The following is a 57153-nucleotide window of genomic DNA, read 5'->3' as shown; positions in this document are numbered from 1 at the left end:
ATATCGCGAATGAGCGCTTGATATCCCTGATTGCCGGCTATTTCTTTGAGTTTATCTTTGAGTTCCCGTTCCAAGCGAATGCTGGTGACTTCCATATCGGTAGTTGGGGTGCGAGTAATTGTATGCATGATTTTTTCTCCTTAAAGGTATAGACAGGATAGTAATACAAGTGTAGTATGTTTAAAGGAATATTCAATAGGTGAAATTTTCTGTGAAATCCGCTTACCCCATCTCTACTTCTTTGTCTGCAACCAACTGCCAATTCAGTTGGGAATCAGCGGCTATGGGAGTGGAGTATTTATTTATAGGTAGCGGCGGACGAGATCACAGGCAGAACACAGAGAGTCATTATGATTTTAGATATATCAGCATTAATGGGCTGAATGCCAAACCACAACTAGACAAAAGAAGCGGGGGGTACAGGAAAAGAAACACTGTACCAATATAAGACCAGAGAACTTTCGGTCTATTTCTAACCCCCGCTTCTACTAAATAAGAAGCGGGGGTTTCTTTATAAGGAGTGAAGCTGTGACGAGCGCAATGCAAGTGTTAAAGCAATCTGTGGTGGTGTTTTCGCAAAATTACTTGCCACTGTGTCGGGTCAATATCAAGCGGGCGATTGTGCTGTTAGTAACAGATAAGGCAGAAGCGCTGGATTTGCCAGCAGAAAGCGGTTGGCAAGTTCACTCACCCAGCTTGGTAGTTTTTGTGCCAAAACACATCCGCTTGAAAATCGCTTCTACCGAGCGGATGTGGAAAGTTCCCCCTGTCAATCGGCGGGAAGTGTTGCGGCGAGACCATCACAGTTGCCAATATTGCGGTAGCAACAAACGGTTAACACTAGATCATGTGCAGCCGCGATCTAAAGGCGGCCCGCACACCTGGGATAACGTAGTCACGGCTTGTGAAAGATGTAACTCCCGTAAAGGCGATCGCACTCCCGCTGAAGCTGGTATGCAACTAAGTACCAAACCGAAAGCTCCACTTCACCCGGCGATTTCTTTTGCCGTGCGCGAAAGCGCCACACAGTTTTGGAATGATGTGCAAGCAAACCTGGAGTAACAGGAGAGCATAAGGAATGCTGAAATTAACTTACACCGAAGGGAGCTTTTATTTAGAGTGTCTCACTCATTCGCTGGAAGAATGGGTGGCACAGCGAGTGATTTTGGCACTGCGAGTCGGGCAAAGTGTCTGCATTGAACCCAGCACTGCTTCCTTTTTGCTTCCTGTTGATTTACCAGGAGTAGAAACACTTAAGGTTGGGGTGAAGCGAGATGACAGTGAAATCATGGCACTGTCCACCTGCGATGCTGAATATATGGAAGTCACTCTGCAAGGTTCTTGGTTATCAGAGACGAATGAGGGTGCTGTGGGTGTGTTCGTCACTACTTTGAGCGATCGCACCGAGTTCTTTCTGCACAAACTTTGGCGGGAGGCGCAAGAAAGCAGTGCTTCTGTAATGAGTGAATAATCGGACTATTGGGTTAGGTGTGCAGCCTACCCATTAGTTTTCCATGGATAGTAGTTGGGGAACTGTGACAAATCGATAGCCTTGCTGTTTGAGTCCACTGATCATTTCTGGCAATGCTTTTACCGTTCTATAGCGATCGCCACCGCCATCGTGCATTAACACAATAGCACCTGGTTTTGCGCCTTTGAGGACATTATTCACAAATGCCTGTGGTTTCGCATGCGGATCTGTATCGGCTGAAGTCAAAGACCACATAACTACAGATTGTTTCTGGCTTTTGGCATAAGCGGCTAATCCGTTGTTTAAAAAGCCGCCAGGAGGACGAAACAAAGATGTTTTTACGCCTGTAGTTTTGTAGATCAGTTGAGCCGTGCGCTCAATTTCACTCTTCGCTGTGGCTTCATCCATCTTTCGATACCAATGATGCCAAGTATGGTTGCCAATGGCATGACCCTCAGCTACAACTCGTTTAGCAATTTCTGGATGTGCTTCTAAGGCACTCCCTACCCAAAAAAATGTCGCCTTAACGTCATTTTGTTTGAGTATATCCAACATTTCTAAGGTTGTTTTCGGCCAAGGTCCATCATCAATAGTCAGGGCGATCACTTTATCGCTATTGCTGGGTTGTACTTGATAAACGGTTTTTCCCTGAAATTTACCTGGGACGCTAAAAGCGAGGTTTTCTACTTTGGCTACTGGCTGTGATTGAGGGTTAACTTGGTTTGTTGCCGGATTTTCGGGAATAGATACCGAATTGAGTTCGCTTTTAGGCTGTTTTTTTAAGGGCGAGCCTGGGGCAATACTACAAGCGGTTACAAAAAAGGCGATCGCGACAACACCAAGAATCTTTTGTCGCTGAAGGTGGTTGTCTGTCAAATCAGGTTTCCAAAGACTCACATAATCATAAGCTGTAGTTTGACTTTTGCGAGAGATTATCAGGTTAAAAGCTAAGTACAGAAGCAGTTTTAGACAATTTCCGATAATTTGATTTTTTTTCTCTCAAACCCCTTGACACTTTTGTAGTATTTATGTAGTATATATGTATGAAGCGGAAAACAAAGCTTCTCAAGAGTCAAAAGTCATGTTCTACACGGTAAGAAAGGAAAAACGTTGGCATCAACCAAATTCCCCACCCACTAAAACCCCTCACACTTCCAAACCATCTGAAGTAGAGGCAATGAACAAGAAAAGTTCTAAGTTTGCCAAGATAAAAACCACAGAGTACATCCGTAATACACGACAAGTTTATTACCTTGATCGTCGGTTGTTTTTCTAAATGATTTCTCAAAGTTAAAAGTAAATCTTCCGAACCTTGAAAACTGAATAAGAAATGGGCAAATTCACCAAACATCTGTGCCCAAATCCCTAAAACTTTAGGCACAGATATCAAACATGGGGGTATAGCTCAATTGGTTAGAGCAATCGCCTGTCGAGCGAAAGGTTGCGAGTATGCCTACGGCACGCTACGCGAACAATTCTCGTTACTCCCGTGATAGTCCTGTCGGCAAAGAGTAAAGCCGTCAATCAATTTTGGATTTTGGATATTCTTTTAATCTAAAACCCAAAATCTAAAATCCGGTTAGCCTCTCAAGCTGAAGATTGCGAGTGCAAATCTCGTCAGGACTACCAAATGGCTGAGTAGCCAAGTGGTCGAAGGCATTAGTCTGCAAAACTAATTGTTCGTGGGTTCAAATCCCACCTCAGCCTTGGTGATAACGCAGCGTAGCTTAATGCAAAGCACCAGGCTCATAACCTGGGTGATGTGGGTGCAAATCCCACCGCTGCCACCAAATGCAGGGATAGTGTAACGGCAACATCACGGTCTCCAAAACCGTTAGTTTTAGATACCCTACGGGAAGCCGCTCCGCGTCTACAAATCCTAGTCCCTGCGTTATTTGGCCCCATCGTCTAGCGGTCAAGGACAACCAGCTTTCGATTGGTTAACACGGGTTCGATTCCCGTTGGGGCTATGGTTCTGGGTTGGCTCGCCTAATGGTGTAGGCAGCACTCTGTAAAAGTGTCCTTTATTGGTTGTAGGTTCAATTCCTACCCAACCCACTGTGGAGAGGTGGCTGAGTGGCTCAAAGCGTCCTCCTGCTAAGAGGAAACGGGTTTTAACATCCGTCGCAGGTTCAAATCCTGTCCTCTCCGTTTTATCCCCCGGTAGCTCAGTTGGTAGTTAGCGCCTGTTTGAAGAACAGGAGGTCGTCAGTTCAATTCTGACCTGGGGGACTTCATTGCCTCATAGCTCAATTGGTAGAGCAAGCAGCTGTTAACTGCGCGGTTGTAGGTTCAAATCCTACTGAGGCAGCCATTTATTGCCGGATGGACGATTAGGTAAGTCGCTGTCGCTCTGAACGATAGAGAGGTTGGTTCAACCCCAACTCCGGCATCCATTTATTGCTCTGTGGTGTAATTGGCAACATCTCCCGCTTTGAACGGGAAGATTCCTGGTTCAAACCCAGGCAGGGCAGCCAATTTCAATTTATATATGCTCCTGTAGCCCAATTGGTACGAGGCGACTGATTCAAAATCAGTAGGTTGTGAGTTCGAGTCTCACCAGGAGTACCAAAACTTGCTCCTGTAGCCCAATTGGCATGAGGCGGCCGTCTTAAACACGGTTTATGTGTGGGTTCGACTCCCACCAGGAGTATCAACGGGGTGTAGCGCAGATGGCAGCGCGCCTGCTTTGGGAGCAGGATGTCACAGGTTCGATCCCTGTCACTCCGACTTTGCCCCTGTAGCCCAATTGGCACGAGGCGCTTCGCTTAGAACGAAGAGGTTACTGGTTCAAGTCCAGTCAGGGGTATTTGGTGATATGCGGGGATGAAGCAAGAGTGGCTTGAAGGTCTCATAAGCCTTACATCGGCAGGTGCAACTCCTGCCCCCGTCACCAAAATTATTGCTGGTGTAGCTCAATTGGCAGAGCAACTGATTTGTAATCAGTAGGTTGCAGATTCAACTTCTGTCACCAGCTTCAAAATGCGAGTGTAGTGTAACGGCAGCATGTGAGGCTTCCAACCTCTTGGTACGAGTTCAAATCTCGTCATTCGCTTGTTTAGTCCTGTAGCTCAAGGGGAAGAGCGAACAAATCCTGTAAGGACTACCAAATATGGGAGTGTAGCTCAATGAATAGAGCCTCGAGTTTCTACCTCGATGGTTGTAGGTTTGAATCCTACCACTCTCGCTTATGGGTCTGTAGCTTAATTGGCAAAGCATCTAACTGGCAGTTAGAAAGATATCGGTTCAAGTCCGATCAGTATCCACCAAATATGGGGTCATAGCTCAAATGGCTAGAGCGCCTGCCTTGCAAGCAGGAGGTTATGGGTTCAATTCCCATTGATTCCACTGTGGTGTCAATACGGTTCGGATAAGATCCCCCCGCCTGCGGCGACCCCTTAAAAAGGGGGTAAAGGAGCCTTAAAAGCCCCCCTGTTTAAGGGGAGCCAGCGCGGTCTTGGGGGGAGCTTCGATAGATTCAAACGTTAACCGAACCATAGTGACTGTGGTGTTTGAGGCCAAAGTGGTCGCGGCGCTGGTTTGTGGAACCAGTTATAGCGGGTTCAAGTCCCGTCAGACACCCCTGAATGGAAGATGCCGCTGAATGGACGGCAACTGGTCTTGAAAACCAGGGTATAGGCAACTGTAGGGGTTCGATTCCTCCATCTTCCTTTTATGCACTGGAGGCGGGATAGCGACGCACACAGCCGATAACTGTGTTGTAGAAGGGGCAGTACCTTCCCAGTGTATTTACTGTTTAATTAATGGGTGGTTAGCAAAGCGGCTATGCAGTGGACTTTTAATCCGCACTAGAGAGGTTCGACTCCTCTATCACCCACTATCTACTAAAAACGGGAGCGATCGCCACTAATTTTCGAGATGAGAAAGTGGCATCTATCATAGCGTAATTTGCCGCTAGAACTAGCTTGTAGCTGAAAAATTCAGTAAATCGAGGAAGTTTGTTATACTTAGTTATATAAGTTAATATTGTGTCCTCACTTTGGGCACGTGTTTTGGCACCAACATCTATGAAGACTGTTCTCAAATCAGATCAAAACGAAGTAACTCGCTTATTTTCTCACCTGGAATTTGATGGAAACCAGCTAAATCATCAACCAGGCAGTGTATTAGGGAGTACGGCACTGATTGCGGGAACCACTGTTGGGGCTGGTATTCTTGCCTTACCTGCGGTGACTCTACCGTCTGGTGTGCTGCCATCTACCGCCCTGCTGATTGCTGTTTGGCTTTACGCTTTAGTTTCAGGTTTGTTGATTGCAGAAGTGACTTTGAACGCGATGCGTCTGGAAGGACGTCCGAGTGTAGGTTTGTTGGTAGTTGTTGAGAAGACGCTGGGTAAGCTGGGAGCAAGAATTGCCGGTGGTGCATATCTATTTATGCACTATGCCTTGTTAGTGGCATACATCACCCAAGGTGGAGATATTCTAATATCTGCGATCGCTAAAATCTTGGGTATGGAGAACGTTTTACCTACATGGGTGGGAACAACGACTTTCACGCTGTTGTTTGGCGGCATTATGTATCTTGGGCGAGAAAGGTTTATTCAAAAGTTAAACAGCGCCTTTGTTGCCATTGTCATTGTTTCCTTCTTAGGACTATTGTTACTGGGAGGAGGGCAAGTTAAGAGCGCCCAAATCTTATTTCAAGACTGGACTGCTTTGGGTAGTGCCGTTTCTGTGATGTGTGTAGCGTTGTTCTACCAAAATGTTGTGCCGGTGGTTGTGACTCAACTGGAAGGAGATGTTCACAAGATTCGTCAGTCTATCGTCATTGGTTCCCTGATTCCCTTAATTATGTTCTTGGCATGGAATGCTGTGATTTTGGGAAGCGTTAGTCCCGATATGCTAAAGCTGGCATCAGTTGGTGCAACTGTTTTTGACCCTTTGCAAGTTCTGCGAACGGGTGGTGCAGGAGAATTGTTAGGCGTGTTAGTCTCAATTTTCTCAGAATTTGCGATCGCTACATCCTTCATTGGATTTGTTTATGGGTTACTAGATTTCTTCAAAGATATCTCCCTACTTACACAAGGTGGACTTTCTCGTCTACCCCTCTATTCACTGATTTTGTTCCCACCAATGAGTCTGGGAACGCTCAATCCCAGCATCTTTTTTACTGCTCTAGATTACACGGGAACTTTAAGTATCTCTATTTTAGGTGGGATTATTCCAGCATTGATGAGTTGGAAGCAACGTCAAGCACAAGAACTCACCAATGGGATAAATCAACCACTGGTTCCTGGTGGTAAAGTGACACTAATTGTGGTGATTGCAATTGCCTTAGGTCTGATAACGAGGCAAATTATGACAATGTACAAATAAGTTTTTGTCGGCTGGGTATTGTCCACCAAAACACCCAAAACAAAATGACTAATTCTCGCATAGTTAAAGTCAGCAAATATCTAAGTAAATATCTGCGACACGCACCGGATGCAATTGGAATCAAACTTGCTCCTGGTGGTTGGGTTGATGTTGATGAACTACTTACTGCTTGTGCTAAAAACAAGTTTCCGGTCACGCGTCAGGAATTACAGATAGTAGTTGAGTTCAACGATAAACAACGCTTTTCTTTTGACTCTACAGGTACTCTAATTCGAGCTAATCAAGGACACAGTGTAGAGATTGATTTACAGTTAGAACCTGCTGTGCCTCCAGATATACTTTATCATGGTACAGGACGTAAATCTGTAGAGTCAATTCTCCAAACGGGACTTGACAAAATGTCGCGGCATCATGTCCATTTGTCACGGGATATTGCTACAGCAAAAACTGTAGGTGCCAGGCATGGACAACCCATTGTTTTTACTGTGTTTACTGGGGCAATGCATCAGGCTGGTTATGTATTTTACTGTTCTGATAATGATGTTTGGTTAGTGGATCATGTGCCGCCTGAGTATTTACAAAAAAGTTGAGTTTTCAGCAAAATTTAATGAGAATTCCAACACCATCGAATAGTAACCTATGCCAGCATAAAGTAAGTTTTTCTGCCTAAATTTAGCTATTAATAAATTTGTAGCATTAATGTTCTTAGTGGCGCTTTAGCGAAAGCAGCACTACTAAAAGCCTAAATTTCAGCGCTCACATATCGTCTGCGGAGGAGTCAAAAGTCAAATTGGGCACGTAATTTTATGATTTGTTGATTAACTATCACTTAGGGTAGAAGGACAAATCAACTAAAATCACTAATCTAGTTAATATGATTTTTGATAGGTTAAATTATGCTGAATCTTATTGCTTGGATAATTCTGGGTCTGATCGCTGGAGCTATCGCTAAAGCTATTTACCCTGGTCGTCAGGGCGGCGGAATTTTGTCAACCATGATTTTAGGTATTATCGGTGCAATCATCGGGGGAATTATAGTTACTCTCTTAGAAACGGGAAGACTACAATTCGCAGCTGCAACTCTCAGTATTCCTGGAATAATTGTTGCCATCATTGGTGCAATTATTGCGATTTTTCTCTGGGGCTTATTTACTGGGCGTACAACTTATTGAGCCGATACAAAAAAAACCATGGTTAGAGCAAAATTATTAGAAACTAACCTTTTCCCATCTTTAGCCCAAATAAATACTCCACTGCCTAAAAGGTAGTGGAGTAATAAGTATTAAATCCTCTAATTAAAATCTCTCGTAAACTTGGTAGATGCATCAACTTTTAGAAAAGACCTTGCCTTTTGCTAACTTTGGTTTAACCTGATTTTTTCTGCTTATATTGTCTCTAATTACTTTAGATATTTATTAAGCAGTCAGGTTAGGCTAAGTTAAGAGGATGTTTGAAAAGTATCAAAATTGATCGAGATCCCCCCAACCCCCCTTTCCAAGGGGGGCAATAAACTCTTAAAGTCCCCCTTGGAAAGGGGAGCCAGCGCGCAGAACTGTCTTGTCTCCACGCCACATGCTTCTCCCAAGGGGAGACGCTGCGCGAACAAGTCGGCGGAGCCGCCCAACGCAGTGGCTCCCCATGAGCGACTGGCGTGGATTTAGGGGGATCTACGAGTGTTATATTTATCACAAACAACTTTTCAAACATCCTCTAAGAGTGATGCAATGAGTTAGCTGTAATGGGTAATGAGTTTTATCCCTTTACCCATGACTGTTAACCAACGACGCTGGAAATATACCAATTATTGATCTGTCGTTGCTTAAACACTCACCTTAGCTTTTGACCAAACACCGTTCTCATCTTCATCAAATTGTTGGCGAACTGCATCCCAGGCGGATTGTTCAGCGGTAAACTCGTCGCTAGTCTCATTGAGTACTTTGTTATAGCGCTCAATGAATGTGCGTTGAGCTTCTTCAGAAAGGTGAGCGCGAACTTCAGGAGACAAATCCGCTGGGCTGTTGCATGGCCCAGTACAAGGACGAGCTAATGTGTTCTCAGTTGTGTGAATTTCTTCAGCACCAGCACTTTCGAGTAGCAGTTGAAATTCACCAGTGCGATCGCTCGGTATTTCTGCCAACAATAAGAACTCACCAGCTTGTAAGCGCGTTTGGTAGATAGCGGCTTTATCTTCTGGCATCCCCAAAGTAGTCAGAACTGATACTAAACCAGCACCTGCACTACCTGCGATCGCACCACTAGCTGCCCCCAGCAACACAGCACCAATCGGGCCCGCTGCCACAATTGGTCCGACAAAGGGAATGAACAATACGCCTACACCAGACAGCAAACTGAGGAATGAACCAAACAAGGAACCAAAAATCGCCCCTGTTCTCAAACCTCCCAGAATTACATCCCTCTTGGTAATGAAGCCTGCAATTCGAGTTTCCGACTGGAAATTTCTGCCCATCACCGAGATATGATCTCTAGGCACACCCCTGTCTAGTAAACGCCGAATTACATCATCAATTTGCTTCTGATCTTTAAATACCGCTGATATGGTACGTTCAGCTTTATAGACTTCTGGCACTTGCATACTCCTTGTATCTTGTCTTGGCGGTGGAGAAAGAGGCAGATGCAGATAGAATGCTTTTCACATACTGCCATCCTCAACTCAGGCATTATTTTGAACTACACACCTACGGGGGTTTTAGCTTCTTCTGTCGGCCGTTTTTGATCAGGTTCCAGTGCCTGTCCTTCAATAAACGAGCGCAGCATCCAAGCTATTTCTTCATGTTCTTCCATTAGTCCAGTCAAAAAGTCAGCAGTCCCTTGATCATGGAACTCCTCACTACACTGATCCACATGCTCCCTTAAATTGCGAACAACTTGCTCGTGGTCTTCCACCAGTCGAGCCACCATCCCTGTAGCTGTAGGGATTTCACCAGCATGTTCCTTGAGGGTAGCAATATTCAGAAATCCCTCCATTGTGCCAACAGGGAAACCACCTAAAGCGCGAGTTCGCTCTGCCAATGCATCAATGTTTTCAGTCAATTTTTCGTAGTGTTCTTCCCAAAGCTCGTGCAGAGTGCGGAACTGTGGACCGACAACATCCCAATGGTATTTTTTGGTTTTTACTAACAGTACATAGGCATCTGATAAATCTTGATTCAACAGATTAATCACACCTTGACGTTGTTCTTCTGTCAGACCAATATTTACTCTAGTCATTGTTTTTTATCCCTAAACGCACTTACTTATAAGTTCCCAGATTATTGGTATCATCCACATCAACCCAAGGAAAGATAATAAAGATTATATTGATGAACATGATGATACTTATGCTTATGTCTTGGTGAATATTTAATACGGGAATTTTAAATTTAATTGAACAGTTAGCTGAATCAATAGTAATATTAATTGTGATGAATAGAGAGAGATTTAGGAGAATATTTATTGTTATTTTGATACTTGCCGCAGAGCAATATTCCTATTTATTAAAGCTTCTACAACAGCAAATTTGTTTTTTAAATAACTGCTGATATATATTATTTTTATTTTGCTAAACAAGAGATTTAATCTCGGAATGAGGTAAATCACCGTGTTTAAAATACTCGCCATTATGAAATAAATACAACAATTAATAATGGGTAATTCTGGACAAGATATTACCCATTATTAAAGTATTAATACTGCTTACTTCTTGTCACCAGTGACTTTTTCTAGAAAATTTTCTACTTCCTCTCTCACTGTGGTTGCACTTTGTGAATTTTCAGGACGTTTCATTTTATCAATGTCAGCGTCTCCCTGAACTTCGTTAAGACCCTCATTCGAGTTCTTTTGTACCTCTTTCAGTGAAAGGGGTGGTGATTTTGCTACTTCATCAGTTCTGCGTTGAGTTTCCAGTAATTGTGTAGGGCCTTCAGTTGGATCGCTTTGATAACTGCTGATTGCCGAAGCGGGAAAAGCAGTGGATAAAAATATTAAACTACAGGTAAAAGCCACAACTAGAAACCGCACTGGATGCAACATCGATAAAGTGAAACTGATAAATTTCATGTCAAGTCCTCGATAACAGCGTTAACAACTTGGGACGAACTGCTAATGGAGTAAGCAAATTAACCTTCCTAATTGGTCAAGCTTACCAATTAGATGATGTTTAAGCTTCCATTCTCAGGTTCTTTAGCAACGAATCTTGTGATGAAAATATCTTTGTCTTTTCGCGTCTATTTAATTAGGAATAGAGTATGAGTAAATTACCCATTAATTATTCCGATTGAAATTTGGCGATTGACTTTTTTACTCTTCATTGAAGGTTCGCAGATTTTTTCTATCTGTACTTTACTTTGAAGAAGCTAATGATTGAATCAACCTGTAGACTGAAGTTGCTGAAAACTGCGTTGATGATAAAATCACCCTAAAGGTAGACCAGTTGGATGCCTTGTTCATAGGTTAATTATTCTATGACTTACAGAAATTTTCGTGATAACTAATTAGTAATGGGTAAATAACAGTCCGCGTGTACTACTACCTATTACCCATTAGCTAAATATTTTTGAAGTATTAAATTTGCGTGTAAAGTTTACCAACTTGTGATAAATCCACATTGCCACCGCTGATGAGCACACCAATTTTCGCCTGTGGTGCGGTGACTACACCTTCTAGTAAAGCTGCTGCGGCTAAGACGCCGGTGGGTTCAACAACAATTTTCAGGCGTTCCCACAAAAAAAACATAGTGCGAAGAATGTCTGCTTCAGATACCGTCACCATATCGTCAACGTAATGCAGCACTAGGGGAAAAGTGATTTTCCCTAGACTGGGAGTACGGGCACCGTCGGCAATAGTATCAGGATTGGTGACTGTTTGCAGAGTTTTGCTGTGGAAAGAGCGGGTGGCATCGTCGGCTAGTTCTGGTTCAACGCCAATTACCTGACAATTGGGTAAAAGTGCTTTTGTCGCGATCGCACATCCAGATATTAAACCACCACCGCCACAACAAACCAACAGTAAATCTAGTTGACCAACTTCAGCAATTAACTCTAAAGCAGCTGTACCCTGTCCTGCTACCACATGGGGATGATCGTAAGGAGGGATGAGTGTTAAATTGCGATCGCTTGCCAGATTTTGGGCTAACTCTTCCCGGTTGGTTTCCTGTCGATTATAGAGAATCACCTCAGCACCATAGCTGCGAGTAGCGGTTTGCTTGACTGCGGGGGCATCATCAGGCATAACGATAGTGGCAGGAATATTCAGCAATTGTCCCGCAAGTGCGATCGCTTGAGCATGATTCCCCGATGAATAGGTGAGAACGCCTTTTTGCTTCTGTGCTGCTGATAACTGTGCCAAAGCATTGTAAGCACCTCTAAACTTAAATGACCCCGTGCGCTGAAAATTTTCGCACTTAAAAAACACCAAGCTATTGGTGCGTTCATTAACAATTGTGGAAGTCAGCACTGGTGTGCAGTGAGCAATCCCCAAAAGACGCTCTTGTGCTGCTTGCACATCAGTTATAGTAACGGAATTCGGTTGTGGCATTGACGGCAGTTTTACTAAGATAAAAGATTATGCTATTTATTCTCAACCGAAAGAGAAATCATGCCAATCGCCTATCTAGTAAAATATCGTTGCAGTTCTTTTAGTAATGGGTTAATAGTTCTTTCCTGAATGTTATGGGGCGGATTCCATTCCACCCATAAATAGTCACTGTGACCGTTTAATTTCACCTTCACTTCTTGCTTGAGGAATCCTAAAAATATAACTAATGTTTTTTCAATTTTTTCACCAGGAAATCGCTTGTATCTAGTTTGATAAATATCAGTAAAGCGAAAACCTGGCTCTATATCTATATCATCAGCATGAATTCCTGTCTCTTCATTTAATTCCCGTAAGGCACAAGCCAAATCATCCTCACCAGCTTCTATATGACCTTTTGGTAAATCGTAGCGGTCAGGATAGCACAACAGCAAGAAACTCATTTGTGGATGTGTTTGCATGACAATTACACCACAAGACTTCAGCTTTCGCATATTCTATTATATCTAGGCATTTATTCCACTATAATTAATCTCTATTTAGCTAGGTGATTAATTAACATCTGATAAAAACTCAAAACATCAGCCTTTTCAGGTAGTCCTGCTACTTGTCCGTCCCCAAGTTCGATAATCATCCATTCACCATCAAGTTTTTTTGCCACATCCATTGTAAAAAAACGGCTTTGCACAGATTTGGCAATTTGGCGAAATTGGTCAATGGGCGGTGTAATTCCTTGATAGTTACCTTCTTCCCAATATTCAACTGTATATATTGGTTCGCCATCAAGGAAGAAAATACGAAATTCTTTTGTTAAGGGCATCCCGCTTTTTGAATGTTGCGTCAGTCGTTCAAATTCAATGAACTCCCTAAATACTAGTCCTTCACTTAGCTGATTTCCTTGTAGTTCTATAAATCTGCGAACTACACGTTCAACTGAACTTATATCAGATGCAGATGGAATATAACAAGCTTCTTGCCATTCGTGTTTGCGAGACTTGACAAAATCTTTGACTACAATAGGTTGAGAATTAAATAGATGCAAAAGTTCCATTAATTCCTGAGTTGCAATATCTCCTATTGTTTTAGTCCAAACAGATTTGGGAGTACAAGATTCAATAACTGAATATGATTCAGGAAAATAGTGACAATGCTTGTAAGCATCAGGATCATTGATTAAATGAATTCCCTGATCAACAAGGGCTTCAAATAGCTGCTGATAACTTCTAGGTGGCAACATCCAGCCTCGATATATTCCTAACGTGCAGCTATTGAGCGACTTTATCCGACTTACAGCTTTTAAAGGATGATCATCAACTAAAGCCTCGTAATTAATTAACTCGTACTCAAGTCCTAAGCTTTTTATCGCACTGACTTCATCCTGATATAATAAATCAGGCGCTCGTATTTGCAATGGGTCTGAGCAAAATATCAATTTCATCACATCCCCTGTAATTAACCTCTATCGTTTAGACATAGCGCTGGGTAAACTCATACATTAAATCCACCCGACCCTTACGTAACATGGCTGGATCTAATCTTTCAGTAGTATTGCAAGTCATCAATATCACTAAACGCTGCTTCATCTGAATGCCCGATTCATCAATTACGCTTTGGTACAAAGTCCCATCTAACAAAGCCAGAATGTGTTCAGTTTTGTTATTGTATTGTGCTACTTCCGAAGCCCGATTTTGAGCTAAATTATCAGCTTCATTGATGACAATACAAATCCGCTCTAAATAAGTCGGTGGAACAAAATTTTCAATCGCATCATGATCGAGAATAAAAATTACATATCCTAAAGCTACCAAAATTTCTTTTGCGACTGCTTGTGTCCATGCTGTTTTACCTGTTCCTGGTTCTCCATGTACCACAACCGCCAATTGATTTTGGTTGAGAATTGCCTGCTGTACCGAGTCAGTAAAGTTTTGGATATCTGCCGGAAATGTGCGAATCGGAAACTGACTGTGAACCTTGCCAACACGACTTTGATATCCACTCAGCATTACTGCTAAGTCATAAGTCGCTTTGTTAATTAATGGCGCGAGATTTTGTGACAGTAAGGTATATTGCCGCCGTCCGCGATCATAGGGATCAATTTGCAGCCAAAGATCGTACTTTATCCAGTAAGCATAAACAGTATTAAGAACTTCTAGACGTTCCCAGTTAACAAATTTTTCTACAGGAAAATAGAAATCTCTTTCTGAGTAATATTGGGTAATAATATCAGGACGTTCCAACAAATTTAAGACTCGCAAGACAGTAATTTCTTGCAGTCTATTCAGCACGTAATCTATAGGAATGCTGCTGCGGCTGACAAATTGCAAGATAGGCGTTTCTGTACTCAAAACGTCTTTGTAGCGTTGATCTGGCATCAAAGGTTCTGGTGTAATGTAATTCCAAAACTTTTGAAACTCACCACGGGTATAATCTGAAGCTACATTTAATATATTTGCAAACCAAGAATAATCTTTTCTGCCTAAAGCATCAGCATAATAACTTGCTAGGTTAATACTTTTTTGGCCTAATTCCTGGGTATCATGAGACAGAATTTGCCAGAAAAAGCCCCAATCAAAGTCGCGGTGAAACGGACGCCAACCGCTTGCCAGTAAGCTTTGACGGTTATTATTCGCGGGATTGCCTTCATTATTTCTAAAATAATCAAATTCCATATTTTCGGTTGTGCAGCAATAGTTTGCTTGATTCAGTTCTGAGGCAGAAGCTTGTGAAAAAGTTTGATTGTAACTATAAACTACTTGCGTACAAGTTGCCAGGGTAAAGCGTTCATTATTGGTGAGGAACTCTGCTGGTAAGTTATTACACAGTGAAAACTGTGTTTGTCGATTCTGAACTCTTAAGACATACCAGGGGCTAAATTTGAAGAAGACAACCAGTCAGAACATTCTGACTCAGCCGCTGCTGTATTACATAAATTTACATATTTACTCGTTGCTGGGATGAAAATTCTCAAGCCTGAAGCAGGACAAGTGGTAAATGATGAGCAAAAGGTCTAATTTTACTCTGCTTGCTGTAATATACTATATTACACGCTGAACAGATGCGTCAAGGATTTTAGTCAAGTTATCCAGGTTTGGGAAACAACAAGGTAGATGCTAGTGCAGCGTCGCGGAAATAACTATCCAGTTTAAAAAAGCTCAAAAGCCGATGAAACAAGAAATAGCTCTTGCCAAGTTTCCGTAGTCAAGTCAGAGATTATCGGGTTTACCGAACCAATAAAATTCTAGTTCTCCACACCTATTCTTCTGGTTCGGCAATCATCACTAACTAGGTAATAAAAGCCGAATTTACATGAATTTAGCTATCCAATAATATAAGAACAAAGCAAGGATTCAATTCCGGCAATTGGTTGGCAAAACATACTATTCACAGAAGGACAAAACCAATATGTTAGTTAGTTACAACCCTTGGCAAGAATTTAACACTTTACAACGTCAAATTGACCGCTTGTTTGAAGATACTAAAGTTTCATCTGGATTGGTTGAAAGAGATGTTGTCAGGGTTCCTGCGGCTGAGTTGCAAGAAACTGAAGAGGCGATTCATTTAAGAATAGAACTACCGGGAATTGAATCTAAAGACCTGGATGTGCAAGTCACAGAAAAAGCCGTTTATGTCAGCGGTGAGCGTAAGCAAGAAAGAAAAACTAATGAAAAAAGTTTTACCAAGAGTGAATTTCACTATGGTAAATTCCAACGCTTGATTCCTTTGCCTGCTCAAATTCAGAATACTAAAGTTACAGCAGAATACAAGGATGGAGTTTTAAACTTAACTCTGCCCAAACTTGAAAAAGAAAAGCACAAGGTTGTCAAGATTAATTTAGAACAACCTACAGCTTAATTAGTTGTCATGAGCTAATAATTGCGCTAGTGTAGGCTAAATATTAGCCTGGTTGCTGTTATAGTAACCAGGCTTTTAATTGTCTTTATGAAACGGAGTGGTGAGTCATACTAATTCCCCATAAGGTTGAAACAAATGAGATCCCCCCAACCCCCCTTGTCCAGGGGGGCTAAGATAAATCACATATATCAAGGTTTAAGAGAAATGGTATCAGTCGCTTGCGGGGGTTCCCCGTTGTGCTTTCTACGCCATGTAGAGAAATAAGTTATTACTTTACACTTTGTTGCAAGTATCTCTCGCTGTATTGAAATATTGATAAATTTAAAGGTGTCTCTTTGCTGAAATCAAGGAGTTATTAGCCATGATGGGAATGATTTGGTTTTCAGTTTTGGTCTTTATCTGGCTGATTGGCTTATCACTTTTGGCTGAAGTTTGGTTTTATGAAGAAGAAGAGGAGTTTTGATTGCAAGTGATCAACTTAACTAAGCTGTTCCTAATTTAATTTGCATTCATCGGGCGGGCAAGATGCCCACCCCACAAGAGTTTTAGTTAATTTTATTATGCAAATTAGATGATTTTTAGCTTACCAAGCTTTTCATCTAACAAGAATGCCACGACTGACTTAAATGTCTTTGTGGGCATTGAAATTGTTGTTGCTCTAAATCAATCACAATGCACAATTACAACCGCCCAGACATGCCGATGATTTCTAGATAATTATCTGCGGACATTGGCGGTTAAAATTTTTCAAGACAAAAGTGTGCAAATTATTTAATAATTATGCCTAATTTCCCAACTCAAAACCTGCGCGATACTGCTATCCAATTTTTAGAAAATAGTCCCCAACATCGCTTAGAAGCTCTTCAGCAATTGGGCATAGGTCGTTATGATTTTTTAACCAAAATCCACCTCAATGAAGCAAATATAATTTGTGTAATGCGGTTTTTCCAATATCCAAAGCAGCTAAAATTTCCGCATCTGATCGGGGCAGATTTATCTGGCTTAATTTTAGATGGGGTAAACTTGATACGGGGGAATTTATCGGGAGCGAATCTGCAAGATAGCAGTTTAGTCGATGCTGACCTTCTATTTGTAAATTTTACCAAAGCCAATTTGAAAAATGCCGATTTAAGCGGTGCAACACTAAATCAGACTATTTGGTTAGATGCTTTAGTAGATGGATGTCAGTTAGGTACAGGGATTGGTTTGACACAACTGCAACGTAAAGATTTACAACTACGGGGGGCTAGGTTTAACTATTCAGATGATGATATTTAAAATACAGCATATTTTATCTGAGTAAGGTAGAGAAGGGCGGGCTTTTCGTCCCACCCCACAGGATTTATAATATTTAAGATGTGTACTTTATTCATTTGTGAAGTGCTGTAAATTAAGATTGTTGGATTAAGGTTGCTATGAATAAGATTATGAGAAATTCGCTTAAGCTGCCCCAAAAATTAATGCTGCTGGGTTCAGGAGAACTGGGCAAAGAATTTGTAATTGCGGCTCAACGCTTGGGGAATTATGTGATAGCGGTTGACCGATATGCTAATGCTCCGGCTATGCAGGTAGCTGACTGTTATGAAGTTATTTCTATGCTTAGTGCTGATGATTTAGAAGCTGTGGTTAGCAAGCATCAACCTGATTTTATTATTCCGGAAATTGAAGCGATTAGAACTGAGAAGCTGCTGGAGTTTGAACAGCGAGGAATTACAGTTATTCCCACGGCGGCGGCGACTAACTACACAATGAACCGTGATAGAATTAGAGAATTGGCAAGTCAAGAATTAGGGATTAGAACGGCTAAATATGGTTATGCAGTTACTCTAGAAGAGTTGATTACAGCTTCTGATAAAATCGGGTTTCCCAATGTTGTGAAACCGGTGATGTCATCTTCTGGTAAAGGTCAATCTGTGGTGCAGAGTCAGAGTGAGGTTGAGAAAGCGTGGATTTATGCGATCGCTAATTCGCGAGGAGACAGCCAAAAAGTGATCGTTGAAGAATTCATTAACTTTGACATCGAGATCACCTTACTCACCATTAAACAGTGGGATGCACCAACAATCTTCTGTCCCCCCATTGGACACCGCCAAGAAAGGGGAGATTATCAAGAATCTTGGCAACCAGCAGCCATTGCAGAAGCTAAAATATTAGATGCCCAAGCGATCGCGCAAAAAGTCACCGATGCTTTGGGAGGAGCGGGAATTTTTGGAGTAGAGTTTTTCATCACCGAAGACGAAGTGATTTTCTCAGAACTCTCTCCCAGACCCCACGATACAGGCATGGTAACGTTAATTTCCCAAAATCTCAACGAATTTGAACTACACCTGCGAGCTATTTTAGGCTTACCCATTCCCCATATAGAACTGTTGGGTGCATCAGCCAGCGCCGTAATTTTAGCTTCAGAAAAATCCGATGCAGTTACTTTTACAGGAGTCGCAGATGCTTTGTCAGAAAAAGATGTAGATATTAAGCTGTTTGGTAAACCGAATGCTCATCCCTATCGCCGCATGGGAGTAGCTTTAGCAAAAGGCGCAGATGTAGAAGAAGCGCGGCAAAAAGCGACGGTGGCGGCAGGTAAAATCAAATTGGTCTAAAAAATCAAATATTCCGTATAAGGGCAATTTCAGGGCAGGCAAGATGCCCGCCCTACGGGATAAATTACGTATTAGGTGAATCAACTGAGGCCACCGGAACCGGCTGACTCAGGTAATCGTAAACTAGCTGGGAAACTTGGCGAATAAAGTCTCTACCTCTGACATCTTTATAAGGACGTTTGACGAAAATAGCTGCTAGATAATGCTTACCATTAGGCGTAGTAATAAAACCAGCATTACCAATCAGAAAGCCGATATCGCCAGTTTTGTGGGCGATAACCGCACCTTTCCCCAAACCGGCGGGAAGCAGTGTGCGAGTTTTCGTCTGACGCAGAATATCTAAAGCCTGTTCTTTGCTTTGGCTAGAAACTAGCTTATCATTCACCAACAAAGCCAAGGCCCGCGCCAAATCTTGGGGACTGGTGGTATTAGTTCCCCGGAAGTCACCTAAAAGACGACGAATTACCGTGTCTTTCATTCCCCAACTACGAAAACGCTGATTGAGTCGCGCCGGGCCACCCAGGTAATCGATAATCATGTTGGTAGCGGTATTGTCGCTGATCACACTCATCTTGGTGATGGTTTCCAAAGCCGTGTATTTTTTACCGACTCGTTCATATTGCATCACCCCAGAACCGCTGGCTACCAAGTCACCGCGCATGGTTAGCTGTTTATCGAGGCTGACTTTACCCTCGTCTAAAGATTGAAAAAAGGCGAGGAGAATCGGCAGTTTGATGGTGCTAGCGGCGGGAAAAACGCGATCGCCACCGATATCTAAATAATCCCCATTATCCAGATCCAAAAAGAACATCCCCGTTTGCAGAAAGCTGTACCGACTCATCAAAGCCTTAATCTGCGGTTCCAGCGCCTTCATTGGTGAATGCAAAGGAACCACACCAGCAAACAACTTTCCATTACTTCCTGGGGAAATATTCGGTTGAAACACCCTCATTTGTGGACTGGTACTTACTTGCAGCGGTTTAGGTAACTGCAAAAACCAACGGTTAGAAGAATCCTTTTGCAGCTTCACCTGTGCAGCATCGAAGGTGTAACCAGGTGCTAAGGTAATCTGGATGCGAGTGGTATCTGCGTTAAACTGTCTGATGCCAACTTCTTTAATTACTAACCCAACTCTGCGACTAGCTTGGGGATATCCGAGGTTCACACCTGGCAAATCAATTACCAAACGGCTAGGGTTGGTAAGTACTTGGACTTTAGGTTGCACATTTTCATCTGTGGAAAAGTTCAACTGATTGCGATTGCTGTCAAAATGCCAATTAGCGACGGTAGCGGCTTTGACAGTAGAACCAAGGAGAAAAACACTTAAAAAGCCGGATACAAACCAGCTTGCTTTGATAATTTTGTGTGTGTGTGAGAGTGGCATCAATTAAAACTTTGTGTGAAAGGAAGATTTGGGAACCAACGAAAATCGAGTTCCATTAAAGCACAATAGTGGAGATTGTGTTGGCTAATCTGCCTTTTACCAATATTCGGGATAGGAACCCTTGTAGAGACGTTCCATGGAACGTCTCTACATTCTTTTTCAGTCCTATGTCTATTAGCCGCAAGCCCAAACAAAGGCAAACTCATGCTGGTGTGACTTGCACTGAAGAACATGTCCAGTGCCCAGATCTCCAAAGGAATAAGGTAGATTATCCTGAGAAGCCAGTTGAAAAACCTGACGCATCGGTTCCTGACAAATGGGACAGCCAGGACATTCCATTCCCTGCACCCATACTGGATAACCCCCTAGTTTATCTCCTTCTAGAGGTGTGATGGAATCGCAAAAATCATCCAGATCCTCAAAACCCAATCGCTCAATCACCTCATCTTCTAGCGTCTCATTTCCCAATTGATCCCAACCATAAACCAAGGCTACAAGGTCTTCCAACTCCGGATAATCTGCCACTTCTTGCCAAGCAATAATAGTTTTAGCAGGAAAATTAACTCCATATTTTTCCCCATAAATCATTGGTAAAGGTGGAATAGCCGCTTCTGAAGTTGCTGAAATCATCCGAATCAGCACATTCGGTATGGGATAGGCAGTTCTACCATAGTAGACTTGAGCAGGTTTCAGGATTCCTTCACAGTCACCAGGAAGACAATGAAACATTTGGATTAATCCAGTACCATATTCGCTTTTTACAGGTTCTGGTAATTCGCTCAAGTTAAGTTGAAAAAAGAGTTGCATAGATGACTCACCACAACAAGGGCAAGTTGGCCAAGATTCATTTTCAGCCAACCAAGGACGACCCCCAAATTTAGAGGATAGTAGCGAATCATCTCCTTCCCTGACTATAGGTTTCCAAGCTGGATGGATGAATTGAGATATATCTAAATCTTTATGCTCCAAGAGATTGCGTTTATTCTTGACTGTTTGCACATATCCTTTCTTCAGTTTCTCATTAACTTTTTTAGATGCTGCTAACCGTGCTTTTTCTACAGTAGAATAGGTATTAGTAGAAAATTGCCCTTGTGCCCCAATTCGACCATAGTTAATGGTTACTTCTGTACCCTTAACGACGACTTCGTAAAACTTGTGAGATTTACTGTCAGAAAATTCTAGATATATTCTTTGTGTTAATAGGGTTTCTGTTATAGGAGGAGTTATAGGAATTTCTTCTATAGAGGAAGAACAAATAGATTCATAGTTCCTAATAATTGCTAAGTAAAGATTTTCAGCCTCAGCCTGGTCATTCAACTTATGAGTTTCAAAATCTTCTACTTCCCTCTGGGGAATGAATGTTGTCAGATTGACTATACAACCCTCTAAAGAAATTAGACATTTTATTCCTGTGTTGAATGTTAATAGACGCTGTTTGAATAAAAGCATTTTTTTGTGTCACTTAATTTACTATTACAGATTAGCAAAAATATCTAGTGGAATGACAAAGAAGCGAGGTATTAAAATAGTTCCAATAACCGCCAAAGAATGAATTCTCAGGAACCAATAACAAAACTCGTCCGAGAGGTTGTTTGAAAAGGATCAAAATTGATCGAGATCCCCCCTTGCCCCCCTTAAAAAGGGGGGTAAAACTTCTTAAAGTCCCCCGGAAGGGGGATTTAGGGGGATATGCTGCTGCTTAATACATCACCAAAAACTTTTCAAACATCCTCTAAAGACGACTGAATACAAATTTCGTTCAGTCCGTTTTAACTCACATCTTGCACCAGACGATTAAAATCGCGGAACCACCAGAACAAAGCCTGCCAAAGCCGGCTCAAAAACCATTGAATTTGCCTAAATAAAAATTTCAGTCCGTTTTAACGGACTTCAGCTATTAGACTGGGAATTGATTCCCAGGCGGAATGACTTCGGCTATAAGACTGGGAATTGATTCCCAGGCGGAATGACAACGAAGCGAAGAATTAAAATTTGGTGTTCAAACCACGGAACCCCAACCTCAAACCACGAAACTTCCACCTCAAACCACGAAACTTCCACCTCAAACCACGAAACTTCCACCTCAAACCACGAAACTTCCACCTCAAACCACGAAACTTCCACCTCAAACCACGGAACTTCCACCTCAAACCACGGAACTTCCACCTCAAACCACGGAACTTCCACCTCAAACCACGAAACTTCCACCTCAAACCACGAAACTCCAACCTCAAACCACGGAACTTGGTGTATGACGGTTCTCATTACCCGAATACAGACCTAACCCCCAACCCCTTCGCTGCTAGGGAAGGGGAGTAGGATTAAAGGCTTTCTCCTCATTGGAGAGAGGTTTGGAGAGATGACCCGAATACAGACCTAACCCCCAACCCCTTCCCACCTCTCCCTAGCCCTCTCCTAAGAGGAGAGGGAAGGGGAGTAAGATTAAAGGCTTTCTCCTCATAGGCTACCGTGTACACACATCTCTGTGCAAAACCAAAATCCCCGTAGATCCCTCTAAATCCCCCTTTCGGGGGACTTGAAGAGTTTGTTGCCCCCCTTTTTAAGGGGGGTTGGGGGGATCAAAACGGTGTGAGGCAACTCTAGAAGACTTGTGTGTACACTGTAGCCTGATTGGAGAGAGGTCAAAGTGTATTGCATACAAGCCAAAACCGCTGTACGAGCAAGAAAATCAAGCCTCTGGACTAGAAATAACCGCCTCAACAACCCAAAACACCTGTTTATTCTCCATAATTAAGAGAGGTATTACTTAACACCCGCCCCCACCCATGAACGAACAGCGACAACAGGCTTATCACCAGCTAATCAAAGAGTTGCTAAGTTGCCCTAATGTGGAAGAACCGGGGATTTTACAAGCGCATCAAGACTTACTCGATGCAGGCTTTTTGCCAACCCTGGAAGCAGTAGCAGAGTATTTCGCGCAGCAGGGGAATGAAAATAACGCTGGTTGGTTGAGGAATTTGGCAACTCAACTCCGTGGGGAGTTGAATTTAGAGACGACAGCACCAGATTTACAGGCTTATGGGCAATTATTACTGGAGGTACTGCAAGCAACAGCAGAAAACAACGGTGACGCGCAAGTAGTCTACCCATTGCTAGCAGCGAATACCGATAAATTAAATGATATTTTTGCCGAAATATTACGTCTTTGGGCAACAAATACCCTAGCAGAAGCGGAACCAGAGACAGCAGCATCTATCGCTGGACTGATTGTTAATTTTAGTAATCTGATTCAGCAGTTTCCCTTGGGTAACAAAGCCAGCAATATGGAAATTGCCATAAGTGGCTATGAAATAGCTTTAACTGTTTTCACTCGCCCTGACTTTCCCCAAGATTGGGCAGCGACGCAAAATAATCTGGGGAATGCTTACTTATACAGAATTAGGGGTGATAAAGCTGAGAATTTAGAAAAGGCGATCGCAGCTTACATCGATGCACTCCAAATTTACACCCGCGCTGACTTTCCCCAAGATTGGGCAACGCTGCAAAATAATCTGGGGAATGCTTACTCTGACAGAATCAGGGGTGATAAAGCTGAGAATTTAGAAATGGCGATCGCTGCTTACACTGCTGCACTCCAAATTTACACCCACGCTGACTTTCCCCAAAATTGGGCAACGCTGCAAAATAATCTGGGGACTGCTAACTTATACAGAATCAGGGGTGATAAAGCTGAGAATTTAGAAATGGCGATCGCTGCTTACTCTTCTGCACTCCAAGTCCTCACCCGTGCTGACTTTCCCCAAAATTGGGCAACGACGCAAAGTAATCTGGGGACTGCTTACAGTCAAATAATCAGGGGTGATAAAGCTGAGAATTTAGATCAGGCGATCGCTGCTTACTCTGCTGCACTCGAAGTTTACACCCGCCCTGACTTTCCCCAAGATTGGGCAGGTACGCAAAATAATCTGGGGAATGCTTACCTTTACAGAATCAGGGGTGATAAAGCCGAGAATTTAGAAAACGCGATCGCTGCTTACACTGCTGCACTCCAAGTTCTCACCCGCGCTAACTTTCCCCAAGATTGGGCAACGCTGCAAAATAATCTGGGGAATAGTTACAGAGACAGAATCAGGGGAGATAAAGCTGAGAATTTAGATCAGGCGATCACTGCTTACACTGCTGCACTCCAAGTCCGCACCCGCGCTGACTTTCCCCAAAATTGGGCAACGACGCAAAATAATCTGGGGAATAGTTACAGAGACAGAATCAGGGGAGATAAAGCTGAGAATTTAGAAAAGGCGATCGCTGCTTACTCTGCTGCACTCCAAGTCCGCACCCGTGCTGATTTTCCACAATATCATGTTGAAACTTCAGTTGACCTCGCTATTCTTTACCAAGAATCAGGTCATTTAATATCAGCTTATATCACTTTAGAATCTGTTGTAAGCGATACGGGGTTAATTCTTTCTAGAGATAAATGGGATAAAATTTATTTCTCCATAATAGAGGTTTGTCTCAAATTAAATGAATATACCTTAGCAATTGAATATATTGAGTTTAGTGAAAATCAAACTTTACTAGAAAATATCCGGCATAAAGTTGAATTAGACATTGAAACAGAAAAGTCAGAATTAATAAAAAAAGAGCGTTCTTCTGAGAAACACGATATAAACCTAAAAACCCTAAAAAATCTACGTCAACAACGAGAACAACTAACAAGAATAAGTATTGGGTCACTTCCGATTACTTTTAACGAAATTCAAAATCTCCTAGATAACGAAACTGCAATTATCCAGTTTTATATTTTCAATGATTGCTTCCGCGCTTTCATCATCACCCGCACTAATGACAAGCCGGAAATTTGGCAATCAGCAACTGAAGACTTAGAAAAATTAAAAAATTGGATTGATATCTATCTCGACCTTTACGACAAAAACAAAGACCAATGGGTAGAAAAACTAAATAATCAACTTACCGAACTAGGGCAAATACTCCACCTTGAGCAAATTATCTCCCTAGTTCCACCCCGTTGCCAAAAGCTGATTTTAATTCCCCATCGTCGCTTGCACCTGTTACCTCTCCATGCTTTACCCCTAGCACAACAGAAATATCTATTTGATAAATTCCCTAACGGCGTGAGTTATGCTCCCAGTTGCCAACTTTTGCGCCATGCTCAAAACCAAGCCCAAAACCTCGAACCCTCCCCCATTGCAGGGACAATTGGGGTGGGGTTCCAGGCAGAATTAAGCAACCTATTCGCCATTCAAAATCCTACAAATGATTTAACTTTTACAGATATCGAAGTTGAGACAATCGCCGCCCTATTTCAACCCCATGAAATCCTCAAAAGTAGTCAAGCCAGCAAAGCAGCTTTAGCCGAAGCACCCACAAAAGATAACTTCCACAATGCTCAATGGCTGCACTTTGCCTGTCATGGATATTTTGATTTTAAATCACCCCTAAATTCTGGTTTACAGTTAGCCAATGCTGAAGTTTCTCACATTCTGGCAAATACCACATCATCGCGCTATCTGCGAGTTAGTAATGAGACAACAGTTGATTTAACACAATGCCTGACTCTAGAAGATATCTTCAAAATCAAATTACCTAACTGTCGTCTTGTCTGTCTTTCCGCTTGTGAAACAGGCTTGATTGACTTTAGCAATACCAGTGATGAATATATCGGACTTCCCAGCGGATTTCTTTATGCAGGTAGTCCCAGTATCGTGAGTACTTTGTGGAGAGTAAACGATTTATCCACCGCATTCTTAATGATTAAGTTCTATCAGCATCTCCAAGCTGCTTTCACTAAGGGTGAAGATGTCTCAGTAGCAGTTGCCCTTAATCAAGCGCAAATTTGGCTGCGGGATGTGACTAGAAAGGAATTAGAAGAATGGATAAATGAGCTATCATTAGATAGCACCTGGCAAGCAAAGATCCTTCGTTTGTTGTCAAATACAGCTACTGGAGATCAACCATTTCAATCTCCTGATCATTGGGCTGCATTTACTGCTATTGGTAAATAGGAATATCTTTATGTTATTACACAAAAGCACGGTTAACAATTTCATCCATTTGTTGAAAACACAGCCTACATTATTTTCTCCAAAAGATAGGTTAGAACTAAGTAAATTAATTGAGCCTCAACCAGATGAGATTGTCACCCTCTCAAACACTATTTCAGATTGGCTTAAACAACATCGTGAAGTAAATAATGCTTTAGGAGAAATAGAACAAGAAGAGAAAACAGATAGACCTCCGGGAAATGGTGTGTTTAATCCTAATATTCCCGATTACCAGCCCGATAAAAAAACTCTGAATAACGCTATTCAGCAAAGTTCATCTCCGAGTAAAGATGATGATGAAAAAAAGACTCGTAAAAATTGATTTATCTGTAGGGGCACAGCATTGCTCATGAGGATCAACTTAAGCTCAAATCCTTACAATAACTCGTTCCCAGCCTCTGGCTGGGAATGCTATCACAGAGGCTCTGCCTCTGCTTTCATTGAAAAATTGATTTATCTGTAGGGACACAGCAATGCTGTGTCCCTACAATTTAAGGTATATGTTGGGTTTTTATGCAAGCACAAACATCAAAAGTTAATGATTATCTTACATCAGGAAAGGTAGCAAACCCCAAACTCACCCTCTACGCCTTTCATCTCCGCTATAACCTAGCCCAAGGAATCAAAACTCCAGTTAATGACGCCAATAATTTATGGTTTAAATGTCAAGAACTAGGCAAAAAGCTGGGAATTCCTAAACTAGAAACCTTACCGGAATTAATCGAAAAGCAAAATTATCCAGCACCCAATATCACTGGCATTTTACCTTTTACCGCCATTGAACACAAAACACATCTCCACTTAAGGGGAGCAATTAATGCGCTGCAAATTCATGACACTTACGCCCTTGATTTAACCCTAAGTTACGCCGAACCAGCAGTACAAATTGCTGCTTTAAAAGGACTAAATCCTGATAATTATTTACTTCCCAGCAATATCAATGCTTCTCTAGGACAAACCTTAGTATTTTTTGCTCAACCGCTGGGTGACATTCAAGATGAACAAGCTTTTGCTGATGCTTGCGTCAATAGTTTGCTATCAGCAACAACAGTCAAGCAACTGAATATTTATTGTCAGTCCCAGGGTAAATTATTAGGTAGTCCAATTTTTGAATATAACAATGATGCTGATTCTCCTAAAGAGCAGTGTCATATTTTAATTTGGTTAAATACAAATCCCCAAACTACCCAATTAGAAAATCACGGAGATTACTATTACCCCTTAATTGATTTCCTCACCTGTCGCAGTAAAATTATTTATGCTCGTTCTGAAGCTATTTGGTGTAATCAAAAAGCTAGAGAAGAGTATAGTAAGTTAGAAGAGAAAGTTATTAAGTTTCATAACCTGAAAAATCAGCCGGCAAGTCCTAAATTACAGCAGTTTAATCAGTGGCTCAACGAAATACCAGAAATATCTTTTAATTATGCTCGTCATTTAAGAGATTTACAACTGCACAAAAATACAATTCAAACTAATAATAAAAATCTAGCTTTATCTTTTGACAAATTAAATAATATATGCATTCAAGATGATAATATAGAGTTTTTATCAAGTTTTCTTAAACTAGCTGAAGGAACTTATATTGAACAAATTAATACAGATTTAGGCTATCTTACCCCTGGTCAAAGTCTCTTCGACCAATTGATCAACACAATTCGCGGCATAGTAGAGATAGAACAGGCAGAACGCGATCGCTCTTTAGAACGTACAATCCAAGTAATCGGCATCGGATTTGGTGGTGGTGCCATAGTTTCCGGCGTTGTCACCCAACACATCGACAAACCCTTTGCACCCATATCTTGGGCTAATCCACCCCATCCCCTCATACTATCTTTGTGTTGGAGTGCGATCGCTACTTTGGTTTTTGGTGGCTTGGCTTGGTATTTCACTAGACGTAAATAAATTTCACCTAATCCTGTAGGGGCAATTCATGAATTGCCCCTACATTTCTCGCAATATTATGATTAAAGCCCCAAATCTACAGCAATGCGATGGGCGCAAGCGAAGCCAGAAAAAGCCACCGCATTTAACCCCTGACCAGGAAAGGTACTATCCCCCACACAATAAAGCCCAGGAAGGGCTGTGCGATTAAATGGCATCCCCAATAACCCCCGCAACTTGCGCCGAGGAATTGGCCCGTAGGTGCCATCTGCACGACCCAAAAAGCGGCGATGGGTGCGCGGTGTTCCTACTTCCAGATAATCCAACCCCGCATCCAAACCGGGAAAAATTTGCTCTAAGCGCTCAATAATTCGCCCTGCTGCTTGTTCTTTCTTCGCTTCGTACTCACTCGGTGAAAGTTTTTGCCAATCATCAATCCAGTGCGGCGTGAAAGCATGAATGATGTGATATCCTGCTGGTGCTAAATCTGGGTCAAGTAATGTGGGGATGGAAACAAAAAGAGTGCCTTCAGGTGCTGCCATTTTTTGCCAATCTTCCAGCAAAATATGATGACATTCTGTCCCAGTTGGCAAAACTGACGCCTTCACCCCGATATGTAGACTCAGAAAACTGGGTGACTTTTGATAACGTTGTTGCCAGTTTTTTTCATTAACTGGCATTTCATCTGCTGGTAGTAATTTTTCAAAAGTATCCCAGCGGGTAGCGTTAGAGACTATACGTTTACCGTAATAAACTTTACCGTTAGCCAGTTGCACGCCTACGGCTCGACCTTTTTCGGTAATGATTTTTGTCACCCTTGCTTGGTAGCTAATTTCACCCCCAGCTTTTTCTAAACCATCAGCTAATTTTTGGGCAATTTGTCCCACACCACCTTTAGGGTAGCGGACACCGCCATAATGCCTGTCAGAAAAGACCATGCCAGCATTAATCATCGGTGTCATGTTAGCGGGGACTACTGACCAGCAATAACATTCCATATCGATGAATTTCAATAACTGGGGGTCTTTGATATGGCGTCGCGCTACATCGCCAACATTTTGTGGCAAATATTTGGCCAAACCAAGACAAGCTAAAGGATGTTGGAAAAATACCCGCATCACATATCTGGGTTCTTCTAGTGACAGTAAATCTATGCGATTAAGGCAATTGAAAACTTGCTGACATTCGTCATAAAAACGACGAATCCCTTTTTGTTCATGAGGGAAATAAGCAATAAGACTTTGCAAAAATTTTTCATAAACTCGGTCAACTTTCAAATCTAATCCATTCGGCAGATGATAGTGAATCTGCACTGGATCGAAAATAGATTCTTGGCTGACATTTACAGCATTTAAGGCGCGGGTGAGTAGGTTGGTTGTGCCTTGATCTCCCAAGCCAAAAATCATTGAGGCTCCAACATCAAATCGATAACCTTGGCGCTCAAAATAACCAGCGCTACCACCTGGAATCAGATAACGTTCCAGCACCAGAACTTTAGCTCCTTTCGCTGCTAGCTGGGTTGCTGTGACTAAGCCACCAATACCAGACCCAATTACAATCGCATCAAATAAAGTACGCGGGGGCATAAGCAATTCAAAATTAAATTTTTGTTCGTAGTCAGCGATAAATCGCTTGATTCAAATATTTTAAGGACTAAAGTCCTGACTACGAACTTTGTTGTAATTTAATTTTTCTCAAAATACTTGCTCAAATGACCTTTGATAAATTTATTTGGGACTGGGGTAAGTTAGGAAATTGTGAATTGCTTTCTGTTTCCGCGCACAAAAAAGAGGGACAAGCCTGCTACTGCCCGCTTATCCCGTCTGCCGATCCTTAAAGAGAGGAGAACACTATATGACAATATAACCTTGATTGAGAATTAATGTCAACTGTTAATGAAAACTTTTATCAATAAATTAGGTGGATGGATTTTGGCTATCAGCAGCACGCGGGAAAGAGATATGATGATGTTTCAGTTATTTTTAGAATAAAAAGTCGCCCATATCTGGCTATGACGCAACAACTGCTTGTTTATGTCCCACCCCATCCCCTAATCAAGCACTGGTTGGCAGTCGCTCGTGATGTTGCTACGCCTTCAGTATTATTTCGCAGTGCCATAACTGAGTTGGGACGATGGCTAACTTATGAAGCGGCGCGAGACTGGCTACCGACCCTAGAGACAACGGTGCAGAGTCCGTTGGACACCTGTCCAGCAACTTTGATTAATCCAGAGATACCTGTGGCGGTTGTGCCGATTTTGCGGGCTGGGCTAGGATTATTAGAAGGAGCACAGACGTTGCTGCCCTTGGCCTCAATTTACCATCTTGGTTTGGTGCGAAATGAGGAGACACTAGAACCCTTGTGTTACTTGAATAAACTGCCAGAAAAATTCGACCCCCAAACGCGGGTGTTAATTACCGATCCGATGTTGGCGACGGGAGGATCGATTATGGCGGCGATGGCGGAATTAGTCCAACGGGGTGTTGATCCTGCGTTGACGCGGATTGTCTGCGTGGTGGCGGCTCCAACGGCTTTGCAAAAACTGAATGCTGCTTACCCAGGTTTAATTGTTTACACCGCTACTATTGACGCAACGCTGAACAGCAAGGGTTATATTGTGCCGGGGTTGGGAGATGCAGGCGATCGCATCTTTGGCACTTGAGCTAGGATGCACCTAGGGCGGAAAAATAGCTTAATGACTTTAAAAATCCCAGGTTTCTTCAAGGCGGTAAAGATATGAGTCAGCGAGATAATTTTGCCAGTGGTTTTTTTGCAGGCGCCTTTGTCGGTGGGTTAGTAGGTGGTATTCTGGGAGCAGTGATTGTTTCTCGACGCGATACTCAATTGGCAGTTGAAGAAGAGACAGAACTGACCCAGATCCAGGATGAAACTAATAAAGTACCACCAAGACGGCGTCAGATGAAAGCCTCTGCCAGTGAAAGCCTAGAAATTGAAACGGCGAGGCGATCGCTAGAAGATAAAATTGCCCAGTTGAATGCCACAATTGATGATGTGCGAAAGCAGTTAGGGAATGTCAATGGCAGTGTGCCTCAGCCGATTAATGAGCGATCGCTCGGACACGACTCCTAAAGCACACTTTGGCGTGACTAGAATCAATGCCGCGCCGAGCAAATAGCTTGAGACATCGAGTAAGCGGCTAGGCGATTGTTGTCGCCCTCTTGACAAACCTTCCTCAAAAATCCCCCAGCTTCTAGAGAAAGGAGACTGTCAAGCAACTGCCAATTACGGTAAACGCGACAGCTAAACGCAGACGCGACGACATTGACTAAATTAAAATCAATTAGTAAGACCGCGTTTAACACTTAGCAGGAAACCAACCCCTCCATGAATTTACTGTTTGGAACACTAGCTGCCTTCGTTACCTATTACAGCTATTTGCTAATTTTTCGGGTTTTATTGACCTGGTTCCCCAATATTAATTGGTATAACCAACCATTTGCGGCTTTGAGCCAGATCACCGACCCCTATCTCAATCTTTTCCGCTCCATTATTCCCCCATTGGGTGGCATGGATTTTTCTCCTATGTTAGCAATTATACTGTTACAGGTAGTAGGTGGCGGTTTGCAAGCCATCTGATAACACAGAGTTTGCAGATAATTCCACGTCCAACAACAAAATTTGATGTCTGGGCTAACTAGCCCAGACAGCTTCAACATAATTGATCAACGCCGGACTTGAGCGCTAAATCCAGCAGCCTTAAACTGCTTCAGCTGCAATGGGGTAGGCTGGTTTGAAGGTACTGTAATTCTGAATTCAAAATCACTGATGCCTGGTGGTACTTCAGCAATAGAACCTAGACGGGTGCGGTTTTGCATCACTGAGTCGTTATTAGCATCATAGATGCGCCCAAAAATGTCTGCGTCGTAGACTGTTTTGTAGGTGCCATTTTCTGCCTTGCCAACAACAATAAAGCAACTGGCAGATTTAGAACCGTTACTAACCACAGTTCCTTGCGCCAGTTCTGGGGGACAATCCTTATAGGAAACGTCAAATAGTTTAATCTGTGTCAACGCTACAGCGCTTGGTGTCCACACCCACGATAGAACACCGATGAGGCAGGAAATAAAGACAACTTTGATTAGTCCTGAGTACTGAGTCTGGAGTTTTGAGTAGTTATTCATAGCTAAAGCCAGATAATTCCACAAAAATGCTAAACGGTTTTTCTTTTCCATGTTTAAAGATGGTAGCAATGAAACCTACCTGAAATAAAACAAGAATTTACCTGACTTTAGCCGGATGAATCTCGAAATTCGGCGGAAAATACCAGCATTATGGGGGGTGTCTACTCACGGAGTTGGGTAATAATGAGGAAAATAGACCCTCAATTGCTATTAACCTATGACGACCGATGAGATTGAAGCAGCCTTGCAAGCAGCCTTTAATTGTTGTGATGCAGCCAGCTGTCCTCTCACTGATACGCAGAAACAGATATTACTGCAAGTTGTCGAGCAAATACAGGGAAACTCTAACTCTAGGGTGTCAGATATTGCTAATCCTTTAGACGAACTTACCCCAGAGGAATTGGCAGCATTTTTAAAGTTCGTCAAGGCAGAGGAAGAAGAAAACCGGACTTGGAAAGTGCAATTGCTCAACGACTGGCTGCTGCAACAAGATTCGGGAAAGGTGCAATTTATTCGCCAAAGCTATGGTTTGCAGTGGCTAAACCGTGTAGAGTCGTACCATTTTGATAAATATGCTGATTTTGAGGATGCGCTAAAGCTGAGAATAGGCGATCGCATCGAAGTTTGCAACGCCCTATGGGAATGGGTGCAAGAAAATGGACCCTGTCAGCGTGAATGGTTTGCCTGCATGGTGATTCAGGTCGACAATGGGACTAATAACAATGACTCTTTAACCAATTGCCGCATTCGCTTCTATAACGGTAATGAGTTAGAAATTCCCGGAATCTACGCATGGAATCGCTATAACTGGCGCTGGCTAAAGGGTTAGAGGGAGAATTAACTGATTAACTGCGCGGCAGAATTAAAAAACTGACGGCACAAACCCCTAGTAACTAAAACCGTTGTCAGCAAGTTAGCGACAACCACCATAAACATAATCATAATTTCGTAGGATACAGCATCAAGTGGGTTCACCCCAGCCAATAATTGTCCGCTGGTGATTCCTGGTAGCGCAACCATCCCAAGCAGCATCATTTGATTGAGAGTGGGAATTAATGCGGCTCTGATGGCGTCTTTGCGGTATTGGCTAACTGCTTGCTGAGGAGTTGCACCTAGGCTCAAGTGGGTTTCTATTTCTGTAGGTTGCTGATTAATAGTACTGACAAGGCGTTCTCCAGCCAGAGCAGCTGCATTCATCGCATTACCAAGCACAATCCCAGCCAAGGGAATTACATATTGCGGTTCAAACCATCTGTCTGGTTGAATCATCAAAAAGTTGACGTAAAGCACTGTTAAAGCAGTACTGACTAAAATTGCGCCCCACACCAAAGGCAAAACATGGGGAATTTTTTGACTGATGCGGTTTCGGGCGACAATTGCCGCAATTGTCAGCATTACTGATAAAATCGCCAAAACTGCCCAAAGGTTATCAAGAGCAAAGATGAAGTCGAAAACGTATCCCAGTACGAGTAACTGGAGGATAGTTCTGCCGGTAGCCAGGACTAAGTTTAACTCTAGCCCTAATCTTTCCCAGGCAGATATGCCAATGGCTAGAGCCATCAATCCCACAGCCATAGCCAAATCAACTATATCCAGCTTGATCAAATCTTGCATGGCTTATTTACCTGCCGACATTTTCTTTTTAGCTTAGACCGACACACCTGGAACTTTGATTCCATCTGTCCGATCTTGGTAAATATAGATCAGTTTCAACAATTCAAAATTTAAACTTTAAAAGATGCCTGCGGCTGCCGTCAGGCATACAAAATGGTATAAACCTATGATGGCGACTACCCAGTATGCTTAATATCTGTAAATTCAATGTGCAATCGCTGTCCGCCCCAACACTTCAGTAAAAACCTTTCTTATTTCAGTATTGTATATGACAGTCTATCGAGGCTTTTGAATTAACAATTTCATCAGCCAACATCGACCGTCGAAACGCCTCCTTATGTATCTCCCGATAAAATGAGTACTCATGATCCAAAGCGTAAATTCCATTCCAGCTTTTGATATCAAACAACAATACACCTCGATCGCCGCCGAAGTGAGTGCAGCGGTTCTAGAGGTTTTGGCTTCTGGTCGTTATGTGGGCGGGCCTGTAGTTGAAGGTTTTGAGCAACAGTTTGCTGCCTATCATGGTGTAACTGAATGTGTAGCTTGCAACTCTGGTACTGATGCCCTCTACTTAGCGTTACGTGCCCTAGAAATTGGTGCTGGCGATGAAGTAATTACTACACCTTTCACCTTTTTTGCCACAACTGAGGTGATTAATGCTGTGGGTGCAAAGCCAGTGTTCGTTGACATTGACGCCACTACCTTTAATTTGGACGTGGAGCAAATAGCAGCGGCGATTACACCCAAAACAAAGGCAATTATCCCTGTTCATCTGTTTGGGCTACCTGTGGACATGACAGGGCTAATGGCGATCGCACAATCTCACAATTTAGCAGTGATTGAAGATTGCGCCCAGGCTACAGGCGCGACTTGGGATAGTCAAAAAGTCGGTAGTATTGGACATATTGGTTGCTTTAGCTTTTACCCCACCAAGAATCTTGGCGGTTGTGGTGATGGTGGTGCTATTACAACCAATGATGCGGCGATCGCTTCTAAGCTGCGGATACTCAGAGAACATGGCAGCAAAACCCGCTATATTCACGAGGAAATCGGGGTAAATAGCCGCTTGGATGCGATACAAGCGGTTATCCTCCAAATAAAGCTGCGTCATCTCGATGTTTGGAACCAAAAACGCCAGCAACTCGCCGCTTATTACTACCAATTCCTCAGTCAGATTCCCGGTATTGTCCCACCCCAAGAATTACTTGGCGGTGTCGGTGTTTGGAATCAATACACCATTCGCATTTCTGGTGAAGGGCGAAATGGTGCTAGTGCTAAATATCGGGACTGGGTGCGGAGTCAATTGCAAGAAAAAGGCGTGAGTTCGATGCTTTATTACCCCCGTCCTTTACATTTGCAGCCAGTTTATGAAAGTCTCGGCTATCAACCAGGACAATTACCAGTATCTGAGCAAGCTTGTCATGAGGTGATATCTTTGCCGATGTTCCCCGAATTGGCAGCGGAACAGCAAGATCAGGTGATTTATGCTTTGAAAGATTGTTTGTCTTAAGACGTAGGACAGGCGTCTCGCCTGTCCCTAAAATACTAGCTCTCTTGAAAATTAGGGAGTGAGAACTTTTGCAGTTGCTAAAGCTTCCACTAAACCACGGACAGCGGCAATCATGGCGATTTCGCTATTAAGTTGGTTGATGGCGGAACCAACACCAATACCAGATGCACCAGATGCGATCGCTAATGGTGCAGTCACGCTAGAAATGCCAGAAGCACACAACACAGGTACAGATACCGCACGGGCAATTTCATAAGCTGCTGCTAAGGTGGGGGCAGCTTTTTCAATTAATCCCAAAGTGCCGGCGTGAGTTGGCTGGCTGCTAGTACCGCCTTCGGTTTGGATAATATCCGCACCTGCTTTGACTAATTCCTCAGCTAGCTGCACTTGTTGGTCGAGTGTCAGGATGTGGGGAACGGTTACAGATAGGGTGATTTCGGGCAACAAGGCGCGGGTTTGCTGCGTTAGGGCTAAAACTTCCTCCGCTTCAAATCTGCGTCCTTGAGCATAGAAGGAATCAAAATTCCCGATTTCAATCAAATCCGCCCCAGCAGCTACAGATGCGACAAATTTCTCAGGTTCTACCGCTGATACACAAACAGGTAGATTAATTAAGCTTTTCACCAATCGCACTAAGTCAGGATCAGCCGCGATATCTACAAATGTAGCACCGCCGATTTCAGCAGATTTAGCGATCGCGCCCACGTTTTCGGCGTTGAAGTTATTCAAACCGCTAATCACTTTCAAAACACTGCGGTTAGTAAATGCGCGTTGGAGTGAAGAATGCATTGTCATAGTTTGTTATTTTCCAGCTATCAAGGTAAAAATATTGTCACACTACTAGCCGCAACAGGCTAGAGGCTGGGGAAAGAGAATCAGGAATAATCGGTAATCGGTAATTGCGAACACGCCGATTCAAAACCTCACCCTGGTTCTGCTACGCACAACCTGTCCCTCTCCTTCGCAAGGAGAGGGATGTCTGTCAGGACAGGGTGAGGTTTCTCAAGATTTTTGGCTAATCGAATAACTGGTTCTGCTACGCACAACCTGTCCCTCTCCTTGCGAAGGAGAGGGATGTCCGTCAGGACAGGGTGAGGTTTTTCAAGATTTTTGGGTAATCGAATAACTTGTGTGTACGCGGTAGAATGAAAAAGGCTGGGGGGATCTCATTTGTTTCAAGGTTATAGGGAATTGGTATGAGGTAAGAAAAAATACTTGACAACCTGAGAGCAAAGGTTTTATTTTTATAGAAATTGGCAAGCCAAAGCGGGGGCAAAAACCCTGGGGGGTTCGCCAAATCCTCAGAACCTTGAAAATTCAATAGTTCTAGCGTTTCAATAGTTTCAGCCGGCAGTTTTTCGGAGCCTGAAATCGACCTAAAAATAGAGGTCTGCCAAAATCCTGTCTAGAATCCTTCTCCAGTTTGACTTTCAGATGGCGGACTTTCCGCTAACCAACTCCCCGCAAGGGGACTGAAACAAAAACTAAAAACAAACAGAACGCACCACCCACAACTTTCCGCTAACCAACTCCCCGCAAGGGGACTGAAACGTAATAATCCTTACCTTTGGATGTTTTCTCCCCATCCTTTCCGCTAACCAACTCCCCGCAAGGGGACTGAAACAAAAATAGTTCGGCATTAGTATCAAATTGACTAACTTTCCGCTAACCAACTCCCCGCAAGGGGACTGAAACCTTCTAATGATTGACTCTGCTTGAGATTTCAACTTCTCACTTTCCGCTAACCAACTCCCCGCAAGGGGACTGAAACATCCCAAACTTTACAGTTAGTCCAGTTGGCTATGGCTTTCCGCTAACCAACTCCCCGCAAGGGGACTGAAACATCCGGGGTAGGCACTTCAATCAGACCTTTTAGCTTTGGCTTTCCGCTAACCAACTCCCCGCAAGGGGACTGAAACGTGATATAAACATCACTGTTGTACAGATAAGCTTTACTTTCCGCTAACCAACTCCCCGCAAGGGGACTGAAACCTGTATGGGGCGCCGTTCTCCACATACGTCACAAATCTTTCCGCTAACCAACTCCCCGCAAGGGGACTGAAACTTTTAAGGGCTTCGGCAAAGGTTAAGGGGTCATGCTTTCCGCTAACCAACTCCCCGCAAGGGGATTGAAACTTTGATGGAAGCGATCGCCCTACTTCCCTACTCCCTTTGCGCTAACAAACTCCGGCCCCAATACCAAACGGGTTTTCCTGCTGATTGCTCAATGCAAACACTACCACCATCAGTGAAGCGGCAGTTTCCCGGTTTGTTTCCCAGTGATAAACTCTACAACCATCAATGGGAAAAACGTGGGACTTGTTCAGGTAAAACCCCTACACAATACCTAGCATTAAGTAAACAGTTAAAAGATTCCGTCGCCATTCCCACAGCATATAATCGCCCCGTTCAACCCTTCCGCACCACCATCAAAGACCTGAAAACTGCATTTGTGCGTGCTAGTGCTAACAGTAAATTTACTGTTGACCAAATAGCCCCTTATTGTTCTGATTCCGGCAGGTTTTTGCAAGAGGTGTTCTTTTGCTTCGCGAAAGACGGTAAAACAGGCGCTTGTAGTACAGAAATTTTGCAGCGTTCTCAAAGAAGCTGTGGCCAGGCAAATTTTTTGGTGAGGAATGTCAGATAAAGCGAATGGAATTCGCGGCTACACAAGCAAAGTCCACCTATGCCTACGGCACGCTACGCGAACGTGGACTAATGAAAAATCAAGAGTTTGAAACCCAGATGGGTTTTGCCTGTGTAGATGCGGTTTCTAACCGCCCTTTTAAGGGATTTCCAAGAAATAAATTACCCAATCTTGTGGGACGGGCTAGAAGCCCATCCCATATTCCGGGCGGGCTAGAAGCCCACCACACAAGAAAATTTAGGATATTTTATTATTTGGAAGTCCCTAATGTTACTGATGAAAAATCAAGAGTTTGAAACCCAGATGGGTTTTGCCTGTGTAGACGCGGTTTCTAACCGCCCTTTTAATCTTTAAAGCGCAACCATGAACGTGCAACTTCATCAAGAAATGGGATTAATGGTTTTTGAGGACTGAAGTCCTCACTACGAACCTGAAAACTTAATCTTGCCATCTTCGAGAGAGATTCCTGTGAACACAGGTCTAACGTTCCTGTAGATTGGTAGAGTGAAAATATAAGCAAAATATAAAGTCGCCAGATTTTTACCGTAAAACATGGGCAGTATTTGGGAAGTCGATTTTTACTCCCGTCCGATTCTGGACGAAAATCAAAAAAAAGTTTGGGAAGTCTTGGTGTGCGAAACGCCCTCAGGTATTGGCACTAATATAGATTCTCTGTTTCGCTATGCTCAATATTGCCCCAGTACCCAGGTAAATTCGGGTTGGTTGCGGACGGCGTTGCAGCAAGCAATTAACAAGGCAGGAGAAGCACCAATCAAAGTCCGCTTTTTCCGCCGCCAAATGAATAATATGATTACTAAAGCTTGCGAGGATGTGGGCGTTCCTGCCTTACCTAGCCGCCGCACTTTATTTCTTAACCAATGGCTGCAACAGCGGATGGAAGAAGTATATCCCCAAGAACCAGGGTATCAAGGGGGGGCTAATGCTTCGGTGCGCTTAGATAGACCTTTACCCCAACGCTTACCAGATGCGTTGGAAGGAAAACAGTGGGCTTTTGTGACTTTAGAAGCTCAAGATTTTGCGGATATGCCGGAGTGGGAAATTGGCTTTGGTGAAGCTTTTCCCCTAGAGTTGGCGAAATTGTCGCCGGAAGCCCGGATTCCTGGGATTTTGATTTTTTCACCGAGGGCTTTACCCTTAGCCGGTTGGATGTCTGGTTTGGAGTTGGCTTATTTGAAATTTGATACAAGTCTTGGTGAGAGATTGATTTTAGAAACGGGTGCTACAGAAAGCTGGATTGTGGCAAATATCAGAACGCCTCAACTGCTTGTTGAAGCTAAAGGTTTTGAATCAACCAAGCAAGCAGCTAATGGGGTACATTTTATTGGTGTGCAGTCTGATGCTCAAGCTCAATCTTTTGCAGGATTTTGGCTGCTGCAAGAGATAAATTTGCCGTAAATAGTTGGTAGGGGGGAATGGGGAATAGGTAATGGGTAATCGGTAATGGGTAATCGGTAAAAACCAATAACCAATGACTAATGACCAATGACCAATGACTATTGTCTATCTGCGGTTCAAAATCCACAAATCACAATTCACCAAGGGTCATGGGTTCTGAAAATTTGTCACAAGATACGCTAGCAGAACAGCTGCTGGAACTAGCTTTAAAATCTGGAGCAGAGGCAGCTGAGGTGTATCAGTCGCGATCGCTTTCTCGACCAGTTTTTTTTGAGGCCAACCGACTCAAACAGCTAGAAACAAGCCAATCTGAAGGCACAGCGCTGCGGCTGTGGCGCCACGGTCGTCCAGGACTGATGGTAGCTTACGGTTCTGTGGAACCACAAGTGATGGTGGAGCGATCGCTGGCTTTGAGTCAACTAAATCAACCGGAACCAGTGGAATTAGGCAGCAATTTTCGGCCATCTTACCCAGATTTGGGGGCGGCTGTACCGATAGAAATGCTGGTAGACTGGGGCAAAGAAGCGATCGCATTAATCCGCGATGCCTACCCCGATGTTCTCTGTCACAGTGACTGGGAATGCGATATCGAAAACACCAGACTGGTTAACAGCAAAGGTTTAGATTGCTACTACACCGACACTACCCTCAGCTGCTATCTGTCAGCCGAATGGGTACGGGGCGAGGATATTTTGAATGTTGCTGATGGACAAACCCAACGCGGTGAACTCCACCCAGATAGATTAGCTCACCAAATTTTACAGCGGTTATTTTGGGCTAAAGAAAACGTTTCCACCCCAAACGGTCGCCTCCCTGTTTTGTTCACTTCTAAAGCCGCTGATATGCTTTGGGGCACGGTGCAAGCGGCTTTAAATGGCAAGCATATCCTAGAAAAAGCTTCACCTTGGGGAGAACGGCTAGGTAAACCAGTCATGTCACCCAACCTCACCCTCTACCAAGATCCAGAAGCTGGCCCTTACAGTTGCCCTTTTGATGATGAAGGCACACCTACCCAGTCTTTGATATTTATCGAAAACGGAATTTTACAAAACTTTTATGGCGATCGCACCACCGGACGCCAACTAGGAATGAGTACCACTGGTAATGGTTTTCGTCCTGGTTTAGGCAGCTATCCCATCCCTGGTTTATTTAATTTCCTCATCCAGCCTGGTTCTGCATCCCTACAAGACTTGATTTGCCAGATGGATAATGGCTTGATTGTGGATCAAATGTTGGGTGGTGGTGGCGGCATTTCTGGCGATTTTTCCATCAATGTTGATTTGGGCTATCGCGTAAAAAATGGCGATGTGATTGGACGTGTTAAAGATACGATGGTTGCAGGTAATGTTTACACGGCCCTCAAACAATTGGTTAAGGTGGGTAGTGATGGTGATTGGAATGGCCCTTGTTATACTCCTTCGCTGATAGTAGAAGGACTATCAACCACCGGGAGACAGAATTAAAAGTTTTTGAATTTTGAATTTTGAATTTTGAATTTTATATGTCCCTTCCTGTTCTGACTCAGTTCGTTCGCAACTTGTGGCAGCCTAGAAGAGGTTTAGCGATATCTTCGATGGGCTTCGCCAACGCCGAAGCTTCTGTTATCGGTCTAGTGGCCGCCCTGTCTGCGGTATTTCTGAAAGTGGGATCGGGATGGTTGGGAACCTGGCGAGTTCACACTACCCATCTGCTACCAGCATGGCTAGTTTTACCCATAATTGGTCTAAGCTTTGGGTTTCTGGCTGGCTGGTTGGTGCAGCGATTTGCCCCAGAGGCTGCGGGTAGTGGTATCCCCCAAGTCAAAGCAACTCTTGCCAATGTGCCAGTAAATCTATCCTGGCGCGTGGCAATTGTCAAGTTACTCAGTGCAATTGTTGCTTTAGGTTCAGGAATCACTCTAGGGCGACAAGGCCCCACTGTCCAAGTAGGGGCAGGTTTGGCAGCGGGAATGAGTCGCTTAGTACCCACTTCTCCAGATCATCGGCGGCAAATGGTTGCTGCGGGTGCAGGTGCGGGTTTAGCAGCTGCTTTCAATGCCCCGATTGCCGGGGTGTTGTTTATCGTCGAGGAGTTACTCCAAGATTTATCAGGACTGACTTTAGGAACCGCCATTATCGCCTCCTTTATTGGTGGGGTAGTTTCCCGGTTATTGGGTGGCGGCAGTTTGGAACTAAATCTGGAGTTGGCAAAGTCTTCTAGCCAATTCTCCCTCCCAGAAATTCCGGCTTTCCTGCTATTGGGAATCTTGGCGGGGTTGCTTGGTGCATTATTTAATCGGGGATTAATTTTCAGCATTAAACTTTATCAAAGATTGCACATCAGCTTACCCCTCCGGGTGGCTTTAGCTGGTTGTATATCTGGCATTGTCGTGGCTATGCTGCCTGAGTATTTTCGTGATAATACGGGGTTGCGGGAATATGTAATTACTGGTGATGCTCATTTTTCCTTAGCGGCGATCGCCTTTATCGCTCAATTTTTCCTCACCTTAGTCGCATTTGGTTCCGGCGCACCAGGCGGGATATTCGCTCCCAGTCTCATTTTAGGTTCTTGTTTAGGACACCTAGTTGGTGTATCTGAGTTCTACCTTTTAGGGGTGGGTTCGCCAACTACCTTTGCTTTAGCAGGGATGGGGGGATTTTTTAGCGCTGTTTCCAAAGTCCCAATTACAGCAATTGTGATTGTCTTTGAGATGACTACAGATTTCAATCTGGTATTACCTTTAATGATTGTGTCTGTAACTGCCTACTTGATTGCAGAGAAGGTAGTACCTGGATCACTGTATAACAAGCTTTTGGAGTTAAATGGCATCATCATCAAAAAAGGTGCTTCCATCGAGGGGATATCGACAAAGTTAACAGCTAAAGATGTGATGCAACAACGGGTGGAAACTCTAGATACAGAGATGAATTTAGATGAAGTCATCCAGGCATTTGCCCGTTCTCACCATCGCGGTTTCCCAGTGGTAGAAGAAAACAAGCTAGTGGGGATTGTGACGCAATCAGATTTGCAGAAAATGCGCGATGGGCTACGCCCCGCCGGAGGCGATCGCCAGCTAGCAAATGATCGTCACTTAAAGGAAATCATGACACCGCAGCCGATAACGGTAACACCCCAGCATAACTTGAGTCATGTGCTGTATTTACTTGATCGTTATCAAATCAGCCGTTTACCAGTGATGGAAGCACAGAAACTGATTGGGATTATTACTCGTGGGGATATTATCCGGGCGGAAGCAGATCATCTCAATTGTGAAAATGGTGTCCCTGGCCCGCGACCAGAACCTTCTTATGTAGTTTACCAAACGCGATCGCCCAATATTGGCAGAGGTAGATTATTAGTCACCCTGGCAAATCCAGAGACAGCAGCGACTTTATTAGAAATAGCAGCAGCTATTGCCCGCGATCGCCACTATGAAATAGAGTGCATTCAAGTAATGCTGGTATCTCGTCACAGTTCCCCAGCCGAAACACAGGTAAAAACCACAAAAAGTCGCCGTTTGCTCCGACAGGCGGAAGTTTTAGCGAAAAAGTGGGGAATTCCCCTACATACCCAAATCCGAGTCGCCCACGATATCGCACAGGCAATTTTAGAGACAATTAACGAACGAAATATTGACCTGATTTTAATGGGCTGGAAAGGTAACACTTCTACCCCAGGGCGGATTTTTGGCAATGTTGTAGATACGATAATTCGCCAAGCCACCTGCGACGTTGTGTTAGTTAAACTAGCCAATATTCCAGAGTCACCAGTTACTCCATCTCCCCACACTCAGCACTCCTTTAACCATTGGTTAGTTCCAATGGCTGGTGGACCCAATGCGCGGGTGGCGCTTAAATTGTTACCTGCTTTAGTAACTTTGGGGAATCACCCCCAAATTCGCCTCACACAGGTGTTTAAGCCCTCGGAATTCAAGCCAGACATGACAGTTTTAGAACAAGCCATCCGCCAGCTAATGCGCCGCCGTAAATTGTCCAGTACTGTGATTGCTACCCCAGTTCAAGCCGATTCAGTTTCTGAAGGTGTAATTAAGTTGGTGAAAACCGAAGGTTTTGATGTTGTCGTTTTGGGGGCTTCCCGTGAGGGATTGTTGCAGCAGGCGATTCAAGGTAATATCCCGGAAGCGATCGCCAATGGTGTAGAAAGTACAGTAATTTTGGTCAGAGGCGCAATTAATAATTGAAAAAGTAAATACTTAGACCTATTGTGGCAAAGAATCTAGAGACGTTGTATGCAACGTCTCTACAAGGGTTCTGCATAATGCATATTTAATTTTCACTGCCATGCCACCACAGTTATTTTATCTGCCAAATCAACAAGACTAAACAACACCAGCTAACAACTTACATCCAGCTAGTAGATCAGCAACCTCAGAGACTAACTCATCTAAGTTAATTGGCTTGCATAGATGCAATTGAAAACCTGCGGACAATGCATTGGCACGGTCTTCATCCATCGCCGATCCCGTCAGTGCGATCGCTGGAGTCCATCTACCTTGCACTCGCTCCAAATTCCTTATTTTCGACAGCAGTGAGTAGCCGTCTTCATCTGGTAAGTGGATATCGCTAATGAGGATATCAGGTTTAAAAGGTGATATTAGTTCTAAAGCCTCACTTGCTGAAGCAACAGATCTAATTTCAGCACCCTCCAATTTAAATATTAAGGTGAGTATTTCTCTTGTATCAGCATCGTCATCGACAACCAGCAAGCGTAAGCCATCACAACGTATTAATTGAGTAGACATTTATATTACCTTCGTGTAGTTCTAATACCTTGAATAACAAGGGCATTAAAATGCACAACCTTACCAAAGTTAGACTAACTCAATATTGGAAGTCTGTCCGGTTTCGCACATAGAGAGTAAAAAAAGTTACCAGAATCCTATCCAGGAGAATTGCCTAGCAATCGAGAGAATTCGTTTCTAATTACTCGATAACACTCGCAAGAAGTAGCCTCTAAACCCTCTCGATTGAGGATATTAATCCGACCACGTTTATAGGAGATCATTCCTGCTCGACTGAGGGTGCTAGCGGCCACCGTAACACCGGAGCGGCGTACACCCAGCATTTGAGAGATAAATTCTTGAGTCAAGAGAAACTCATCTGATTGCAGACGGTCAGAAACTGTTAGCAGCCAACGGGCAAGTCGCTCTTCTAGTGTATGCAGACGGTTGCAGGCACAGCCTTGGGTAATTTCAGTGAATCGAGCTTGTATATAGCGCAAAAGTAGGCTTTGAATTGCCCCACCTTGGTCAAACAAGGTTTTAAGGACATCTGCATTCATTCGCACACCACTGCCTGGGATCTGCACAAGCGCTGTTGTGGTCGTGGTCTTACCTCCCAAAATTACAGGGATACCCACCATACCTTCATTGCTGACTATGCCGACTTCCACTGTTGAGCCATTTTCCATAATCGAAACTAAAGAAATAGCGCCTTGATGGGGAAAATAGATTTGTGTGATCGGTTCTTCTGCCTGATAAATAATTTGCTCATATGGGAGCGGGACAAGCTTCAGGTGCGGAATCAGAAGCTCATACTCAACGTCAGGCAAAGCAGCGAGCAGCCTATTTTGTCTTGCTCGCAGGGGGTTTGTGTCCACTGACATGATCAGCCTCCTTTCTTTAGCTGTCCTTAGAAAAGGCAACTAAAGGCATAAGGAGAGCAATTTCTTGCTTTAGCTCTGGTGTCAAAAGGTGTATTTCCTAAAGAATTTATTGTAAGTGTAGTATTTGACGGCAATTTTCTACTATGAACCTAGATCCTATTATAACTAATTTAGTTAAGAAAGTTACTATTAAATTAATTGATTAATGAATCTAAAAATAAAGTTTACCAAAGCATTTTTCGGCAATTACTGATAACAATTAAATAGATTTTTTTTATGATAAATAGTTAGACAAAAATCCTAATTTGTCCTTATTTACGCAGGCAAATAGCAAGATAACACTTAAGAAATGAACGCTATCTTACTTAGATAGAGCTAAGTAATAATTTTCTGTCGCTTTTATTAATAAAAAAAATCAATAAATAAATATATTTTTTTATAAAAAAATAATTATATTTTTTAGCTATAACTCTCTATCTACATTGGTTATGGCGATTATTTCAAATTTTAGTGCTGCGATAATTAATTAATCTAAAGTACTAAATTTTACCTATGCTTTGATAATGAATGTTACTGCTGACTCTATTCAGAAAAATTATAAACTAAAGTACTGTAACTTTTAAGCACATCTAGTGTAGAAAAAATATCTTCCTTTTCAATAAGTGGAATACACCTAGAGGCACAATAATCTTGTGCCTCTACCACTAAAAAAAACGCCAAATCTTGATTGAATTATCCTCACCGCCACTAACCAACGTCTTACCATCGGGACTAAATGCGAGGGATGTAACTGTATTGGTATGTCCTGCCAAAGTGGTAATTTCCTCTGCCGTTGCGAGATTCCACAGTTTGATAGTGCGATCGCGACTGCCACTCGCTAAAATCTTACCATCGGGGCTAAAAGCTACAGATGTAACGGTGTTAGCATGTCCCGCTAGTTTGCGAGTTTCCTTTCCTGTTGCTAAATCCCACAGTTTAATTGTGCGATCTGCTGAAAGCAGCGCTTGGCGACTACCACTCGCCAAAGTCTTACCATCCGGGCTAAAAGCTACAGATGTCACTGTTTGAGTATTTCCCTTCAGGGTGATGATTTCCTGTCCCTTGCTGATATTCCAGATTTTGATCGTCTTGTCAAAACTGCCACTGGCAAAGGTGACACCATCCGGGCTAATAGCAACAGATCGCACCCAGAAACTGTGACCGGGTAGGGTGCGGATTTGCTTACCCGTTGCCAGATTCCAGACTTTGCTTGTGCTGTCATCACTACCGCTAACCAAGGTTTTTCCATCTGGGCTAATTGCTAGGGCATGAATTGAGTCGGAATGTCCTTTTAGGGTGCGAATTTGCTTGGACGTTGCCAGATTCCAGACTTTGATCGTGCTGTCATCACCACCGCTAACCAGGGTTTTGCCATCTGGGGAGAAACTGACCACATTCACTTTTTGAGAATTTCCACTCAGGCTAGAGATTTGCTGCCCTGTGGCGAGATCCCAGAGTTTAATAGTGCCATTGCGAACAGCGGGGTGTCGCCCATCGCCACTGCTGGCTATAGTTTTACCATCTGGGCTGACAACGACAGACAAAACCGATTCATCATGTCCTTTAATAGTGTTGGCTAAAGTAATATTCCCCCAAGCAACCTTCGGCGGTTGACTCAGAACCGCTTCACTATTTGAACTATGATTCGGCTGACTCAGGTTAGCGGGTAGACCAGTTTGCAGACGCAGATATTGTCTATACCCAGATTCTCCTAATCCGAGCAACAGAATAGCAGCAACTGCCAAAAGTAAATTTCTTAGGAAAATATATTTTTTCGGAAAAATTTCTGACCGAGTTTCTGGTTGTTTGACAACTGAATTGCTAGCTGGTGGTAGTAAATGTGTATGTTGTTTAGTCAAGTCTCTGATGACTTCATCTGCTGATTGATAGCGCTGCTGCATATTTTTTTGTAACAGCTTATCCAGAACTTGAGCTAATTCACTACTTAAAGGACAACGCAAATATTGCTGCCAATTTCCTACCCAACTATATCCATGTTCCATCCATAACTGAAAAGGTGAAATTCCCGTTAGCAGATGAAAGCAGGTAGCTCCCAAACCAAATAAATCGCTAGCTGGGTAAGCTTTACCATCTCTAAGTTGTTCAATTGGCGAATAACCGTGTGAACCAATTGATGTGCCTATTTTATTTTGTACTTTTGCTGTGAATTGTTTGGAAGAGCCAAAATCAATCAGAGTTAATCTCCCATCACCTTTACGCCGGATGATATTTTCTGGCTTGATATCTCGATGAATAACTCCGCGATCGTGGATAAACTTGAGGATAGGTAATAAATCCAGCAAGATTGATTGAATATCCCAATCTCTATAGCGGGAACGCAACTGCAATTCCCTTAATAAATTCTGCCCATTGATCAGTTGCTGCACTAAATACAAACAGTTATCTTGCTCAAAGTAAGCTAACAAAGTCGGAATTTGTGGATGTTCTCCTAGTTCTTGCAGCCGCTTCGCTTCCTCAGCAAACAACTCCATTGCCTTCTTTTGCGACCAAGTTCCTTGGAACTTTGGAGCTAATTGCTTAACGACACAACGTTCATTTAGTTTATCTATATCTTCTGATAGATAAGTTCTGCCAAATCCCCCTTCGTCTGAAAGTACCTGAATGACGCGGAAGCGATTTCTCAAAAGTGGTACCAGCGGGGTACTACAAGCAAGACATAGCTTTTTTCCATCGGGATTTTGGGGATTTGGGCAATCGGGATTTAAGCAGCAGATCATGAACTGACAGGCGCGACTGCGTAACAATTTATGCTAATTTTGCTTCGGATTTACCCTTAAAACAATAGGCTCTTGCGGACTCATGCTAGTAGATAATCTTGTTTTAGGGGTTGGGGAATAACTTAATATAGTCAATGTTTGTAAATAATAGTCAGTTTTCATCAGTACTAAAAAACTACGAGAGCTATAGGATTAATTATTCTCTCGATTATATAACAATCCGAATTTAAAATCTTGTAAAACTGCTAGTGCTATAATTTCACTTGTATATTGACGACTCATAAAGTACTAGGTAAAAACTGAAAACCTTGATTACTCAAGCATGAATAAAATTTAATCTGGTCTAAATGGTTACTAAATTAGTTTTGATTTTTTTTTAATAGTTGAAGATTTTATTGCTAATTTGATACTTTAGATTGGTAACCATAAAAATTACTATACTGCTTTTTTTCCTTGAGCCTTGCTCTCCATTCGCGAATAGCACTAGCAGTTCTGGCGACAGGCGACATATATACCTGCGGCTGTTTATCTTCTTGTGTAATACTTTGGTTACTCAGTGCTTGGGTCGTTAAACAGTTAGTCAAAGTAGGCAAATAGCTTTCGCCACCAAGGGCTGCGATTGCTTCATCAGCGGTCTTAAACCGCTCATCTAAAGATATTTTCAGCATTTTGCCGAGAATTTTGGCAAAATTGTGGCTGATATCTACCTCTTTTTGCCAACAGATCTCGCCAGTATTCATGTCATAGTCAAAATCTAAAGGCCCTTTACCGGTCAAAAGATAAAGACAAGTCATGCCCAAGGCATAAATATCACTGGCATAAACTGGACTTAGGGAAAGCTGTTCTGGTGGCGCAAATCCCATTGTGCCCACAAAATTGGTGCTGGCGATTTTAATGCTTGAGTTTTCACAAGCATTAACTAATTCCTCTTTCACCGCGCCAAAATCTATCAGCACTATCCGTTGATGCTCTTGACAACGCAACAAATTTTGGGGTTTGATGTCCCGATGAATTACGTGATGTTGTTGAAGATACTGTAATATTGGTAATAATTCCTGTAAAAACTGTTTAACTGCGGCTTCACTTTTGGGGCCAGTTCGCCTCACTTCTCTTGCCAAAGTGGAACCACGTACGTATTCTTGTACTAAATAAAACTCGCCATTGCCTTCAAAGTAGTCTAAAAGCATGGGAATTTGAGAATGGCTACCAAGTTGACCTAATGTTTTTGCTTCTTTTTCAAACCGCTGACAAGACCTTTGCCAACTTTTGGCACTAGTTACCTTGGGATAAAGCTGTTTGATCACACATAAAGGGCTATTAGGCAATAAAACATTTTTAGCTAAAAACGTGATGCCAAAACCACCTCTGCCCAAAATTCGCAGTATTTCATAGCGATCGCGAAATAGCTCCTTGGAACCACACATCTGAGCCAGCTGAGTTTGCTGTAAAGCGGAATCGTGCAAATTCATGATGTTCTGAGAGAAGCGATTCATCGGTTAAAAAGGCTAGTTGAAGTGAAAGAGCTACTCTGGGATGTTTTTAATTTAACTACAATTATTACTTAGCGCTAGTAGGATGCGAAATCTTTAATAAATCTGCGCCTGTGTTCCTCATCCCCTCCTACCCGATAAACGGCTGGTCAAAATGGCCGGGTTAGTGCCAAGTTTTTTGAAAAAATATATTGAGAAAAAGCCTGGATTCACATCTCTGTGTCATGCCGAAGAAGACCCACAATCCCTTTATCGAAACTAGACAAAATGGGACAACCGTACCAGAAATTTCCTAAATTGATCGATGTATGACTCTAATCACATGCTACCGGAAAATTGCAGTATTTTCCCAATGCTAAAGTGCCAAAGCACGGCGTTTGTCACTGTTTTTCATGGTTCTACCAAACTCGAAGCCTGAAGTTAGGTATAGTTTTATGCAAAAGTTTTTAAAGATTTGATGAAGGTAAATCTTTTTACTTGAATTAACCGTATTAACTAATGTACTGTCAATTACTGAGGAGAATTTAACAATTGTTTACAACAAACGAGTTCCAAGGATGCAAGTACACTTAGCGTTTGCGTAGTCGTCTGAAATTTTACTCGTCAAATTAACAAAAATTAGTAGTTAGAGGCTTTTCAATGAAATTAAATAAGCTGGCTACAGTAGTCACTGCACTGGCCGTAGCAACGATATTTGATCTACTCAGCGTCGCCAAACCTGCGGCTGCCCTTACTCTGGTAGGTCTAACTGACAACAACACTCTAGTTTTGTTTGACTCCAGCACTCCGACCGCCACTAGCAGCAGGCAAGTTACTGGAATCAATGGTACTTTGTTGGGCATTGACCGTCGTCCAGCTAACAATCAGATCTACGGTCTCACGACTACCAATGACATCTACACAATTAACCCGTTCACTGGTGCGGCTACTCTTGTAAGTACCCTCTCCGTACCCTTCAATGGGGGGAATATTTCCGGAGTGGACTTCAACCCAGTACCTGATCGCCTACGGGTCGTCGGGGGCAATGACCAAAACTACCGGATCAACGTAGATACTGGTGCGGTCACTGTTGACGGGACACTGAAACCAGGAGACCCCAACATCACTGGTGTAGCATACACTAATGCAGATAATAACCCGGCAACTGGAACCACGCTGTACGACATTGACTACATCAGTGACGCATTATTTATCCAGAATCCGCCGAATAATGGCACCTTGGTGCAAGTAGGTTTACTCGGTATTGACATTGACTCGGCAGCAGGGTTCGACATTTTTACCAACAATGGGGTGAATACTGCCTTTGCGGCATTAACTCCAGCCTCAGCATCAGGTTCAAGTCTATATAACATCAACTTGACCACAGGTGCCGCTACCTCATTAGGCACTATCGGTAGTGGGAATCGTCTCATCGGCCTCACAACTGCTGTCCCTGAACCAAGTATTAGTTTTGGCGCTTTCCTCGGTGTCGGCGGCCTTGCTTTATTAGGTCGCTACCGCCGTCGCCAGAAGTTAGTCAATTAGTCAGATTTCTAGTCTCCCCACATACTCTGCCGCCAGCTTTTTAGCGGTTTTGTGGAAGCAAACTGATCAGACACTCGACGATATAGTCGCACAAAGGTGGTGCAGAGGCTAGAACTCCGCACCACCTTTGAAATTAAGAATTAATACGAAGTAAATTGCCGCCTCGATGGACTGAATTATGGCACATCAAAGGGAATCAACGTATTTTCCGGCAAATAGTTGGAGAATCGCCCTTCATCCCCAAGTACCAAAATCAGCCGCAAGGGATAATCAGGCGGTACTTGCAAATCTGCCCAGGGCACTGCAACTTCTAAACAAGTGTTTAAAGCTACTTGAGCGCGGCTGAAACGGGGATACCATTGATGATTTTCTCCAGCTTCCCGAAACTGAAGCGATTGCGTCAGCAAATTAATTTCCAGATGGTGGTGGAACAGATAATTAACTGGCGCTGTATCCGGCACATCTGCCAAAGGAATCGGGCTATTGACCATTGTTTTTTCTGGATAGAACCACAGCAAATTTAACTCTGTGGGCAACTCCCGCCCTGGGACAACACCATTTTTAAAATCTACCCGCACATAGAAATTCAGGTGATCCACCCCATACCAAAGTCGTTGGACGAGGCTGCTGTTGTGCATCGTTCCCCTGGCCCCACCGATTTCTATCCGTCCAGCTTTGTCCCAGTCTTGTTCGTCACCCCTACCATCAATCACTGGATGAATAAACCCATCTGGCGTATGATCTGTCCTGGCTTCGTGAACCTCTACCGGTTTCTGCAAATAGGAAGGTATTGGTTCATTTAAGGCTTTGTAAATGCCATACAAATGTTCCCGAAACAACTGGTCAAAGATGGCATCTTGATTTGAAGAATGTCCTTCACCAAACCACCAGAACCAGTCGGAACCTTCTGCGGCATACAAAGCTTCCCAAGCTTCGGGATTATTTTCTTCCGTGGCTTCGGGATGATTTGCCAGCACTGCCCTGGCTTGGGCTAGGTAGTCCCAAGCGCGATTTTTGGCGGGATCGCCTATCCAGGTGGTGAAGCTGCCATCTACCCAAGAACCGCTGTGCAGTTGCTCTCCGGGGATAGTGGCTGTGGCGGGAAATTCGGCGAGGAATTCGGAAACGGTGACGAGTTTCAGGTGGGGTTCGTTGCTTAACGTTTGATATAAAGCTTCTAAAAACGGTTTACCGTCTTGGGGATAATATTCCCAGCAATTTTCCCCATCTAAGGCGATGGTAACTAACCAAGGTTTTTCGCTTGAGCTTTCTCTTTGCATTCTGGCGATCGCTTGCAAGTGTCCCACTAAGTCGGCTGCTGCTTGTTTTGGCGGCATTGCCCCGTAGGTAAAACCAATCAAATCTGATAATCTATGGTCGCGAAACACGATCGCTAAATCACCTGCGGGAGTTTGCAAGCGGTAGGGTTGGTATAGCAGTTCTGGTTGCTGCACATTCCCCGCCCCATCGCGATGAAAAAAGTGTTTTATTGTCCAACCCAAAACGGCTTCATCTGAACAAATCCAATTAAAACCTTGCTTAATAATATATGGCAGAATATCGGGGCTGACTGACTGTTCTGAAGGCCATAAACCACGCGGTTCCTGCCCAAAACGGTCTGTATACAAATCCCAAGCTTTCTGCAAATGGCGAGGAATATCTTCTTTCCATTGAAACCGCTGCCCTGGTAGATTCATCTGCGGCACTGCTACCCGACCGGAGTTAGTATCTGCTAACAAAGGTAAAATTGGGTGAGTGTAGGGGGTGGTGGTGACTTCTAGCTGACCGGCGGCTTGCATTGAACGGTGTTGGGGAATGATGCGACCGAGAATTTCTCGCTGTTTAGAATAAATCCGTTGGCGATCGCTTAAACTAAAATTCCGTCCCTGTCTCAACCAAGCGGCAATTTCTGGATCATCCCAAAATAGCGGATCAATCCACGCCAGATTGTGCCAAGCTAGCAAATCGCCGTAATCTGGCAATTGCCAATTTTTCAAACACCAGTCTATGCCCTTTTGCTGCCTTTGGTAATACAAGTCGGCATAACGGGGATGGGGGTCAATCAGATTGTGGTGATTGGCATCAAAAAAGTGTTGGATAATAAATTCCCGCTGTTGACGAGTCAGTTGTTCAGCAGGAGTCAAACTGGCAGTAAGGTAAGGGTCAAAAGCCGTCCCAGCAATATAATCTTCTAGTTGCAATATCAGTGACGGCACCAGATTCACCGTTTGGTGTAACTTAGGATACCGCTCTAGGATTAATACCAAATCTAGATAATCTTTAGTACCATGCAAGCGTACCCAAGGCAAGCGGTACTGTTGACTTTGAGATACTGAAACGCCGCTGCCAGGAGATTTGTACAGCGGCTGATGTTGATGCCAGATGAAAGCGACGTGGAGGGGATGAGACATAGAGAGCAATTAGTGATTCAAGATAGGGCTTGGGTAAGAATGATAAATGATTAATGATAACAATTTAATATTCATCACTCATTAAACACCCAGTCCCTAGTCCCCAGCCCCCACTCCCTACATAATTTGTTCCACTTCAGCAATTTCGGGAATCATTTCCTTTAAGCGACGTTCAATACCCATTCTCAAGGTCATCGTGGAACTGGGACAAGAACCACAAGCGCCTTGCAACCGGAGTTTGACAATTGGCCCATCAAGTTCTACGAGTTCCACATTACCGCCATCCGATATGAGATAAGGGCGCATTTCATCTAAGACTGTTTCCACGTTGACGATTGTAAGTTCCATAGTTTTAGACCTGCTAAGTTAAGGATGGGGAAGGAAATTGGAGATGAGGATTGTTACCCATTACCCAAAATCCCGAAAATTTTATGTTCCTGCTTGTTAAATCGATCCTACTAGATCCAGTTACCGCGAAATTTGGCGCTAAACATTTACTGGTTATAGCAGCTTGATATTAGAGTAGCTAAACTCAGTTATGGAAAGAGCCTCTTCGGGAGGATTGTCGCTAACGCCCTCTTGATACTCTTGCACAACCTGCTTGGTCATTATGTAATAGTCGCCAACTTTTTGATATGTGTCTGTAAATTTCAGGACACTGTTAACTTCATTAGTTTTCGAGTTGCGGAACACCGCATCGTAGTGACTCGCAATGTATCCAGCACCTGTATCGAAGTTTTCGTGGGTATCAATCACTAAAGCCATGCGACCCATGACCCGAATTTCCTGGCAAATTTCCTGGTCTCGGATTTTATAATGAGACTCTATCGAGTCGCCCTTCACAAAAATTTCCACTACACCACTTTTATCTGTCTCACCCAAGGTAAACTCGAACTTACCATAAGACTGCTGAAAATCTGAGCGTTTACAGTGGGTGATCATTTCCTGCAACTGGATATAGATACCTTCTTCTACTTCTGCATCGTCAATATCCGTTACTTCTATGCTCAAGTCGCGGTTAATGCGTATTTTGCCAATGTAAACTTCATCGCCCTGTAGCAGTTGCACGTTTGCACTGTAGCCAGGAAAGTTCTCGTCCCAAGTGTAACGACTTTCGTAAGCGGTTTGGAATAAAACACCTGCTGTTGTCTGAACTGTCATATCACAACTTTGACTTCACTTTTATTCAGTGTAGTTCAAAGTTCACAGTCCAACTTTACAACAGTTTTCAATTTGAAGTCCCTACAAAAGACCTAACTCATCCAAGTCCGCCTCACTAGAAGAAAACACCAATGGTTGTTGATAGAGTGGCACTGTGAATGTTACCGTCGAGCCGAGTCCTTCACCTAGACTGAAAAAATGTACCTCACCTCCCATGGCCTCGACAAGCTTTTGAGATATTGTCAGTCCCAAACCTGTACCACCATAAGGGCGAGTGTGGGTGCCATCTACCTGAGAGAATAATTGAAATAGTTTATCTTGCTGATCCAGGGATACACCAATGCCAGTATCTACCACGCGCACTTTTACTATACCTGGGAATTGCTGGTTGGGCAGTTTCACTTTCCCCTTTTTGACCACTAAATCGGCGCTGATAGTGACACCACCTTCATGGGTGAATTTAATCGCATTGCCTACCAAATTGAGCATGACTTGTAATAAATGTCTGTAGTTGCCTCGAATGATGATTTCATCGGATGTATTAGGTATTTGCATCTGGAAACTGAGATGTCTCATCTCTGCTTGGGGACGCATAAAGTTTTCGACATCAGTAAATAGCTCATGGAGTCTGATTGGTCCGCACCGTAGCTCCATTTTGCCTGCTTCAATTTTGGCAATATCTAAAATGTCGTTGAGAATATCTAGCAAGTGGAGTGATGATTTGTGAGCTTCTGCTAAAAACTGGTTTTCTTCTTCTGGATTATCTGCCCACCCCTCCAAAATCAGCTTCAAAAAGCCAATCATCCCATTCAGGGGAGTACGAATTTCATGGGACACAGTTTGTAGAAACTGGGTTTTGAGTTGGGATATTTCTTCGGCTTTTTGCCGCGCTGCTTCTAATTCTTTGTATAAAGTAGCATGAGCGATCGCTGTTCCCAGTTGATCTGCTACCTCCTTGACTAGTTCAAGTTCTATTTCTGTCAACGGGTAATATTCGTCCCGCAAGTTAAAGGCAATCAATGCATTGGCTTGGTCTTGATAGCAAGTAGCTACAACCAAAATTTTCTGCTGCTGAAACTCACTATACCCAGTCACTTCCATCACGGTTGGTTCTAGAGTAGCCAGGGACTGAGCAAAGGCAGGCTCAGAAGCTATATCTATATCTGAGCCAATCATCGAACTGTGTTCTGGGAGGTGATACTCTGCTATCACCTGCACTGTTGAGTTAGAGGGCTGGTAGGGACAGATAATACAACGCTCTAGCTTTAACGCTTCTCCTAAGCTATCAACTGTTTGCTGCCAAATAATATCTAGATCCAATGTCCGCCGGATGTTGCTGGTAATTTGATTGATCAGCTTCTGGTGTTGCTGCAAACCCATAGCCAACGCTAGTTGTTTAGGCGTTTTTGATGCCCCATTCACGGATTGGGGGTTGGCTTTACTTTGCAGTAACCGTCCCATCACCAAAACTGTAGTGGCAGCGTGACCCAATCGCGGCATAATCGGAGTGATTGCCAACTCCAACTCAAACGACTCCTGGCAGTAGCTGAACCAACACTGAACCCTTTCTGGCACTAAAGTTGTTAAAATCCGCTGCAACCGTTCTAAATAAGTAACTTTGTCTATTGGCACAAAGTTTTCATCTGGATTGGGATCATCAACTCTTTTTTCAGGGTTTGACCCCAGGAGTTCGCTGCGTTGCCAATAAAAGGTCAGATAGCGCCCTGCCCCATCTTGGGTATATACCAACTCAGAGCCAAGCGTTGGTAATAAGCCATCGTGGTTATTGGTAACGGATTCCAGATTCTGGGGAAACACATTCGGCGATTGGGTATTGGCAGCAATAGTCATTAATCGAGTTGGCATAGACAAATGGCATCCTACCGTGCTTATACTAAAGCTGTTTAAATTTTGGCATAAAATTTTACAGCTTTCGCATTTTTAATTGAGCATTTTTGGCTGTTCTGGAATCCAAATCAGCAAACAATACATTTTTTTAATCTTTGGCTGACAGTTCTAGAGATAACTTCAATCGTTCCATTCCCCACGAGGAGGAACAGGAGTACGCACGGGGGTGCGCGTCAGTTCATCATCTCTGGGTGCATCACCCCGCAACCACTGGCGAATTGCCACCTCGATCACTTTACTGGGGTCGTTGGTGAGATGCTGAATTTGCTCTATTAACTCGGAGTCTAGGCGGACAGCGATTTCTACCTTATCGGCTTTTCTGTGTTCCGTATCGATAGGTTTCTCTTGCATATTCATAGGTTTAGATGCTCTGAAATTGTTTTGTCCAAAGCTTTGTCAAGCGGCTATATTCATAATTCGGGCTATTTAGCTGACAAATATTCAAGAGTACAGTTCCATAGTTCCCCGAAATCGTACCAAAGTAACAGGGTTAAGTTTCAAGTGGCAATTTTCATATAACTCGCTAGACAGAAGCTCCTCTAGAAGTCTTCTCAGTAAATCAACGATTCCGGGCAATTATTGGGTGGTAATTGTCCATAATCTCTACAAGTACTTAAGTTATATTTATTGTACGCTTTTGGCTGATGAATACCAGCAGCTATAAATAGACTTTCATAATATTCTTAAAACTACACCTGTCCAGAGAGTCAGTTATAAAAAGTCAAGATTGATTATTTACTCAAGCCACCACCTCGTTTCTTCTTGGCAGCGTCTTGGCGAAGAAAGCATTAAAATACATTAAGTAAATTGCTTTCACTTTGGTTGCTGCTTTAGCACAGATAGTATATGACTGACGTTCCCGCAGTTCGC

Annotated in this window: 50 protein-coding genes, 22 tRNA genes and 1 CRISPR repeat array (2 of these 73 running past the window's edge); of the genes, 46 read left to right on the top strand and 26 right to left on the bottom strand. The window is 43.2% G+C overall.

Going from position 1 to position 57153, the window contains the following annotated elements:
- Positions 1-128, bottom strand: partial view of a ribbon-helix-helix domain-containing protein gene (locus CYLST_RS13885; protein ID WP_015208350.1) — the 5' portion only. It extends 208 nt beyond the left edge of the window; only the first 128 of its 336 coding nucleotides appear in the window; it begins with the start codon at positions 126-128; its stop codon lies beyond the left edge, outside the window.
- 400 nt (positions 129-528) lie between these two features.
- Between CYLST_RS13885 and CYLST_RS13880 the strand changes: the two genes are divergently transcribed.
- Positions 529-1062 carry an HNH endonuclease gene (locus tag CYLST_RS13880; RefSeq protein ID WP_015208348.1) on the top strand — a complete coding sequence of 178 codons (534 nt, stop codon included), beginning with the start codon at positions 529-531 and terminating at the stop codon, positions 1060-1062.
- 16 nt (positions 1063-1078) lie between these two features.
- Positions 1079-1471: an alr0857 family protein gene (locus CYLST_RS13875; protein WP_015208347.1), complete on the top strand. Its 393-nt coding sequence runs from the start codon at positions 1079-1081 to the stop codon at positions 1469-1471.
- A gap of 33 nt (positions 1472-1504) precedes the next feature.
- On the opposite strand, the gene CYLST_RS13870 is transcribed toward CYLST_RS13875, so the two are convergent.
- Positions 1505-2368, bottom strand: coding sequence for a polysaccharide deacetylase family protein (locus tag CYLST_RS13870; RefSeq protein ID WP_015208346.1), 864 nt, complete (start codon positions 2366-2368; stop codon positions 1505-1507).
- A 142-nt stretch (positions 2369-2510) separates the two neighbouring features.
- Between CYLST_RS13870 and CYLST_RS33385 the strand changes: the two genes are divergently transcribed.
- The 26 genes from CYLST_RS33385 (at position 2511) to CYLST_RS13765 (ending at position 7979) form a co-directional block, all read left to right on the top strand.
- Positions 2511-2747 carry a hypothetical protein gene (locus tag CYLST_RS33385; protein ID WP_015208345.1) on the top strand — a complete coding sequence of 79 codons (237 nt, stop codon included), beginning with the start codon at positions 2511-2513 and terminating at the stop codon, positions 2745-2747.
- 118 nt (positions 2748-2865) lie between these two features.
- Positions 2866-2961 (top strand) — tRNA-Asp (locus tag CYLST_RS13865).
- 142 nt (positions 2962-3103) lie between these two features.
- Positions 3104-3178, top strand: a tRNA-Cys gene (locus tag CYLST_RS13860).
- 9 nt (positions 3179-3187) lie between these two features.
- A tRNA-Met gene (locus CYLST_RS13855) sits at positions 3188-3261 on the top strand.
- A 107-nt stretch (positions 3262-3368) separates the two neighbouring features.
- Positions 3369-3441, top strand: a tRNA-Glu gene (locus CYLST_RS13850).
- A gap of 7 nt (positions 3442-3448) precedes the next feature.
- A tRNA-Tyr gene (locus CYLST_RS34520) sits at positions 3449-3529 on the top strand.
- A 4-nt stretch (positions 3530-3533) separates the two neighbouring features.
- Positions 3534-3622 (top strand) — tRNA-Ser (locus CYLST_RS13845).
- A 6-nt stretch (positions 3623-3628) separates the two neighbouring features.
- Positions 3629-3703: transfer RNA gene (locus CYLST_RS13840), tRNA-Phe, on the top strand.
- A gap of 6 nt (positions 3704-3709) precedes the next feature.
- A tRNA-Asn gene (locus tag CYLST_RS13835) sits at positions 3710-3785 on the top strand.
- 5 nt (positions 3786-3790) lie between these two features.
- Positions 3791-3867, top strand: a tRNA-Gln gene (locus tag CYLST_RS34515).
- A 5-nt stretch (positions 3868-3872) separates the two neighbouring features.
- Positions 3873-3948, top strand: a tRNA-Gln gene (locus CYLST_RS13830).
- Between the two features lie 16 nt (positions 3949-3964).
- A tRNA-Leu gene (locus CYLST_RS13825) sits at positions 3965-4042 on the top strand.
- Between the two features lie 6 nt (positions 4043-4048).
- A tRNA-Leu gene (locus tag CYLST_RS13820) sits at positions 4049-4124 on the top strand.
- Positions 4125-4128: 4 nt separating this feature from the next.
- A tRNA-Pro gene (locus tag CYLST_RS13815) sits at positions 4129-4201 on the top strand.
- 4 nt (positions 4202-4205) lie between these two features.
- Positions 4206-4280 (top strand) — tRNA-Leu (locus CYLST_RS13810).
- Between the two features lie 95 nt (positions 4281-4375).
- Positions 4376-4448: transfer RNA gene (locus tag CYLST_RS13805), tRNA-Thr, on the top strand.
- 7 nt (positions 4449-4455) lie between these two features.
- A tRNA-Gly gene (locus CYLST_RS13800) sits at positions 4456-4526 on the top strand.
- 59 nt (positions 4527-4585) lie between these two features.
- Positions 4586-4658, top strand: a tRNA-Arg gene (locus tag CYLST_RS13795).
- Between the two features lie 5 nt (positions 4659-4663).
- Positions 4664-4740: transfer RNA gene (locus CYLST_RS13790), tRNA-Ala, on the top strand.
- 5 nt (positions 4741-4745) lie between these two features.
- Positions 4746-4819: transfer RNA gene (locus CYLST_RS13785), tRNA-Ala, on the top strand.
- 160 nt (positions 4820-4979) lie between these two features.
- Positions 4980-5053 (top strand) — tRNA-His (locus CYLST_RS34510).
- A 7-nt stretch (positions 5054-5060) separates the two neighbouring features.
- A tRNA-OTHER gene (locus CYLST_RS34505) sits at positions 5061-5143 on the top strand.
- Positions 5144-5237: 94 nt separating this feature from the next.
- Positions 5238-5309 (top strand) — tRNA-Lys (locus CYLST_RS13780).
- A gap of 190 nt (positions 5310-5499) precedes the next feature.
- Complete coding sequence (locus tag CYLST_RS13775) at positions 5500-6807, top strand: amino acid permease (RefSeq protein ID WP_015208344.1); 1308 nt, start codon at positions 5500-5502, stop codon at positions 6805-6807.
- A gap of 44 nt (positions 6808-6851) precedes the next feature.
- The gene (locus CYLST_RS13770) at positions 6852-7397 is read left to right on the top strand and encodes an RNA 2'-phosphotransferase (RefSeq protein ID WP_015208343.1); all 546 of its coding nucleotides are present in this window, start codon (positions 6852-6854) and stop codon (positions 7395-7397) included.
- Positions 7398-7706: 309 nt separating this feature from the next.
- Entirely contained in the window at positions 7707-7979 is a 273-nt protein-coding gene (locus CYLST_RS13765) for a GlsB/YeaQ/YmgE family stress response membrane protein (RefSeq protein WP_041233649.1), read from the top strand.
- A gap of 647 nt (positions 7980-8626) precedes the next feature.
- On the opposite strand, the gene CYLST_RS13760 is transcribed toward CYLST_RS13765, so the two are convergent.
- The 7 genes from CYLST_RS13760 to CYLST_RS13730 all read right to left on the bottom strand — a co-directional run bounded on the left by CYLST_RS13760 (position 8627) and on the right by CYLST_RS13730 (position 15005).
- Positions 8627-9394, bottom strand: coding sequence for a ChaB family protein (locus tag CYLST_RS13760; RefSeq protein WP_015208341.1), 768 nt, complete (start codon positions 9392-9394; stop codon positions 8627-8629).
- A gap of 101 nt (positions 9395-9495) precedes the next feature.
- Positions 9496-10035, bottom strand: coding sequence for a Dps family protein (locus CYLST_RS13755; RefSeq protein WP_015208340.1), 540 nt, complete (start codon positions 10033-10035; stop codon positions 9496-9498).
- Positions 10036-10500: 465 nt separating this feature from the next.
- The gene (locus CYLST_RS13750; RefSeq protein WP_015208339.1) at positions 10501-10863 is read right to left on the bottom strand and encodes a hypothetical protein; all 363 of its coding nucleotides are present in this window, start codon (positions 10861-10863) and stop codon (positions 10501-10503) included.
- Between the two features lie 504 nt (positions 10864-11367).
- Positions 11368-12339 (bottom strand): threo-3-hydroxy-L-aspartate ammonia-lyase, encoded by a 972-nt coding sequence (locus CYLST_RS13745; RefSeq protein WP_015208338.1) that lies wholly within the window; start codon positions 12337-12339, stop codon positions 11368-11370.
- 71 nt (positions 12340-12410) lie between these two features.
- Positions 12411-12830, bottom strand: coding sequence for a bis(5'-nucleosyl)-tetraphosphatase (locus CYLST_RS13740; protein ID WP_015208337.1), 420 nt, complete (start codon positions 12828-12830; stop codon positions 12411-12413).
- Positions 12831-12871: 41 nt separating this feature from the next.
- Complete coding sequence (locus CYLST_RS13735) at positions 12872-13774, bottom strand: ATP-grasp domain-containing protein (protein ID WP_015208336.1); 903 nt, start codon at positions 13772-13774, stop codon at positions 12872-12874.
- Between the two features lie 28 nt (positions 13775-13802).
- The gene (locus tag CYLST_RS13730) at positions 13803-15005 is read right to left on the bottom strand and encodes an AAA family ATPase (protein ID WP_015208335.1); all 1203 of its coding nucleotides are present in this window, start codon (positions 15003-15005) and stop codon (positions 13803-13805) included.
- 733 nt (positions 15006-15738) lie between these two features.
- Here CYLST_RS13730 and CYLST_RS13725 point away from each other — a divergent pair.
- The 3 genes from CYLST_RS13725 (at position 15739) to purT (ending at position 18785) form a co-directional block, all read left to right on the top strand.
- Entirely contained in the window at positions 15739-16188 is a 450-nt protein-coding gene (locus CYLST_RS13725; RefSeq protein ID WP_015208334.1) for an Hsp20/alpha crystallin family protein, read from the top strand.
- Positions 16189-16968: 780 nt separating this feature from the next.
- Positions 16969-17466, top strand: coding sequence for a pentapeptide repeat-containing protein (locus CYLST_RS13720; protein WP_015208332.1), 498 nt, complete (start codon positions 16969-16971; stop codon positions 17464-17466).
- Positions 17467-17615: 149 nt separating this feature from the next.
- Positions 17616-18785 (top strand): formate-dependent phosphoribosylglycinamide formyltransferase, encoded by a 1170-nt coding sequence (gene purT / locus CYLST_RS13715; protein ID WP_041233099.1) that lies wholly within the window; start codon positions 17616-17618, stop codon positions 18783-18785.
- A gap of 64 nt (positions 18786-18849) precedes the next feature.
- Here purT and CYLST_RS13710 read toward each other — a convergent pair whose 3' ends face one another.
- From CYLST_RS13710 to CYLST_RS13700, 3 genes are all read right to left on the bottom strand, one after another.
- On the bottom strand, positions 18850-20169 hold the full coding sequence (locus tag CYLST_RS13710; RefSeq protein ID WP_015208330.1) for a hydrolase: 1320 nt from the start codon (positions 20167-20169) through the stop codon (positions 18850-18852).
- 174 nt (positions 20170-20343) lie between these two features.
- Complete coding sequence (locus tag CYLST_RS13705) at positions 20344-21618, bottom strand: WGR domain-containing protein (RefSeq protein ID WP_015208329.1); 1275 nt, start codon at positions 21616-21618, stop codon at positions 20344-20346.
- A 486-nt stretch (positions 21619-22104) separates the two neighbouring features.
- The gene (locus CYLST_RS13700) at positions 22105-22434 is read right to left on the bottom strand and encodes a hypothetical protein (protein WP_015208328.1); all 330 of its coding nucleotides are present in this window, start codon (positions 22432-22434) and stop codon (positions 22105-22107) included.
- A gap of 521 nt (positions 22435-22955) precedes the next feature.
- On the opposite strand from CYLST_RS13700, the gene CYLST_RS13695 reads away from it, so the two are divergent.
- The 3 genes from CYLST_RS13695 to CYLST_RS13685 all read left to right on the top strand — a co-directional run bounded on the left by CYLST_RS13695 (position 22956) and on the right by CYLST_RS13685 (position 28097).
- Positions 22956-26156, top strand: a complete 3201-nt coding sequence (locus CYLST_RS13695) for a CHAT domain-containing protein (RefSeq protein ID WP_015208327.1) — start codon at positions 22956-22958, stop codon at positions 26154-26156.
- A 10-nt stretch (positions 26157-26166) separates the two neighbouring features.
- Complete coding sequence (locus CYLST_RS32305; RefSeq protein WP_015208326.1) at positions 26167-26517, top strand: hypothetical protein; 351 nt, start codon at positions 26167-26169, stop codon at positions 26515-26517.
- Between the two features lie 191 nt (positions 26518-26708).
- Positions 26709-28097 (top strand): hypothetical protein, encoded by a 1389-nt coding sequence (locus tag CYLST_RS13685; protein ID WP_015208325.1) that lies wholly within the window; start codon positions 26709-26711, stop codon positions 28095-28097.
- A 62-nt stretch (positions 28098-28159) separates the two neighbouring features.
- Here CYLST_RS13685 and crtH read toward each other — a convergent pair whose 3' ends face one another.
- Positions 28160-29662, bottom strand: a complete 1503-nt coding sequence (gene crtH, locus CYLST_RS13680; protein ID WP_015208324.1) for a carotenoid isomerase — start codon at positions 29660-29662, stop codon at positions 28160-28162.
- Between the two features lie 425 nt (positions 29663-30087).
- Between crtH and upp the strand changes: the two genes are divergently transcribed.
- Together upp and CYLST_RS13670 are read left to right on the top strand one after the other, a co-directional pair.
- A complete protein-coding gene (gene upp / locus CYLST_RS13675; RefSeq protein ID WP_041233645.1) occupies positions 30088-30738 on the top strand; it encodes a uracil phosphoribosyltransferase in 651 nt (216 codons plus the stop codon).
- Positions 30739-30812: 74 nt separating this feature from the next.
- Positions 30813-31166, top strand: a complete 354-nt coding sequence (locus CYLST_RS13670) for a ssl2009 family thylakoid membrane protein (RefSeq protein ID WP_015208322.1) — start codon at positions 30813-30815, stop codon at positions 31164-31166.
- Positions 31167-31189: 23 nt separating this feature from the next.
- Here CYLST_RS13670 and CYLST_RS34500 read toward each other — a convergent pair whose 3' ends face one another.
- A complete protein-coding gene (locus CYLST_RS34500) occupies positions 31190-31399 on the bottom strand; it encodes a hypothetical protein (RefSeq protein WP_157162582.1) in 210 nt (69 codons plus the stop codon).
- A gap of 22 nt (positions 31400-31421) precedes the next feature.
- Between CYLST_RS34500 and CYLST_RS13665 the strand changes: the two genes are divergently transcribed.
- Complete coding sequence (locus CYLST_RS13665; protein ID WP_015208321.1) at positions 31422-31673, top strand: YggT family protein; 252 nt, start codon at positions 31422-31424, stop codon at positions 31671-31673.
- An 86-nt stretch (positions 31674-31759) separates the two neighbouring features.
- Here CYLST_RS13665 and CYLST_RS13660 read toward each other — a convergent pair whose 3' ends face one another.
- A complete protein-coding gene (locus tag CYLST_RS13660; RefSeq protein WP_051056188.1) occupies positions 31760-32218 on the bottom strand; it encodes a hypothetical protein in 459 nt (152 codons plus the stop codon).
- Positions 32219-32435: 217 nt separating this feature from the next.
- On the opposite strand from CYLST_RS13660, the gene CYLST_RS13655 reads away from it, so the two are divergent.
- The gene (locus CYLST_RS13655) at positions 32436-33047 is read left to right on the top strand and encodes a hypothetical protein (protein WP_015208319.1); all 612 of its coding nucleotides are present in this window, start codon (positions 32436-32438) and stop codon (positions 33045-33047) included.
- A gap of 8 nt (positions 33048-33055) precedes the next feature.
- Here CYLST_RS13655 and CYLST_RS13650 read toward each other — a convergent pair whose 3' ends face one another.
- On the bottom strand, positions 33056-33832 hold the full coding sequence (locus CYLST_RS13650) for an ABC transporter permease (protein WP_015208318.1): 777 nt from the start codon (positions 33830-33832) through the stop codon (positions 33056-33058).
- A gap of 364 nt (positions 33833-34196) precedes the next feature.
- Between CYLST_RS13650 and CYLST_RS13645 the strand changes: the two genes are divergently transcribed.
- A complete protein-coding gene (locus tag CYLST_RS13645) occupies positions 34197-35345 on the top strand; it encodes a DegT/DnrJ/EryC1/StrS family aminotransferase (RefSeq protein WP_015208317.1) in 1149 nt (382 codons plus the stop codon).
- Between the two features lie 51 nt (positions 35346-35396).
- On the opposite strand, the gene CYLST_RS13640 is transcribed toward CYLST_RS13645, so the two are convergent.
- Positions 35397-36140, bottom strand: coding sequence for a DUF561 domain-containing protein (locus tag CYLST_RS13640; protein WP_015208316.1), 744 nt, complete (start codon positions 36138-36140; stop codon positions 35397-35399).
- A 647-nt stretch (positions 36141-36787) separates the two neighbouring features.
- Positions 36788-37481: a CRISPR direct-repeat array (repeat unit 37 nt; unit sequence CTTTCCGCTAACCAACTCCCCGCAAGGGGACTGAAAC).
- A gap of 4 nt (positions 37482-37485) precedes the next feature.
- On the opposite strand from CYLST_RS13640, the gene CYLST_RS13630 reads away from it, so the two are divergent.
- The 5 genes from CYLST_RS13630 to CYLST_RS13610 all read left to right on the top strand — a co-directional run bounded on the left by CYLST_RS13630 (position 37486) and on the right by CYLST_RS13610 (position 43588).
- Positions 37486-37992 carry a ribonuclease T2 family protein gene (locus CYLST_RS13630; RefSeq protein WP_015208315.1) on the top strand — a complete coding sequence of 169 codons (507 nt, stop codon included), beginning with the start codon at positions 37486-37488 and terminating at the stop codon, positions 37990-37992.
- A gap of 5 nt (positions 37993-37997) precedes the next feature.
- Complete coding sequence (locus CYLST_RS13625; protein ID WP_015208314.1) at positions 37998-38288, top strand: hypothetical protein; 291 nt, start codon at positions 37998-38000, stop codon at positions 38286-38288.
- Between the two features lie 256 nt (positions 38289-38544).
- Positions 38545-39408, top strand: coding sequence for a Tab2/Atab2 family RNA-binding protein (locus CYLST_RS13620; protein WP_015208313.1), 864 nt, complete (start codon positions 38545-38547; stop codon positions 39406-39408).
- A 149-nt stretch (positions 39409-39557) separates the two neighbouring features.
- Positions 39558-40871 (top strand): TldD/PmbA family protein, encoded by a 1314-nt coding sequence (locus CYLST_RS13615; protein ID WP_015208312.1) that lies wholly within the window; start codon positions 39558-39560, stop codon positions 40869-40871.
- 38 nt (positions 40872-40909) lie between these two features.
- Positions 40910-43588 (top strand): chloride channel protein, encoded by a 2679-nt coding sequence (locus tag CYLST_RS13610; protein WP_015208311.1) that lies wholly within the window; start codon positions 40910-40912, stop codon positions 43586-43588.
- A gap of 138 nt (positions 43589-43726) precedes the next feature.
- On the opposite strand, the gene CYLST_RS13605 is transcribed toward CYLST_RS13610, so the two are convergent.
- The 4 genes from CYLST_RS13605 to CYLST_RS13590 all read right to left on the bottom strand — a co-directional run bounded on the left by CYLST_RS13605 (position 43727) and on the right by CYLST_RS13590 (position 49282).
- A complete protein-coding gene (locus CYLST_RS13605) occupies positions 43727-44149 on the bottom strand; it encodes a response regulator (protein WP_015208310.1) in 423 nt (140 codons plus the stop codon).
- Between the two features lie 137 nt (positions 44150-44286).
- A complete protein-coding gene (locus CYLST_RS13600) occupies positions 44287-45012 on the bottom strand; it encodes a Crp/Fnr family transcriptional regulator (protein ID WP_015208309.1) in 726 nt (241 codons plus the stop codon).
- 704 nt (positions 45013-45716) lie between these two features.
- Entirely contained in the window at positions 45717-47789 is a 2073-nt protein-coding gene (locus CYLST_RS13595; protein WP_015208308.1) for a serine/threonine-protein kinase, read from the bottom strand.
- A gap of 398 nt (positions 47790-48187) precedes the next feature.
- The gene (locus CYLST_RS13590) at positions 48188-49282 is read right to left on the bottom strand and encodes a serine/threonine-protein kinase (protein WP_015208307.1); all 1095 of its coding nucleotides are present in this window, start codon (positions 49280-49282) and stop codon (positions 48188-48190) included.
- Between the two features lie 636 nt (positions 49283-49918).
- On the opposite strand from CYLST_RS13590, the gene CYLST_RS13585 reads away from it, so the two are divergent.
- Positions 49919-50803, top strand: coding sequence for a DUF4394 domain-containing protein (locus CYLST_RS13585; protein WP_015208306.1), 885 nt, complete (start codon positions 49919-49921; stop codon positions 50801-50803).
- Positions 50804-50979: 176 nt separating this feature from the next.
- On the opposite strand, the gene CYLST_RS13580 is transcribed toward CYLST_RS13585, so the two are convergent.
- The 5 genes from CYLST_RS13580 to CYLST_RS13560 all read right to left on the bottom strand — a co-directional run bounded on the left by CYLST_RS13580 (position 50980) and on the right by CYLST_RS13560 (position 56640).
- Positions 50980-53214, bottom strand: coding sequence for a glycoside hydrolase family 57 protein (locus tag CYLST_RS13580; protein WP_015208305.1), 2235 nt, complete (start codon positions 53212-53214; stop codon positions 50980-50982).
- A 117-nt stretch (positions 53215-53331) separates the two neighbouring features.
- Complete coding sequence (locus tag CYLST_RS13575) at positions 53332-53562, bottom strand: NifU family protein (RefSeq protein ID WP_015208304.1); 231 nt, start codon at positions 53560-53562, stop codon at positions 53332-53334.
- A 153-nt stretch (positions 53563-53715) separates the two neighbouring features.
- Positions 53716-54375, bottom strand: a complete 660-nt coding sequence (locus CYLST_RS13570) for a DUF3386 domain-containing protein (RefSeq protein WP_015208303.1) — start codon at positions 54373-54375, stop codon at positions 53716-53718.
- 81 nt (positions 54376-54456) lie between these two features.
- Entirely contained in the window at positions 54457-56226 is a 1770-nt protein-coding gene (locus CYLST_RS13565; protein ID WP_041233097.1) for a sensor histidine kinase, read from the bottom strand.
- Between the two features lie 177 nt (positions 56227-56403).
- The gene (locus CYLST_RS13560) at positions 56404-56640 is read right to left on the bottom strand and encodes a hypothetical protein (protein ID WP_015208301.1); all 237 of its coding nucleotides are present in this window, start codon (positions 56638-56640) and stop codon (positions 56404-56406) included.
- Positions 56641-57129: 489 nt separating this feature from the next.
- Between CYLST_RS13560 and lepA the strand changes: the two genes are divergently transcribed.
- Positions 57130-57153 carry the 5' portion of a translation elongation factor 4 gene (gene lepA, locus CYLST_RS13555; protein ID WP_015208300.1) on the top strand. The gene runs 1788 nt beyond the window's last position, so 24 of the gene's 1812 nt are visible here — the first part of the coding sequence; the start codon lies at positions 57130-57132; its stop codon lies off the right edge, out of view.

It is taken from the genome of Cylindrospermum stagnale PCC 7417, assembly GCF_000317535.1.
Lineage (GTDB): Bacteria > Cyanobacteriota > Cyanobacteriia > Cyanobacteriales > Nostocaceae > Cylindrospermum > Cylindrospermum stagnale.
Note: the sequence above shows the minus strand (reverse complement) of the source record. Positions and strands in the feature narration are given on the sequence as shown.

What these genes read in the sequence shown, in the direction of transcription:
- CYLST_RS13875 (WP_015208347.1), top strand. Translation starts at nt 1,079, where the DNA reads ATGCTGAAATTAACTTACACCGAAGGGAGCTTTTATTTAGAGTGTCTC.
- CYLST_RS33385 (WP_015208345.1), top strand. Translation starts at nt 2,511, where the DNA reads ATGTATGAAGCGGAAAACAAAGCTTCTCAAGAGTCAAAAGTCATGTTC.
- CYLST_RS13775 (WP_015208344.1), top strand. Translation starts at nt 5,500, where the DNA reads ATGAAGACTGTTCTCAAATCAGATCAAAACGAAGTAACTCGCTTATTT.
- CYLST_RS13770 (WP_015208343.1), top strand. Translation starts at nt 6,852, where the DNA reads ATGACTAATTCTCGCATAGTTAAAGTCAGCAAATATCTAAGTAAATAT.
- CYLST_RS13755 (WP_015208340.1), bottom strand. Translation starts at nt 10,035, where the DNA reads ATGACTAGAGTAAATATTGGTCTGACAGAAGAACAACGTCAAGGTGTG.
- CYLST_RS13750 (WP_015208339.1), bottom strand. Translation starts at nt 10,863, where the DNA reads ATGAAATTTATCAGTTTCACTTTATCGATGTTGCATCCAGTGCGGTTT.
- CYLST_RS13745 (WP_015208338.1), bottom strand. Translation starts at nt 12,339, where the DNA reads ATGCCACAACCGAATTCCGTTACTATAACTGATGTGCAAGCAGCACAA.
- CYLST_RS13740 (WP_015208337.1), bottom strand. Translation starts at nt 12,830, where the DNA reads ATGCGAAAGCTGAAGTCTTGTGGTGTAATTGTCATGCAAACACATCCA.
- CYLST_RS13735 (WP_015208336.1), bottom strand. Translation starts at nt 13,774, where the DNA reads ATGAAATTGATATTTTGCTCAGACCCATTGCAAATACGAGCGCCTGAT.
- CYLST_RS13730 (WP_015208335.1), bottom strand. Translation starts at nt 15,005, where the DNA reads ATGGAATTTGATTATTTTAGAAATAATGAAGGCAATCCCGCGAATAAT.
- CYLST_RS13725 (WP_015208334.1), top strand. Translation starts at nt 15,739, where the DNA reads ATGTTAGTTAGTTACAACCCTTGGCAAGAATTTAACACTTTACAACGT.
- CYLST_RS13720 (WP_015208332.1), top strand. Translation starts at nt 16,969, where the DNA reads ATGCCTAATTTCCCAACTCAAAACCTGCGCGATACTGCTATCCAATTT.
- purT (WP_041233099.1), top strand. Translation starts at nt 17,616, where the DNA reads ATGAGAAATTCGCTTAAGCTGCCCCAAAAATTAATGCTGCTGGGTTCA.
- CYLST_RS13710 (WP_015208330.1), bottom strand. Translation starts at nt 20,169, where the DNA reads ATGCCACTCTCACACACACACAAAATTATCAAAGCAAGCTGGTTTGTA.
- CYLST_RS13705 (WP_015208329.1), bottom strand. Translation starts at nt 21,618, where the DNA reads ATGCTTTTATTCAAACAGCGTCTATTAACATTCAACACAGGAATAAAA.
- CYLST_RS13700 (WP_015208328.1), bottom strand. Translation starts at nt 22,434, where the DNA reads ATGAGAACCGTCATACACCAAGTTCCGTGGTTTGAGGTTGGAGTTTCG.
- CYLST_RS13695 (WP_015208327.1), top strand. Translation starts at nt 22,956, where the DNA reads ATGAACGAACAGCGACAACAGGCTTATCACCAGCTAATCAAAGAGTTG.
- CYLST_RS32305 (WP_015208326.1), top strand. Translation starts at nt 26,167, where the DNA reads ATGTTATTACACAAAAGCACGGTTAACAATTTCATCCATTTGTTGAAA.
- CYLST_RS13685 (WP_015208325.1), top strand. Translation starts at nt 26,709, where the DNA reads ATGCAAGCACAAACATCAAAAGTTAATGATTATCTTACATCAGGAAAG.
- crtH (WP_015208324.1), bottom strand. Translation starts at nt 29,662, where the DNA reads ATGCCCCCGCGTACTTTATTTGATGCGATTGTAATTGGGTCTGGTATT.
- upp (WP_041233645.1), top strand. Translation starts at nt 30,088, where the DNA reads ATGACGCAACAACTGCTTGTTTATGTCCCACCCCATCCCCTAATCAAG.
- CYLST_RS13670 (WP_015208322.1), top strand. Translation starts at nt 30,813, where the DNA reads ATGAGTCAGCGAGATAATTTTGCCAGTGGTTTTTTTGCAGGCGCCTTT.
- CYLST_RS13665 (WP_015208321.1), top strand. Translation starts at nt 31,422, where the DNA reads ATGAATTTACTGTTTGGAACACTAGCTGCCTTCGTTACCTATTACAGC.
- CYLST_RS13660 (WP_051056188.1), bottom strand. Translation starts at nt 32,218, where the DNA reads ATGAATAACTACTCAAAACTCCAGACTCAGTACTCAGGACTAATCAAA.
- CYLST_RS13655 (WP_015208319.1), top strand. Translation starts at nt 32,436, where the DNA reads ATGACGACCGATGAGATTGAAGCAGCCTTGCAAGCAGCCTTTAATTGT.
- CYLST_RS13650 (WP_015208318.1), bottom strand. Translation starts at nt 33,832, where the DNA reads ATGCAAGATTTGATCAAGCTGGATATAGTTGATTTGGCTATGGCTGTG.
- CYLST_RS13645 (WP_015208317.1), top strand. Translation starts at nt 34,197, where the DNA reads ATGATCCAAAGCGTAAATTCCATTCCAGCTTTTGATATCAAACAACAA.
- CYLST_RS13640 (WP_015208316.1), bottom strand. Translation starts at nt 36,140, where the DNA reads ATGACAATGCATTCTTCACTCCAACGCGCATTTACTAACCGCAGTGTT.
- CYLST_RS13630 (WP_015208315.1), top strand. Translation starts at nt 37,486, where the DNA reads ATGGAAGCGATCGCCCTACTTCCCTACTCCCTTTGCGCTAACAAACTC.
- CYLST_RS13625 (WP_015208314.1), top strand. Translation starts at nt 37,998, where the DNA reads ATGGAATTCGCGGCTACACAAGCAAAGTCCACCTATGCCTACGGCACG.
- CYLST_RS13620 (WP_015208313.1), top strand. Translation starts at nt 38,545, where the DNA reads ATGGGCAGTATTTGGGAAGTCGATTTTTACTCCCGTCCGATTCTGGAC.
- CYLST_RS13615 (WP_015208312.1), top strand. Translation starts at nt 39,558, where the DNA reads ATGGGTTCTGAAAATTTGTCACAAGATACGCTAGCAGAACAGCTGCTG.
- CYLST_RS13610 (WP_015208311.1), top strand. Translation starts at nt 40,910, where the DNA reads ATGTCCCTTCCTGTTCTGACTCAGTTCGTTCGCAACTTGTGGCAGCCT.
- CYLST_RS13605 (WP_015208310.1), bottom strand. Translation starts at nt 44,149, where the DNA reads ATGTCTACTCAATTAATACGTTGTGATGGCTTACGCTTGCTGGTTGTC.
- CYLST_RS13600 (WP_015208309.1), bottom strand. Translation starts at nt 45,012, where the DNA reads ATGTCAGTGGACACAAACCCCCTGCGAGCAAGACAAAATAGGCTGCTC.
- CYLST_RS13595 (WP_015208308.1), bottom strand. Translation starts at nt 47,789, where the DNA reads ATGATCTGCTGCTTAAATCCCGATTGCCCAAATCCCCAAAATCCCGAT.
- CYLST_RS13590 (WP_015208307.1), bottom strand. Translation starts at nt 49,282, where the DNA reads ATGAATCGCTTCTCTCAGAACATCATGAATTTGCACGATTCCGCTTTA.
- CYLST_RS13585 (WP_015208306.1), top strand. Translation starts at nt 49,919, where the DNA reads ATGAAATTAAATAAGCTGGCTACAGTAGTCACTGCACTGGCCGTAGCA.
- CYLST_RS13580 (WP_015208305.1), bottom strand. Translation starts at nt 53,214, where the DNA reads ATGTCTCATCCCCTCCACGTCGCTTTCATCTGGCATCAACATCAGCCG.
- CYLST_RS13575 (WP_015208304.1), bottom strand. Translation starts at nt 53,562, where the DNA reads ATGGAACTTACAATCGTCAACGTGGAAACAGTCTTAGATGAAATGCGC.
- CYLST_RS13570 (WP_015208303.1), bottom strand. Translation starts at nt 54,375, where the DNA reads ATGACAGTTCAGACAACAGCAGGTGTTTTATTCCAAACCGCTTACGAA.
- CYLST_RS13565 (WP_041233097.1), bottom strand. Translation starts at nt 56,226, where the DNA reads ATGACTATTGCTGCCAATACCCAATCGCCGAATGTGTTTCCCCAGAAT.
- CYLST_RS13560 (WP_015208301.1), bottom strand. Translation starts at nt 56,640, where the DNA reads ATGAATATGCAAGAGAAACCTATCGATACGGAACACAGAAAAGCCGAT.